Annotated in this window: 56 protein-coding genes and 1 riboswitch (1 of these 57 only partly in view); of the genes, 35 read left to right on the top strand and 21 right to left on the bottom strand. The window is 71.4% G+C overall.

Annotated features, from left to right (window positions below):
* Positions 1-779, top strand: the 3' portion of a protein-coding gene (locus PIJ49_RS11175) for a zinc-binding alcohol dehydrogenase family protein (RefSeq protein WP_271826617.1). Its footprint begins 343 nt before the window's first position; 779 of the gene's 1,122 nt are visible here — the last part of the coding sequence; its start codon lies off the left edge, out of view; it ends in the stop codon at positions 777-779.
* 46 nt (positions 780-825) lie between these two features.
* Here the strand turns inward: PIJ49_RS11175 and PIJ49_RS11170 are convergent, their stop codons facing one another.
* Both PIJ49_RS11170 and fbaA read right to left on the bottom strand, forming a co-directional pair.
* Positions 826-2,085, bottom strand: a complete 1,260-nt coding sequence (locus PIJ49_RS11170; RefSeq protein ID WP_271826616.1) for a M18 family aminopeptidase — start codon at positions 2,083-2,085, stop codon at positions 826-828.
* A 94-nt stretch (positions 2,086-2,179) separates the two neighbouring features.
* Positions 2,180-3,208, bottom strand: a complete 1,029-nt coding sequence (fbaA, locus tag PIJ49_RS11165) for a class II fructose-bisphosphate aldolase (RefSeq protein ID WP_066652690.1) — start codon at positions 3,206-3,208, stop codon at positions 2,180-2,182.
* A 120-nt stretch (positions 3,209-3,328) separates the two neighbouring features.
* Between fbaA and glpX the strand changes: the two genes are divergently transcribed.
* The gene (gene glpX, locus PIJ49_RS11160; RefSeq protein WP_081984693.1) at positions 3,329-4,318 is read left to right on the top strand and encodes a class II fructose-bisphosphatase; all 990 of its coding nucleotides are present in this window, start codon (positions 3,329-3,331) and stop codon (positions 4,316-4,318) included.
* Between the two features lie 147 nt (positions 4,319-4,465).
* On the opposite strand, the gene PIJ49_RS11155 is transcribed toward glpX, so the two are convergent.
* On the bottom strand, positions 4,466-5,728 hold the full coding sequence (locus PIJ49_RS11155) for a DNA recombination protein RmuC (RefSeq protein WP_066657838.1): 1,263 nt from the start codon (positions 5,726-5,728) through the stop codon (positions 4,466-4,468).
* A 148-nt stretch (positions 5,729-5,876) separates the two neighbouring features.
* On the opposite strand from PIJ49_RS11155, the gene iolC reads away from it, so the two are divergent.
* The 8 genes from iolC to PIJ49_RS11115 all read left to right on the top strand — a co-directional run bounded on the left by iolC (position 5,877) and on the right by PIJ49_RS11115 (position 14,871).
* Entirely contained in the window at positions 5,877-6,890 is a 1,014-nt protein-coding gene (gene iolC / locus PIJ49_RS11150) for a 5-dehydro-2-deoxygluconokinase (protein WP_066652693.1), read from the top strand.
* Complete coding sequence (locus PIJ49_RS11145; RefSeq protein ID WP_066652698.1) at positions 6,883-7,872, top strand: class I fructose-bisphosphate aldolase; 990 nt, start codon at positions 6,883-6,885, stop codon at positions 7,870-7,872. The genes iolC and PIJ49_RS11145 overlap by 8 nt, the downstream gene beginning before the upstream one ends.
* A complete protein-coding gene (locus PIJ49_RS11140) occupies positions 7,869-9,392 on the top strand; it encodes a CoA-acylating methylmalonate-semialdehyde dehydrogenase (protein WP_066652707.1) in 1,524 nt (507 codons plus the stop codon). The genes PIJ49_RS11145 and PIJ49_RS11140 overlap by 4 nt, the downstream gene beginning before the upstream one ends.
* Before the next feature lie 8 nt (positions 9,393-9,400).
* Positions 9,401-10,309 carry a 5-deoxy-glucuronate isomerase gene (iolB, locus tag PIJ49_RS11135; protein WP_066652709.1) on the top strand — a complete coding sequence of 303 codons (909 nt, stop codon included), beginning with the start codon at positions 9,401-9,403 and terminating at the stop codon, positions 10,307-10,309.
* Positions 10,306-12,243, top strand: coding sequence for a 3D-(3,5/4)-trihydroxycyclohexane-1,2-dione acylhydrolase (decyclizing) (gene iolD / locus PIJ49_RS11130; protein ID WP_271826615.1), 1,938 nt, complete (start codon positions 10,306-10,308; stop codon positions 12,241-12,243). Before iolB ends, iolD begins: the two co-directional genes overlap by 4 nt.
* A 31-nt stretch (positions 12,244-12,274) precedes the next feature.
* Positions 12,275-13,225, top strand: coding sequence for a sugar phosphate isomerase/epimerase family protein (locus PIJ49_RS11125; protein WP_271826614.1), 951 nt, complete (start codon positions 12,275-12,277; stop codon positions 13,223-13,225).
* 17 nt (positions 13,226-13,242) lie between these two features.
* On the top strand, positions 13,243-14,283 hold the full coding sequence (locus tag PIJ49_RS11120; RefSeq protein WP_209683703.1) for a Gfo/Idh/MocA family protein: 1,041 nt from the start codon (positions 13,243-13,245) through the stop codon (positions 14,281-14,283).
* A 180-nt stretch (positions 14,284-14,463) separates the two neighbouring features.
* Positions 14,464-14,871: a tautomerase family protein gene (locus PIJ49_RS11115; RefSeq protein WP_066652713.1), complete on the top strand. Its 408-nt coding sequence runs from the start codon at positions 14,464-14,466 to the stop codon at positions 14,869-14,871.
* 18 nt (positions 14,872-14,889) lie between these two features.
* Here the strand turns inward: PIJ49_RS11115 and PIJ49_RS11110 are convergent, their stop codons facing one another.
* Both PIJ49_RS11110 and PIJ49_RS11105 read right to left on the bottom strand, forming a co-directional pair.
* Positions 14,890-15,648: a GntR family transcriptional regulator gene (locus PIJ49_RS11110; protein WP_209683699.1), complete on the bottom strand. Its 759-nt coding sequence runs from the start codon at positions 15,646-15,648 to the stop codon at positions 14,890-14,892.
* 97 nt (positions 15,649-15,745) lie between these two features.
* Positions 15,746-16,411, bottom strand: a complete 666-nt coding sequence (locus PIJ49_RS11105) for an exonuclease domain-containing protein (protein ID WP_271826622.1) — start codon at positions 16,409-16,411, stop codon at positions 15,746-15,748.
* Between the two features lie 50 nt (positions 16,412-16,461).
* Between PIJ49_RS11105 and PIJ49_RS11100 the strand changes: the two genes are divergently transcribed.
* The 3 genes from PIJ49_RS11100 (at position 16,462) to ychF (ending at position 18,364) form a co-directional block, all read left to right on the top strand.
* Positions 16,462-17,004, top strand: a complete 543-nt coding sequence (locus PIJ49_RS11100) for a hypothetical protein (RefSeq protein WP_271826613.1) — start codon at positions 16,462-16,464, stop codon at positions 17,002-17,004.
* Positions 17,005-17,028: 24 nt separating this feature from the next.
* Complete coding sequence (locus PIJ49_RS11095; protein ID WP_066652723.1) at positions 17,029-17,229, top strand: hypothetical protein; 201 nt, start codon at positions 17,029-17,031, stop codon at positions 17,227-17,229.
* Between the two features lie 61 nt (positions 17,230-17,290).
* The gene (gene ychF, locus PIJ49_RS11090; RefSeq protein ID WP_066652725.1) at positions 17,291-18,364 is read left to right on the top strand and encodes a redox-regulated ATPase YchF; all 1,074 of its coding nucleotides are present in this window, start codon (positions 17,291-17,293) and stop codon (positions 18,362-18,364) included.
* A 49-nt stretch (positions 18,365-18,413) separates the two neighbouring features.
* Here ychF and PIJ49_RS11085 read toward each other — a convergent pair whose 3' ends face one another.
* A complete protein-coding gene (locus tag PIJ49_RS11085) occupies positions 18,414-19,040 on the bottom strand; it encodes a TetR/AcrR family transcriptional regulator (RefSeq protein ID WP_066652727.1) in 627 nt (208 codons plus the stop codon).
* 147 nt (positions 19,041-19,187) lie between these two features.
* Here PIJ49_RS11085 and PIJ49_RS11080 point away from each other — a divergent pair, with 147 nt between their 5' ends.
* Both PIJ49_RS11080 and PIJ49_RS11075 read left to right on the top strand, forming a co-directional pair.
* Entirely contained in the window at positions 19,188-19,553 is a 366-nt protein-coding gene (locus PIJ49_RS11080; RefSeq protein ID WP_144411241.1) for a hypothetical protein, read from the top strand.
* Between the two features lie 99 nt (positions 19,554-19,652).
* On the top strand, positions 19,653-20,000 hold the full coding sequence (locus PIJ49_RS11075; RefSeq protein WP_066652733.1) for a hypothetical protein: 348 nt from the start codon (positions 19,653-19,655) through the stop codon (positions 19,998-20,000).
* Between the two features lie 99 nt (positions 20,001-20,099).
* Here PIJ49_RS11075 and PIJ49_RS11070 read toward each other — a convergent pair whose 3' ends face one another.
* Both PIJ49_RS11070 and PIJ49_RS11065 read right to left on the bottom strand, forming a co-directional pair.
* Positions 20,100-20,387 (bottom strand): hypothetical protein, encoded by a 288-nt coding sequence (locus PIJ49_RS11070; RefSeq protein ID WP_066652736.1) that lies wholly within the window; start codon positions 20,385-20,387, stop codon positions 20,100-20,102.
* 312 nt (positions 20,388-20,699) lie between these two features.
* The gene (locus PIJ49_RS11065) at positions 20,700-21,476 is read right to left on the bottom strand and encodes an isocitrate lyase/PEP mutase family protein (RefSeq protein ID WP_066652738.1); all 777 of its coding nucleotides are present in this window, start codon (positions 21,474-21,476) and stop codon (positions 20,700-20,702) included.
* 112 nt (positions 21,477-21,588) lie between these two features.
* On the opposite strand from PIJ49_RS11065, the gene PIJ49_RS11060 reads away from it, so the two are divergent.
* On the top strand, positions 21,589-22,776 hold the full coding sequence (locus tag PIJ49_RS11060; RefSeq protein WP_271826612.1) for a MalY/PatB family protein: 1,188 nt from the start codon (positions 21,589-21,591) through the stop codon (positions 22,774-22,776).
* 125 nt (positions 22,777-22,901) lie between these two features.
* Here the strand turns inward: PIJ49_RS11060 and PIJ49_RS11055 are convergent, their stop codons facing one another.
* Genes PIJ49_RS11055 through PIJ49_RS11045 form a run of 3 tightly spaced genes read right to left on the bottom strand, consistent with a single transcriptional unit; the run spans position 22,902 to position 24,085 of the window.
* Entirely contained in the window at positions 22,902-23,099 is a 198-nt protein-coding gene (locus PIJ49_RS11055; protein ID WP_209683687.1) for a hypothetical protein, read from the bottom strand.
* Positions 23,100-23,116: 17 nt separating this feature from the next.
* On the bottom strand, positions 23,117-23,575 hold the full coding sequence (locus tag PIJ49_RS11050; RefSeq protein ID WP_271826611.1) for a GNAT family N-acetyltransferase: 459 nt from the start codon (positions 23,573-23,575) through the stop codon (positions 23,117-23,119).
* Positions 23,576-23,599: 24 nt separating this feature from the next.
* Entirely contained in the window at positions 23,600-24,085 is a 486-nt protein-coding gene (locus tag PIJ49_RS11045) for a GNAT family N-acetyltransferase (RefSeq protein ID WP_066652748.1), read from the bottom strand.
* Positions 24,086-24,153: 68 nt separating this feature from the next.
* On the opposite strand from PIJ49_RS11045, the gene PIJ49_RS11040 reads away from it, so the two are divergent.
* Positions 24,154-25,032, top strand: a complete 879-nt coding sequence (locus PIJ49_RS11040; RefSeq protein ID WP_271826610.1) for a LysR substrate-binding domain-containing protein — start codon at positions 24,154-24,156, stop codon at positions 25,030-25,032.
* A gap of 41 nt (positions 25,033-25,073) precedes the next feature.
* Here the strand turns inward: PIJ49_RS11040 and PIJ49_RS11035 are convergent, their stop codons facing one another.
* From PIJ49_RS11035 to PIJ49_RS11015, 5 genes are all read right to left on the bottom strand, one after another.
* Entirely contained in the window at positions 25,074-26,360 is a 1,287-nt protein-coding gene (locus PIJ49_RS11035; protein WP_271826609.1) for a hypothetical protein, read from the bottom strand.
* A 75-nt stretch (positions 26,361-26,435) separates the two neighbouring features.
* Positions 26,436-26,690 (bottom strand): hypothetical protein, encoded by a 255-nt coding sequence (locus tag PIJ49_RS11030; RefSeq protein ID WP_209683676.1) that lies wholly within the window; start codon positions 26,688-26,690, stop codon positions 26,436-26,438.
* A complete protein-coding gene (locus PIJ49_RS11025) occupies positions 26,687-27,169 on the bottom strand; it encodes an FBP domain-containing protein (RefSeq protein WP_081985224.1) in 483 nt (160 codons plus the stop codon). Before PIJ49_RS11025 ends, PIJ49_RS11030 begins: the two co-directional genes overlap by 4 nt.
* A 48-nt stretch (positions 27,170-27,217) precedes the next feature.
* On the bottom strand, positions 27,218-27,952 hold the full coding sequence (locus PIJ49_RS11020; RefSeq protein WP_271826608.1) for a M56 family metallopeptidase: 735 nt from the start codon (positions 27,950-27,952) through the stop codon (positions 27,218-27,220).
* Positions 27,953-27,965: 13 nt separating this feature from the next.
* Positions 27,966-28,355 (bottom strand): BlaI/MecI/CopY family transcriptional regulator, encoded by a 390-nt coding sequence (locus PIJ49_RS11015; RefSeq protein WP_271826607.1) that lies wholly within the window; start codon positions 28,353-28,355, stop codon positions 27,966-27,968.
* A 95-nt stretch (positions 28,356-28,450) separates the two neighbouring features.
* A riboswitch (glycine riboswitch) is annotated at positions 28,451-28,541 on the top strand.
* A 170-nt stretch (positions 28,542-28,711) separates the two neighbouring features.
* Here PIJ49_RS11015 and gcvT point away from each other — a divergent pair.
* The 8 genes from gcvT (at position 28,712) to PIJ49_RS10975 (ending at position 39,561) form a co-directional block, all read left to right on the top strand.
* A complete protein-coding gene (gene gcvT / locus PIJ49_RS11010) occupies positions 28,712-29,815 on the top strand; it encodes a glycine cleavage system aminomethyltransferase GcvT (protein WP_271826606.1) in 1,104 nt (367 codons plus the stop codon).
* 4 nt (positions 29,816-29,819) lie between these two features.
* Positions 29,820-30,197 carry a glycine cleavage system protein GcvH gene (gene gcvH, locus PIJ49_RS11005; RefSeq protein WP_066652768.1) on the top strand — a complete coding sequence of 126 codons (378 nt, stop codon included), beginning with the start codon at positions 29,820-29,822 and terminating at the stop codon, positions 30,195-30,197.
* Complete coding sequence (gene gcvP / locus PIJ49_RS11000) at positions 30,194-33,109, top strand: aminomethyl-transferring glycine dehydrogenase (RefSeq protein ID WP_271826605.1); 2,916 nt, start codon at positions 30,194-30,196, stop codon at positions 33,107-33,109. The genes gcvH and gcvP overlap by 4 nt, the downstream gene beginning before the upstream one ends.
* 402 nt (positions 33,110-33,511) lie before the next feature.
* Positions 33,512-35,140 (top strand): peptide ABC transporter substrate-binding protein, encoded by a 1,629-nt coding sequence (locus PIJ49_RS10995; RefSeq protein WP_271826604.1) that lies wholly within the window; start codon positions 33,512-33,514, stop codon positions 35,138-35,140.
* Positions 35,141-35,386: 246 nt separating this feature from the next.
* Positions 35,387-36,316: an ABC transporter permease gene (locus PIJ49_RS10990; protein WP_066652773.1), complete on the top strand. Its 930-nt coding sequence runs from the start codon at positions 35,387-35,389 to the stop codon at positions 36,314-36,316.
* Positions 36,306-37,256, top strand: coding sequence for an ABC transporter permease (locus PIJ49_RS10985; RefSeq protein WP_066652788.1), 951 nt, complete (start codon positions 36,306-36,308; stop codon positions 37,254-37,256). Before PIJ49_RS10990 ends, PIJ49_RS10985 begins: the two co-directional genes overlap by 11 nt.
* On the top strand, positions 37,253-38,995 hold the full coding sequence (locus PIJ49_RS10980) for a dipeptide ABC transporter ATP-binding protein (RefSeq protein ID WP_066652791.1): 1,743 nt from the start codon (positions 37,253-37,255) through the stop codon (positions 38,993-38,995). The genes PIJ49_RS10985 and PIJ49_RS10980 overlap by 4 nt, the downstream gene beginning before the upstream one ends.
* Positions 38,996-39,057: 62 nt before the next feature.
* Positions 39,058-39,561: a PH domain-containing protein gene (locus tag PIJ49_RS10975; protein WP_271826603.1), complete on the top strand. Its 504-nt coding sequence runs from the start codon at positions 39,058-39,060 to the stop codon at positions 39,559-39,561.
* Between the two features lie 174 nt (positions 39,562-39,735).
* On the opposite strand, the gene PIJ49_RS10970 is transcribed toward PIJ49_RS10975, so the two are convergent.
* From PIJ49_RS10970 to PIJ49_RS10960, 3 genes are all read right to left on the bottom strand, one after another.
* Complete coding sequence (locus PIJ49_RS10970; protein WP_271826602.1) at positions 39,736-40,281, bottom strand: PH domain-containing protein; 546 nt, start codon at positions 40,279-40,281, stop codon at positions 39,736-39,738.
* 212 nt (positions 40,282-40,493) lie between these two features.
* On the bottom strand, positions 40,494-40,970 hold the full coding sequence (locus PIJ49_RS10965; protein WP_251154698.1) for a peroxiredoxin: 477 nt from the start codon (positions 40,968-40,970) through the stop codon (positions 40,494-40,496).
* 69 nt (positions 40,971-41,039) lie between these two features.
* Positions 41,040-42,722, bottom strand: a complete 1,683-nt coding sequence (locus tag PIJ49_RS10960; protein ID WP_251154699.1) for an ABC transporter family substrate-binding protein — start codon at positions 42,720-42,722, stop codon at positions 41,040-41,042.
* Between the two features lie 144 nt (positions 42,723-42,866).
* Between PIJ49_RS10960 and PIJ49_RS10955 the strand changes: the two genes are divergently transcribed.
* Genes PIJ49_RS10955 through PIJ49_RS10945 form a run of 3 tightly spaced genes read left to right on the top strand, consistent with a single transcriptional unit; the run spans position 42,867 to position 47,015 of the window.
* Positions 42,867-43,850: an ABC transporter permease gene (locus tag PIJ49_RS10955; protein ID WP_251154700.1), complete on the top strand. Its 984-nt coding sequence runs from the start codon at positions 42,867-42,869 to the stop codon at positions 43,848-43,850.
* Between the two features lies 1 nt (position 43,851).
* Positions 43,852-44,880: an ABC transporter permease gene (locus PIJ49_RS10950; RefSeq protein ID WP_251154701.1), complete on the top strand. Its 1,029-nt coding sequence runs from the start codon at positions 43,852-43,854 to the stop codon at positions 44,878-44,880.
* Entirely contained in the window at positions 44,877-47,015 is a 2,139-nt protein-coding gene (locus tag PIJ49_RS10945) for a dipeptide ABC transporter ATP-binding protein (protein WP_066652812.1), read from the top strand. The genes PIJ49_RS10950 and PIJ49_RS10945 overlap by 4 nt, the downstream gene beginning before the upstream one ends.
* A gap of 52 nt (positions 47,016-47,067) precedes the next feature.
* Here PIJ49_RS10945 and PIJ49_RS10940 read toward each other — a convergent pair whose 3' ends face one another.
* Together PIJ49_RS10940 and PIJ49_RS10935 are read right to left on the bottom strand one after the other, a co-directional pair.
* A complete protein-coding gene (locus PIJ49_RS10940; RefSeq protein WP_271826601.1) occupies positions 47,068-47,607 on the bottom strand; it encodes a GNAT family N-acetyltransferase in 540 nt (179 codons plus the stop codon).
* Positions 47,604-48,353 carry a CPBP family intramembrane glutamic endopeptidase gene (locus PIJ49_RS10935; protein ID WP_251159881.1) on the bottom strand — a complete coding sequence of 250 codons (750 nt, stop codon included), beginning with the start codon at positions 48,351-48,353 and terminating at the stop codon, positions 47,604-47,606. Before PIJ49_RS10935 ends, PIJ49_RS10940 begins: the two co-directional genes overlap by 4 nt.
* 139 nt (positions 48,354-48,492) lie before the next feature.
* On the opposite strand from PIJ49_RS10935, the gene typA reads away from it, so the two are divergent.
* The 7 genes from typA (at position 48,493) to PIJ49_RS10900 (ending at position 56,599) form a co-directional block, all read left to right on the top strand.
* On the top strand, positions 48,493-50,415 hold the full coding sequence (gene typA, locus PIJ49_RS10930; protein WP_251154704.1) for a translational GTPase TypA: 1,923 nt from the start codon (positions 48,493-48,495) through the stop codon (positions 50,413-50,415).
* A gap of 109 nt (positions 50,416-50,524) precedes the next feature.
* Entirely contained in the window at positions 50,525-51,718 is a 1,194-nt protein-coding gene (locus PIJ49_RS10925; RefSeq protein WP_271826600.1) for an amidohydrolase, read from the top strand.
* Between the two features lie 75 nt (positions 51,719-51,793).
* On the top strand, positions 51,794-52,333 hold the full coding sequence (locus PIJ49_RS10920) for a hypothetical protein (protein ID WP_271826599.1): 540 nt from the start codon (positions 51,794-51,796) through the stop codon (positions 52,331-52,333).
* A 19-nt stretch (positions 52,334-52,352) separates the two neighbouring features.
* On the top strand, positions 52,353-53,618 hold the full coding sequence (locus tag PIJ49_RS10915) for a PIG-L family deacetylase (protein WP_251159879.1): 1,266 nt from the start codon (positions 52,353-52,355) through the stop codon (positions 53,616-53,618).
* 37 nt (positions 53,619-53,655) lie between these two features.
* Positions 53,656-53,973: a ferredoxin gene (gene fdxA, locus PIJ49_RS10910; RefSeq protein ID WP_066652836.1), complete on the top strand. Its 318-nt coding sequence runs from the start codon at positions 53,656-53,658 to the stop codon at positions 53,971-53,973.
* 14 nt (positions 53,974-53,987) lie between these two features.
* A complete protein-coding gene (gene dapC, locus PIJ49_RS10905) occupies positions 53,988-55,106 on the top strand; it encodes a succinyldiaminopimelate transaminase (RefSeq protein ID WP_251154706.1) in 1,119 nt (372 codons plus the stop codon).
* Between the two features lie 194 nt (positions 55,107-55,300).
* Positions 55,301-56,599, top strand: a complete 1,299-nt coding sequence (locus PIJ49_RS10900; protein WP_081984701.1) for a citrate synthase — start codon at positions 55,301-55,303, stop codon at positions 56,597-56,599.
* Positions 56,600-56,832 lie beyond the last annotated feature (233 nt).

The raw sequence follows: 56,832 nt of genomic DNA, 5'->3' as shown, positions 1-56,832 counted from the left end.
AACGCCTGACCGCCGCGGTGCCGGACGACGTGCCCCTCGAACAGGCCGCGGTCCTGCCGCTCGGGGCCTCGACCGCCGCCTGCGCGCTGTTCCAGCCGAAGCACCTCGGGCTCCCGCTCCCCGGGGCCGCCGACGCGCCGTCGGACCGCTCCGGCGTCGTCGTGGTCTGGGGTGGTTCGACGAGCGTCGGGATGAACGCGGTGCAGCTCGCCCGTGCCGCCGGGTACGCGGTCGTGAGCACCGCGTCGCCCCGGAACGCCGCGACCGTCCGGTCGCTCGGGGCCGACGTCGTCGTCGACCACGGTTCGCCGACGGCGCTGGACGACCTCGTCGCCGGCGTCGCCGGACGCCCCGTCGTCGGTGCCGTCGCGCTCGGGACGACCTCGACGGCCGCGTGCATCGAGGTGCTCCGCCGGACGGGTGGCACCGCGCTGGCGATGGCGAGCACGCCGGTCTCCCTCGACCGGATCGCCGGCCGTCGGCGACTCTTCCCGGCGATGCTCCCGGTGTTCACCCGCCTCGGACTCGCCACGCTGGCGCTCACGCTGCGTGCCCGTCGTGCGGGGATCCGGGCCGCGTTCGTGTGGGGGAGCAGCCTGCGCGACGACGACCTGGGCCCGGAGCTGTGGGGCCGGGTCCTGCCCGAGGGGCTCGCCGACGGCTCGATCCGACCGATGCCGGAGCCGCTCGTCGTCGGGCACGGGCCGGGCGCGGTGCAGGGCGCGATCGACCGGCAGCGCGCAGGGGTGTCCGCGCGCAAGGTGGTCGTGACGCTCTGACCAGCGGGCCAGCCGGCGCTGTCCGGCCGGGCAGGCCGTGACCCGCCTACCCGGCGAGGAAGGCGGCGACGGCGCCGTGCAGTGCCGCGAGGTCGTCCACGTGCACGAGCTCACGGACCGAGTGCATCGACAGCAGGCCGACGCCGATGTCGATCGTCGGGATGCCGAGCCGCGTCGCCGCGATCGGGCCGATGGTCGAGCCACCGGGGATGGTGTTCACGTTGACGAAGGGCTGCCAGGAGACGCCGGCGGTGTCGCAGGCGGTCGCCCACACGGCCTCGCCCTTCGCCTCGGTCATGTAACGCTGGTTCGCGCTGATCTTCAGGAGCGGGCCCGCTCCCGGACGCGGACGGTTCGTCGGGTCGTGCTTCTCCGGCTGGTTCGGGTGGACGAGGTGTCCGGCGTCGCTCGACAGGAGCCAGGACGCCCGGAACGCCCGGGCGGCCTCGGAGCGGGTGGCACCGAGCCCCTCCTGCACGCGGCCGAGCACGTCCTCGAGGAACGGGCCCCCGGCACCGGACGGGGTCGAGGAACCGATCTCCTCGTGGTCGAACGCCGCGAACACCGGGATGTGGTCGCCGTCGGTCGGCGCGTCGACGACCCCGCGGAGCCCGGCGTGCACGCTCGTCAGGTTGTCCATGCGGCCGGACGCGAGGAGCTCCCGATCGATGCCGATGCGCGCCGGGGGCTGCGTGTCCGCGAGGAAGAGGTCCCACGAGACCGCGTCCTCCCCGAGCCGGCCGCGCAGCCACCCGAGCACGTCGGTGCCACCGGTGGTGCCGTCCGTGCCGACGACCGGCAGGGTGTGGCGCTGCCGGTCGATCTCCTTGCCGTCGTTCACCCCGCGGTCGAGGTGGATCGCGAGGTTCGGGATCCGCGCGACCGCGTCGGTCGACACGAGCCGCACCGATCCGTCGGCGTCGACCACACGTCCGGCGATGCGGAGGTCGCGGTCGAACCAGGTCGACAGGAGCGCGCCGCCGTAGACCTCGACGTTGAGCTGCTCCCACCCGCCCACGCGCACGGCGGGGTTCGGCTTGATGCGGAAGCCGGGGGAGTCGGTGTGGGCACCGAGGATCCGGAAGGGGGTGGTGGGCGTCGCCGACTCCGGCAGACGCCAGGCGATGACCGCGCCGTCGCGGACGACGACGTAGGCGCCCGCCTCGGTCGGCCAGGCGTCGAGTTCCGACAGCTCGGTGAACCCCGCTGCGACGAGCTGGTCCCGCGCGACCGCGGCCGCGTGGAACGCGGTGGGGGACTCGGTGACGTACTGGGCGAACGAGGAGGCGATGGCGTCGGAGGTCACCCGCCCATCGTGGCACGGGCGGTGGCGGTGACCGGACGCGGAACGGGGCGCGTCCTTGCGGACGCGCCCCGTTCCTCCCGGCTGGTGGTGCCGATCAGCCCTTGCTGTTGCCGGCCGAGCCGAGGACCTTCGCCGCCTCGACGACGCGGGCCGCCATGGCGGTCTCGGCGACCTTGCCCCAGGCACGCGGGTCGTACTGCTTCTTGTTGCCGACCTCGCCGTCGATCTTCAGCACGCCCTCGTAGTTCCGGAACATCGAGTCGGCGATCGAGCGCGTGAACGCGTACTGCGTGTCCGTGTCGATGTTCATCTTGATGACACCGTTGCGCACGGCCTCGTGGATCTCGTCGTCGGTCGAGCCGGAGCCGCCGTGGAAGACGAGGTCGAGCGGGTTCTCACCGGTGCCGTGCTTCTGCGCGACCGAGGCCTGGATCTCGCCGAGGAGCTCCGGGCGCAGCTTGACGTTGCCCGGCTTGTAGACGCCGTGCACGTTGCCGAACGTGAGCGCGGCGATCCAGCGACCCCGGTCGCCGAGCCCGAGCGCGTCGACGACCTTCTCGACGTCGTTCGGGGTCGTGTAGAGCGCGTCGTTGGTGCCCTCGTGCTGGACGCCGTCCTCTTCTCCGCCGACGACGCCGATCTCGACCTCGAGGATCGCGTTGATGTTGCGCGTCTTCTCGATCATCGTGCGCGCGATCTCGATGTTCTCGTCGAGCGGCACGGCCGACCCGTCCCACATGTGCGACTGGAAGATCGGGTTGCGGCCCTGGCGGACCTCCTCCTCGCTCGCGGCGATGAGGGGCATGACGAAGCCGTCGAGGGCGTCCTTCGGGCAGTGGTCCGTGTGCAGCGCGACCGTGACGTCGTAGTTCTTCGCGACCTCGTGGGCGAAGCGGGCCATCGCGAGGGCGCCGGCGGCGCGGTTCTTCACGGTGTGCCCGGCGAAGTAGTCGGCGCCACCGGTCGTGACCTGGAGGATGCCGTCCGAGCCGGCCTCCTGCAGGCCCTGGAGGACCGCGTTGATCGTCTGGGAGGAGGACACGTTCACCGCGGGGTAGGCGAACTTGCCGGCCTTCGCTCGTTCGAGCATCTCGGCGTACTGTTCCGGCGTTGCGATGGGCACTGCGATCTCCTTCGACTGGTGGTTCCCCGCCGAGCCTAGTCAGGGCTCCTCAACGGGTTACAGCGTGCACGTCCGTGCACCCGTGCGGCCGCCCCGGAGCCCGGTCGGTAGGCTCTGGTCGTGACTCCCACGACTGAGACCGGCTCCCTGTTCCTCCAGCCCGACCGCAACCTGGCGCTCGAGCTCGTGCGTGCGACGGAGGCCGCCGCGATCCGTGCGCAGCCGTGGGTCGGCCGGGGCGAGAAGAACCTCGCGGACGGCGCAGCCGTCGACGCGATGCGGAAGTTCCTCGGCACGGTGAACTTCGACGGCGTGGTCGTCATCGGCGAGGGCGAGAAGGACGACGCCCCGATGCTCTTCAACGGCGAGCACGTCGGCAACGGCCACGGCCCGGCCTGCGACATCGCGGTCGACCCGATCGACGGCACCTCGCTCACCGCCGCCGGCCGGCAGAACGCCATCTCCGTGATGGCCGTCTCCGACCGCGGCTCGATGTACGACCCGTCGGCGGTGTTCTACATGGACAAGATCGCCGCGGGCCCCGAGGGTCGTGGCGTCCTCGACCTCGAGAAGCCGATCGGCGAGAACATCCGCGCGCTCGCGAAGGCGAAGCACAAGGACATCGAGGACATGCAGATCGCCGTCCTCGACCGTCCGCGCCACGACGAGCTCATCCGCGCGATCCGCGCAACGGGCGCCGGCACGCGCCTGCTGCTCGACGGCGACGTCGCCGGTGGCATCTCGGCGGCACTGCCCGGTTCGAAGATCGACATGTGCGTCGGTGTCGGCGGTACGCCCGAGGGCATCATCACCGCGTGCGCGATCAAGGCGCTCGGCGGCGTGATCCTCGGCAAGCTCCAGCCCAAGGACGACGAGGAGCGCCAGAAGGCACTCGACGCCGGGCACGACCTGGACAAGGTCCTCGACCAGGACGACCTCGTGACGGGCGACAACACGTTCTTCGTCGCGACGGGCGTCACCGACGGTGTCCTCGTGGACGGCGTCCGCCGGTCGCGCGGTGTCATCCACACCGACTCGCTCGTGCTCCGCTCGCGCTCGAACACGATCCGCCGCATCCAGGCCGACCACCGCGCCGAGAAGTGGTTCTGATCCGTCCCGGCCGCTGACGGCCGTCGGGACGCCTGACCGCTCGCACGACGAGAAGCACCCCGAACCACGCGATCACGTGGTTCGGGGTGCTTCTCGTCGTGCCGGAGCACCTCGCGCCGTGGCGCCTCGTGCCGTGGCGCCGCGCGGTCAGTCCTCGTCGAGGGCGCCGACGAGCTCCGGCGCGGTGAGCAGCCGCGGCTCGTCGTCGATCGTCGCCGGGTCGGCGAGCACCTTCGACTCGTCGAGCAGCGACAGCCGCCGGGCGCTCGGCAGCACCTGGCGCTCGAGCGACCCCACGAAGCGGTTGTAGTCGACGACGGACCCCCGGATCGCCCGGCCGAGCTTGTCGACGTGCCCGCCCATGGTGGCCAGGCGGCCGTACAGCTCGCGGGACACCCGGAAGAGCTCGCGTGCCTCGGCGGTGACGACGTCCTGCTGCCACGAGAACGCCACCGTCTTCAGCACCGACCACAGCGTGACGGGTGACGCCAGTGCGATGCGCTTGCGGAAGGCGTGGTCGAGCAGTCCGGGGTCGGCGGCCAGCGCGCTCGAGACCAGCGACTCGGACGGGATGAACGCGATCGTCAACTCGGGCGACGCGTCGTAGCCCGTCCAGTACTCGCGGGCGGCGAGGGCGTCGACGTGCGCCCGGAGCGCCTTGACGTGCTGCGCGATGAGCTGCTCGCGCCGGGCACCCTCGGCACCCGTCGCGCTCGCCGGGATCTCGGCCGCCTGCAGGTAGGCGCTGAACGGCACCTTCGCGTCGACGGCGATCGTCTTGCCGCCGGGCAGGTGCACGACCATGTCGGGTCGGGCGGTCCCCGCGGTCGTCGTGACGGAGGACTGCACGTCGAAGTCCACGCGTTCGAGGAGCCCCGCGGCCTCGACGACGTTCCGGAGCTGTGTCTCGCCCCACACGCCGCGGGTGCTGTTCGAGGACAGGGCGCTCGCGAGGGTGTCCGCCGTCGCGCGGAGCCGTTCCTCGGACTCGGCGGCGGATCGCAGCTGCGCGGAGAGGGCACCGTACTGCTCGCTGCGGGACTGCTCGAGTTCGGCGATCTTCGCGCGCATGACGTCGAGCGTCTGCGCGACCGGGCTCAGCGCCGACAGCACCTTCGACTCGCCCTGGTTCCGCGCCGCGTCGGCGCCGTGCATGCGCTGCACGAGGTGCTCGAGCTCGGCGGCACGGCGTTCGAGGGAGTCGACCTGCCGGCGGTACTGGGCGTCCTGGGCGTCGAGGCGCTCCTCGGCGTCGGCGCGCACCGAGTCGAGCTGCGCACGCAGCACGTCGGCCGTCGCCCGTGCGGCTGCCGCGTCCACCCCGGCGCGCGAGCGGGCGAGCGACCACGCGACGACGGCACCGACGGCCGTACCGAGGACGAGGCCGATGACCAGGGCGAGGATCTGCATGTCGTGACCCTGGCAGGTCCCACCGACACGCGCCTCCGGGCCGGAGAGGCGCCCGACAGCAGCCCGGTCCATGTACTGACATCAGCGCAAAGTCCGTGTACAGTCGTGCTCGTCCGCCGATGAAGCCGCCCGGAAGGTCCCGCGTCGCATGACCGACGAAGCCCCGCACGTCCACGACGTGATCACGATGGGACGCGTCAGTGTCGACGTCTACCCACAGCAGACCGGACCGCTCGAGGACGTCACCACCTTCTCGAAGTCCGTCGGTGGGAGCGCGACCAACGTCGCCGTCGCCGCCGCCCGGCACGGCGCGGACGCAGCGGTGATCACCCGCACCGGCAACGACCCCTTCGGCCGCTACATCGCCCGCACCCTGCCCGAGTTCGGCGTCGCGAACGACTTCGTCGAGCCGGTCGAGGGCCTCAACACGCCCGTGGCGTTCTGTGAGATCTTCCCGCCGGACGACTTCCCGCTCTACTTCTACCGCGCGCCGAAGGCGCCGGACCTGATGATCACGTCGGAGTCCCTGCCGCTGCACGCGATCGAACGGACGCGGGTGTTCTGGACAACCGTGACGGGACTCAGCGAGGAGCCGAGCCGCAGCGCGCACGACGCGGCCGCCGCGGCACGGAGCGCGGCACTGCGGGCGCCGGGCGCCACCGGGCGGCACACCGTGCTCGACCTCGACTACCGAGCGGTGTTCTGGCCCGAGCCGGCGGCCGCGACGCGCGAGGTCGCCGTCGCTCTCGACCACGCCACCGTCGCCGTCGGCAACCGTGAGGAGTGCGAGATCGCCGTGGGGGAGACCGACCCCCTGCGCGCCGCCGACGCCCTGCTCGAGCGCGGCGTCGAGCTCGCGATCGTGAAGCAGGGCCCGAGGGGCGTGCTGGCGAAGACCCGCGACGAGACCGTCGCGTACCGACCGCACGCCGTCGACGTCGTCAACGGCCTCGGGTCCGGCGACGGGTTCGGCGGAGCACTCGTGCACGGGCTGCTGCAGGGCTGGAGCCTCGACCGCACCCTCGCCTTCGCGAACGCGGCCGGGGCGATCGTCGCCACCCGGTTCGAGTGCTCGACCGCGATGCCGACGAGCGACGAGGTCGAGGGCTTCCTGCGCACGAACCCCGCGCCGGCGACCGCGGAGGAGGGCGTCGGTGCCTGAGGTCAGCCCGGCCGACTTCGCCCGGTTGCGCGACCTGCGCGCCGGGTCACCGGAACACGTCGCGGAGGTCCTGCGGACCCGGATCCGCCGTCCGCTGCTCGCCGAGGACGGCAGGCTCCTCATCGTCGCCGCGGACCACCCCGCGCGCGGTGCGCTCGCGGTCCGCGACGACGCCTCGGCGATGGCCGACCGGTACGACCTGCTCGAACGGCTCGTCGTGGCCCTCGGCCGCCCGGGCGTCGACGGGGTCCTCGGCACGCCGGACGTCCTCGAGGACCTGGCGCTCCTCGGGGCGCTCGACGGCAAGGTCGTCGTCGGCTCGATGAACCGCGGCGGCCTGCGCGGAGCATCGTTCGAGCTCGACGACCGCTACACCGCGTACTCGGCGCAGGCGATCACGGACGCCGGGCTCGACGTCGCGAAGCTGCTCGTCCGGATCGCGCTCGACGATCCCGGCACCGCCTCGACGCTCGAGGCGACGGCGCGGGCGGTGACCGAGGCCGCGGCCCTGCAGCTTCCGATCATGCTCGAGCCGTTCATGTCCTCGTGGCGGGACGGCAGGGTCGTCAACGACCTGAGCGCCGACGCCGTCATCACGTCGATGGCGATCGCCGCCGGCCTGGGCGAGTCGAGCGCCTACAGCTGGCTCAAGGTCCCGGTCGTCGACGACATGGCACGCGTGATGGCTGCGACCACCCTGCCGACGCTGCTGCTCGGCGGCGACCCGTCGGGCAGTCCGGACGAGACGTACGCCGCCTGGGACGACGCGCTCGCCCTGCCGGGCGTCCGCGGGCTCGTCGTCGGTCGCACCCTGCTCTACCCGCAGGACGGCGACGTCGCCGCCGCCGTCGACGTCGCCGCCGCCCTCGTCCACAGCCGGGAGGCACGGGGCGATCGCTCCACACCGGCTCGCCGTCGCGCCGACTCGCCTGCCCCGTCCGCCGCCCTGGACCCGTCCGTCCCGGAAGGAAGCACCGCATGACCACCAGCACCGAGACCAGCGCCGGCAGCACGACGGTCGGGCACTGGATCGACGGCGAGCACGTCGCCTCGGCCTCCGGTCGGACCGCCCCGGTCCACGACCCGGCGCTCGGCGTCGTGACGAAGCGGGTCGCCCTGGCCGACGAGGCCGAGGTCCAGCGGGCGATCGCGAGTGCCAAGGCGGCGTTCCCGGCGTGGTCGGACCTGTCGCTCGCGAAGCGCCAGCAGATCATGTTCGCGTTCCGTGAGGTCCTCAACCGGGACAAGGCCGAGCTCGCCGAGATCATCACGAGCGAGCACGGCAAGGTCATCGACGACGCCCTGGGGGAGATCGCCCGCGGGCAGGAGGTGGTCGAGCTGGCGACGAACATCCCGTCGCTGATGAAGGGCGAGTTCTCGGACCAGGTGTCGACCGGCATCGACGTGTACTCGATCCGTCAACCGCTCGGCGTCGTGGGCATCATCTCGCCCTTCAACTTCCCGGCGATGGTGCCGCTCTGGTTCCTGCCGATCGCGATCGCCGCCGGCAACACCGTCGTGCTCAAGCCCAGCGAGAAGGACCCGTCCGCCGCGATGTGGCTCGCGCGGAAGTTCCGGGAGGCCGGTCTGCCCGACGGCGTGTTCACGGTGCTCAACGGCGACAAGGCAGCGGTCGACGGGCTCCTCACCAGCCCCGACGTCGAGTCGATCTCGTTCGTCGGGTCCACGCCGATCGCCCGGTACGTGTCCGAGACGGGCACGAAGCACGGCAAGCGCGTCCAGGCGCTCGGCGGGGCGAAGAACCACATGCTGGTGCTGCCGGACGCGGACCTCGACCTCGTCGCGGACAACGCGGTCAACGCGGGCTTCGGCTCGGCCGGTGAGCGCTGCATGGCGATCTCGGTGGTGGTGGCGGTCGAGCCGGTCGCCGACGAGCTGATCGCGAAGATCAGCGAGCGCGCGGCGACGCTGCGCGTCGGCGACGGACGTCGGGGCTGCGACATGGGCCCGCTCGTCACCGAGCAGCACCGCGACAGGGTCGCTTCGTACATCGAGGTCGCCGAGCAGGACGGAGCCGAGGTCGTGGTGGACGGCCGCACCGTGCGACCCGACGGCGACGAGAACGGCTTCTGGCTCGGCCCGACGCTGATCGACCGGGTGCCGACGTCGAGTCGCGTCTACACCGAGGAGATCTTCGGTCCGGTGCTCTCGGTCGTTCGGGTGCAGTCCTACGACGAGGGGCTCGAGCTGATCAACTCCGGCGCCTTCGGCAACGGCACCGCGATCTTCACGAACGACGGCGGAGCCGCTCGACGATTCCAGCGCGACGTGCAGGTCGGCATGATCGGCATCAACGTGCCGATCCCGGTGCCGGTGGCCTACTACTCGTTCGGCGGCTGGAAGAACTCGCTGTTCGGCGACCACAAGGCGTACGGCGCCGACGGGGTGGCCTTCTTCACCAGGCAGAAGGCGATCACCTCCCGCTGGCTCGACCCGGCAGTGCACGGCGGTGTCGACCTCGGCTTCCCGTCGAACGGCTGACGCGCAGCATGGCGAACGAACAGCAGCAGCGCGACCGCTGGTTCATCCCGGCGGGCTCCCGCCCCGAGGCGGGCTGGACCGACGTGGTCGACGGCCGCGTCGAGGGGTGGACGCACACCGGTCTGCGGACCGGCGCCCTGCAGGACGGGGGCGAGCTGCGCCTCCCGGCCGACGCGGTCGAGCGCCTCGTCGTCCCGCTCGCCGGCAGCTTCACCGTGGCGTACGACGACACCGAGCAGGCGCTCGAGGGACGCACCGGCGTCTTCGAGGGGCCGACCGACGTCCTCTACCTGGGGTCCGGCACCGCCGCGACGATCACCGGCTCCGGTCGTGTCGCCGTGGCCGAGGCGCCCACGGCGACGGTCCGGCCGAGCACGTACATCGCCCGCGTCGACGTCCCCGTGGAACTCCGCGGCACGGGGCAGTCGAGCCGGCAGGTGCACAACTTCGGGACCCCGGCCGCCCTCGACGCGGTGCGGTTCATCGTCTGCGAGGTGATCACGCCGGCCGGCAACTGGTCGTCGTACCCGCCGCACAAGCACGACACGAACCGCCCGGGCGAGGAGTCGGACCTCGAGGAGATCTACTACTACGAAGCCGCCGTGGCCCGTGGTGTGCAGGCTCCCGAGCAGGCCGACCCCTTCGCCCTGCACCGCACGTACGCCTCGGACGACCGGCCCATCGACGAGTTCCGCCAGGTGCGGACCGGGGACATCGCCCTCGTGCCGTACGGCTGGCACGGACCGGCCGTCGCGGCACCGGGCTACGACATGTACTACCTCAACGTCATGGCCGGACCGGACCCGGAGCGCGTCTGGAACATCACCGACGACCCCGCCCACGGGTGGGTCCGGCAGACGTGGACCTCGGAACCGATCGACCCGCGACTGCCCTACGAGAAGGAGCCCTCCCGATGAGCCAGCACGCCGGCCCGGAGCAGACCCGTCGGATGACCGTCGGTCAGGCGCTCGTCGCGTTCCTGGCGAACCAGTGGACCGTCGACGGTGATCACCGCGAGCGCACGATCCCGGGGATCTTCGGCATCTTCGGGCACGGCAACGTCGCCGGTCTCGGGCAGGCGATCAAGCAGCTCCACGTCGACCAGCCCGGCCTGCTGCCGTACCACCAGGCCCGCAACGAGCAGGCGATGGTGCACCAGGCCGTCGGGTTCGCCCGGATGCACCGCCGCCGGGCGACCTTCGCGTCGACGGCCTCGGTCGGCCCCGGCGCGGCGAACATGCTCACCGGCGCCGCGCTCGCGACGACGAACCGGCTGCCCGCGCTCCTGCTGCCGTCGGACACCTTCGCCACCCGCAGGACCGATCCGGTGCTGCAGCAGATCGAGATGCCCCACGACCCGTCGCTGCAGGTGACGGACGCGTTCCGGCCGCTGTCGCGGTTCTTCGACCGCGTCGAACGGCCCGAGCAGCTGTTCCCGATCGCGCTCGCCGCGATGCGGGTGCTCACCGACCCGGCCGAGACCGGCGCCGTGACGATCGCCCTGCCCGAGGACGTCCAGGCCGAAGCGCTCGACGTGCCGGTGACGTTCCTGCAACCGCGCGAGTGGCACGTCCGGCGTCCGCTGCCGGAACGCGGACCGCTGGCCCGTGCGGTCGAGGCGATCCGGAGCGCCGAGCGTCCCGTGGTCGTGGCCGGTGGTGGCGTGCTCTACTCGGGTGCCGAGGACGAACTCGCGGCCTTCGTCGAGACGACGGGCATCCCCGTCGGCACCTCGCAGGCGGGCGGCGGCTCGCTCGTCTGGGACCACCCGCAGTACCTCGGCGGCATCGGGGCGACGGGGACGGCTGCGGCGAACGCGATCGCCGCACGGGCCGACGTCGTGATCGGCATCGGCACGCGGTACAGCGACTTCACCACGGCGTCCCGGACGGCGTTCCAGGACCCCGACGTGACCTTCGTCAATGTGAACGTCGCCGCGTTCGACGCCCACAAGCACGGCTCGCAGCTGCCGCTGGTCGCGGACGCCCGGGAGGCGCTGGTCGCGCTGACCGAGATGCTCACGGCAGGTTCGTCGGACGCCCCGTCGTACGCCGTCTCCGCCGGGTACGCCGCCGAGGTCGCGTCGCGGAAGCAGGAGTGGGACGCCGTCGTCGACGCCGCGTCCGTGCCGTCCGGACGCGCGATCCCGGGCCAGTCGGAGATCATCGGCGCGGTCCGGGCGGCGACGGACCCGCGCGACGTCGTGGTCCAGGCGGCCGGCTCGCTGCCCGGCGACCTGCACAAGCTCTGGCGGGTCCGCGACCCGCTCGGGTACCACGTCGAGTACGCCTTCTCGTGCATGGGCTACGAGATCGCCGGCGGCATCGGTGTGCGACGCGGCGCCCCTGACCGCGACGCGATCGTCCTCGTCGGCGACGGTTCGTACCTGATGCTGCACACCGAGCTGGTGACGGCGGTCGCCGAGGGCATCAAGATCGTCGTCGTGCTCGTGCAGAACGACGGCTACGCGTCGATCGGCCGCCTGTCCGAGACCGTCGGTTCCGAGCGCTACGGCACGGAGTACCGCTACCGGGACGACACCGGGTCGTTCGAGAACGACGAGGTGCTGCCCGTCGACCTCGCCGCGAACGCGCGCTCCTACGGCGTCGACGTGATCGAGGTCCGCCCCGGCCCGGACGTGATCGCCGACCTGACCGCGGCCGTGCGGCAGGCCAAGGCGAACGACCACACCACGCTGGTGCACGTGCACGCCGACCCGCTCGCGCCCGCCCCCGAGGGTGACGGCTGGTGGGACGTCCCCGTCGCCGAGACCTCGACCCTGCCGAGCACCCGGCAGGCCCGCGCCGAGTACGAGCAGCAGGTCGCGTCGCAGCGCCCCCTGCTCGGCTGAACGAACCCATCCCACGAAGGACGACGACGTCATGACCGACACCGCCGACACCGCTGCCACCGACGCAGCGGCCGCCCCCGCTGCGATCCGCATCGGTACCGCCCCCGACTCCTGGGGCGTCTGGTTCCCGGACGACCCGGGCCAGGTGCCGTGGCAGCGCTTCCTCGACGAGGCCGCAGCAGCCGGCTACACGTGGATCGAGCTCGGTCCGTACGGGTACCTGCCCACCGATCCGGCGCAGCTGTCCGACGAGCTCGAGTCCCGCGGCCTCCGGCTGTCCGCCGGCACGGTCTTCACCGGGTTCCACAAGGGTGACGACCAGTTCCAGCGGGCGTGGGACCAGGCGGTCGCGGTCGCCGGGCTCGCGTCGGCGCTCGGTGCCCGGCACCTCGTGACGATCCCGGACCTCTGGCGCTCGGACGCGACCGGTGCGGTGCTCGAGTCGCGGACCCTGACCGACGAGCAGTGGGAGCGCCTCGGCAGGGGACACGACCAGCTGGGCAAGGCGCTGCTCGAGGAGTTCGGCGTCCGCCAGCAGTTCCACACGCACGCCGACAGCCACGTCGGCACGTACCGCGAGACCGTGCGCTTCCTCGAGGAGACCGACCCGCGGTACACGAACCTGTGCCTGGACACCGGGCACTTCGCCTACTACGGCGGCGACAACCTCCGCATGATCGCCGAACACCCGGAGCGCATCGGCTACCTCCACCTCAAGCAGGTCGACACCGAGCTGCTGTTCGACGTGCTCAAGAACGACGTGCCCTTCGCGACGGCCGTGGCGCAGGGCATCATGACCGAGCCGCCGCACGGCACCCCCGAGCTCGCCCCGGTCATCGAGGCCGTCGCCCGGATCGACCCGGACGTCTTCGGCATCGTCGAGCAGGACATGTACGGGTGCTCGGTCGACGCCCCCGGCCCGATCGCCGAGCGCACCGTCCAGCACATCCTCGGCTCGACCGCCTCGGCGCGCGTCCGCTGACCCCCCAGGAGAACCCCGTGAGCACCACCGAGAACCTCCGCGTCGCCGTCGTCGGAGCCGGCGCGATGGGCAGCGACCACGTCCGTCGCATCACGTCCACGATCGCCGGCGCAGACGTCGTCGCCGTCGTCGACCCGGACACCGCCCGGGCCACCGCCACCGCCGAGCGGGCACCGGGGGCGCTCACCGCAGCGTCGTTCGAGGACGCCCTCGACGCGACGCCGATCGATGCCGTGCTCGTCGCGACGCCCGGGTTCCTGCACGAGCCCGTCCTCGTTCCGGCGATCGAGCGTGGTCTCGCCGTCCTGTGCGAGAAACCCCTCACCACGAGCGCGGAGGACTCCCTGCGCATCGTCGAGCTCGAGCAGGCGAGGTCCGACCGCCCACGGATCCAGGTCGGCTTCATGCGTCGCTTCGACAAGGGGTACCAGGAGCTCCGGGCACTCCGCGAGTCCGGCACGAACGGCGCGCTGCTCGCCCTGCACCACGCGCACCGCAACCCGACGACGCCGCCGAACTTCAGCGAGTCGATGCTCATCCACGACTCGGTCATCCACGAGATCGACATCATCCCGTTCCTCACGGGCGAGCCGATCGTCGCGGTCGAGGTGAAGAAGCCCCGCAGGAACTCGCTCGGACCGGTCGACCTGCCGGAGCCGCAGTTCGTGCTGTTCACCACCGCGTCGGGCACCATGGCGATCGTCGAGATCAACGTCAACGCGCAGTTCGGGTACCAGGTGACGACCGACGCCGTGTTCGAGTCCGGCGTCGCGTACATCGGGCGCGAGACGACGATGAACGTCGTGTCGGCCGGTGTCTCGGGCCAGGGCGTCACCCCGTCCTTCGTCGAGCGCTTCGGCGCCGCGTACGACGAGGAGGTCCAGCGCTGGGTGGACGCTGCCCGCACCGGGGGCATCGACGGGCCGAGCGCCTGGGACGGCTACACGGCGTCGGTCGTCGCCGAGGTCGCCGTACGGGCGCAGCAGACCGGCGCCCTCGAGCACGTGACCTACGCCACCGCGAAGCCCGCGTTCTACGAGACGACGCCTGACGCCTGAGGACGCACCCTGACGAAGGACGCCTGACGGCGGCGCCCGGCGGCGGGCGCCCGGCGACGGAGGTGCCGGCACCGGTGCTGGAGACGGGCCGTGTACCGGACGGGAGGCGCGGTGCATGCTGGCACCGCGCCTCCCGTCCGCGACGGCGCACCGCCACCCCCCCCACCCACAGGAGGCACCATGCCGCTCGTCCGCATCGATCTCGTCACCGGTCGCACCCCGGAGCAGGTGCGTGCCGTCGCCGACGCGATCCACACCGCCATCGTCGCCGAGTACGGCATCCCCGAGCGCGACCGGTTCCAGGTGATCACCGAGCACCCGGCGCAGCAGATCATCGCGCAGGACGCCGGTCTCGGCTTCGAGCGGACCGAGGGCGTCGTCATGGTCCAGGTCTTCACCCAGGGCGGTCGGAGCGACGAGGCGAAGCAGGGTCTCTACCGCGCCGTGCACGACCGGCTCGCCGAGGTCGGCGTCGCGAGCGAGGACGTCTTCATCGGCTACGTCGAGAACGGGCCGCAGGACTGGTCGTTCGGGTTCGGCCGCGCCCAGTACGTGACCGGCGAGCTCGGCGTCCCCTCCGCCGGCTGAGGCAGCGGGTCCGCCGGCCTACTTGTCGACGAGGGTGACCTCGAACGAGTAGCGGTCCGGGCGGTAGCAGTGCACCCCGTACTCCACCGCCCGGCCCGACGCGTCGTACGCCGTGCGGCTCATCGTCAGGACCGGGTCACCGTCCTCGATCTCGAGCAGCGAGGCCTCGTCGTCGGTGGCCGCCCGTGCCCCGATCCGTTGCTTCGCGACCCGCATCGTGACACCCCGGCCGCGGAGCAGCTGGTACAGCCCGTGCGTCCGCAGGTCCTCGTCGGTGATCGCCGTGAACTCGGGCGGCAGGAAGTTCTCGAGGATCGCCATCGGGACGTCCTCGGCGAAGCGGACGCGGCGGATGTGGACGACCGGCGTGCCCGGGGCGGTGCCGAGGGCCTCGGCGACGACGTCGCTCGCCGGCAGGTCCGTGCGCTCGAGCAGCGTGGTCGCCGGTGCCTGCGAGCCCTGCGCGAGGTCGTCGTACAGGCTCGTCAGCTCCACCTTGCGCGTCACGGGGCCGTGCACGACCTGCGTGCCGATCCCTCGACGACGGACGAGCAGCCCCTTGTCGACCAGGTCCTGGATGGCTCGGCGGATCGTCGGGCGCGAGAGCCCGAGTCGCTCGCCGAGGGCGATCTCGTTCTCGAGCCGTGCGCCGGGCGGCATCGCGCCGGAGCGGATCGCCTCCTCGAGCCGCGATGCGACCTGGAAGTACAGCGGCACCGGCCCGGAGCGGTCCAGGTCCGTGGAGAAGTCGGACGGCAGCTGGCCCTCGTTGGTCATCGCGGTCCTCCGGGTGGGGAGGGCACCGGCGACGGCACCCCACGGCTATGTCGTGACAATAGCACCGGACTCCGCGCGGCCCGGCCCCCCGGGATCGTCAGTCGGCGAAGATCATCGGACGGTTCGACAGCCGCGGCTGGGCTGCCGCGCGGGGCTGCTCCGTCCGCGGTCGCACCGGCGCGATGTGCACCCGGGTGGCCGCACCGAGCGCCTCGACCGTGTCGCATCCGTGCTGCCCCGCGGCGTGCACGACGATCGCGGCGCAGGCCTCGGCGTCGGCAGCGGCGTCGTGGTGCTGGAAGCCCTCGTACCCGGCCGCGCGGGCCGCCATCGGGAGCCGGTAGGAGTCGAGCGTGTAGGTCTTGCGCGCCACCTGGAGCGAGCACAGTGAGTGGTGCTCCGCCAGTTCCGTGCCGGTCGCCGAGCAGCCGCCGGCGATCACACCCATGTCGAACCGGGCGTTGTGCGCGACGAGGACGTCCCCCTCGGCGAACGCCACGATGTCCCGGTACTGCTCGGCCCACCCCTTCGCCCCGACCACGTCCGTCGCGACGATGCCGTGGATGCGGGTGTTCCACTCGAGGAACGCGTCGTGGCCCTGCGGTGGCTGGATGAACCAGGAGGCCCGCTCGACCACGCGGCCGCCGCGGACCTTGACGAGTCCGACGGAGCAGGCGCTCGCGGGGGAGCTGTTCGCGGTCTCGAAGTCGATCGCGGTGAAGTTCAACGGCACGCCCTCGATGGTCGCACGGGGTTCCGACATCACCCGCGCGCGGCCTCGGCGTTGCGGCCCGGCGCGGTAGCGTCCGAGGCGTGACCGCCCCCGCCACCACGACCCCGCTCGTCCTCGTCCTGCCCGGTGCCGGGTACGGGCAGCAGGCGCCCCTGCTCTGGTGGACGCGCGCGATCGCCGCGCAGCACGGCGTCGAGGTCGTCGCGCCGGCGTGGACGGTCGACGCCGCAGCGAAGGACGACCCGGTGGCCTTCGTCGAGCGCCAGGTGGCAGGCGCACTCGACGGCCGCCGCCCGGACCTCGTCGTCGCGAAGTCGTTCGGCTGCTCCGCCCTGCCCTGGGCGGTCCGCCACGACGTCGACGGGGTCTGGCTCACGCCGGTCCTCACCGATCCGGCCGTCGTCGCCGCGCTCGCCGCGGCGGGCACCGGTTCGCTCGCCGTCGGCGGCTCCGCCGACCCGATCTGGCTGCCCTCCGCGGTCGGGACGACACTCGCCGGACTGCACACGGTGGACGGTGCGGACCACGCGCTCGAGGTGCGCGGTGACTGGCGCGGTTCCCAGCGCCTCCAGACCGAGGTGCTCGCCCTGGTCGACGAGCGCCTCAGAGCGCTGGTGTCCTGACCCGCCGCGACGTACAGTCGGCGCATGGGGGAGCCGAGGGACCTGGACGAGCTGTTGGCGGGCGCACACCGCGTGGACGCGCGGCCGCACACCGTGCGGCGTGGGATCGGTCTCGGGACCACCCTGCTCGTGACCGCGGTGCTGGTCGCCGGCATCGTGCTCGGGATCGCGCACGGCCTGCTGCTCACGTTCGTGAGCTTCCTGTCCGGCATCTGGCCGTCCTGACGGCAGCGGCCTGGAGGACCGGGTCGGCTCCGGCGGGCCGCCGCCGGTAGGCTGTGCTCCCGTGGCTCTCACCATCGGAATCGTCGGTCTCCCGAACGTCGGCAAGTCGACCCTGTTCAACGCCCTGACCAAGAACCAGGTCCTCGCCGCGAACTACCCGTTCGCGACGATCGAGCCGAACGTCGGCGTGGTGAACCTGCCCGACCCGCGGCTCGACCAGCTCGCGACGCTCTTCAGCTCCGAGAAGACCGTGCCCGCGCCCGTGTCGTTCGTCGACATCGCCGGCATCGTGAAGGGTGCGAGCGAGGGCGAGGGCCTCGGCAACAAGTTCCTCGCGAACATCCGCGAGGCCGACGCCATCGCGCAGGTCGTCCGTGGCTTCACCGACGACGACGTCGTGCACGTGGCGAACAAGGTCTCGCCGAAGGACGACCTCGAGGTCATCAACACCGAGCTCATCCTCGCGGACCTCGAGACCATCGAGAAGGCGCTGCCCCGGTACGAGAAGACCGTGAAGCTCAAGCAGGCCGAGCCGATCGTGCTCGAGACCGCGAACGAGGCGAGGGCGGCGCTCGAGCAGGGCACGCTGCTCTCCGCGACCTCGATCGACCTCGCGCCGATCGCCGAGCTCGGCCTCCTGTCGGCCAAGCCGTTCATCTTCGTCTTCAACGTCGACGAGGCGATCCTGACCGACGAGTCCCGCAAGGCCGAGCTGGCCGCGCTCGTGGCACCGGCGCAAGCCGTGTTCCTCGATGCCCAGGTCGAGTCGGAGCTCATCGAGCTCGACCCCGAGGACGCCGCCGAACTGCTCGAGTCGACCGGGCAGACCGAGTCCGGCCTCGACCAGCTCGCCCGCATCGGGTTCGACACCCTCGGGCTGCAGACCTACCTGACCGCCGGGCCGAAGGAAGCCCGGGCGTGGACGATCGGCAAGGGGTGGAAGGCTCCCCAGGCTGCCGGCGTGATCCACACCGACTTCGAGAAGGGCTTCATCAAGGCCGAGGTCATCTCGTTCGAGGACCTCATGGCGGCGGGCTCGATCGCGGAGGCCCGTGCGCACGGCAAGGCCCGCATCGAGGGCAAGGACTACGTCATGCAGGACGGCGACGTGGTGGAGTTCCGCTTCAACAACTGACCGGTACGCTGCGGCCGACGGCTGTCGGCCGCCGCGCTCGGAAGTCCGGTCAGGCCGTCTCGAGGTCCCACACCGGCGGCACGTACTCCCGCGACCAGCCCTCGCGGAGTCGGGTGACCGCGCGGTCGAACGACTCGAGCAGGTCCATCTCCGGCCGCACCATCGACTGCAGCTGCAGCCCCTCGTACGTCGCGAGGAGCTGCTCGGCGCCACGAGCCGGCTCCATGGTGCGCGGCTCCCGGCCGAGCTCGACGTCCCGCTGCAGGGCCGCCAGCACGAACCCGTGGAAGCGACGCCAGCGCAGGTGGAGCATCGGTGCGAGCGGGTGGTGCGGCGTCGCGGCGATGTTGAGCGTCGAGGTCAGGAAGCGCATGAGCGACGGGTCGGCGACGTTCGCCCGGACGATGGCGCGGAGGAACACGATCGTGCCGCTGCGCTCGGCGATCGGCAGCAGCGCGGTGGTCCGCTGGTCGTTCCACTGGTCGATGGTGGCGAGCAGGAGTCCGTCCCAGGTCGGGAACACCTCGGTGACGACGTCGAGCGGCTGCGACGCCTCGGTGGCCACGTGCTCGTACGACACCTCGTGCAGGGCGTTCGCGCGGAGCACACGGATCATCGCGTCGACGATCTCGACCCGGAGCAGCGCTGACGTGTCGAGGGGGTGGAACGATCGCATGGGTCCAGTCCACCGGGTGTGTGCTGCCCTGACCAGTCCCCAGAACTGGGAAGAGCCGATCTCCGCAGCCGCGCAGTCCCGGCGTGGCGGAGGAGCAGCGCGTCCCCCGGGGCGCGTCCGAGCTGAGTGCCCTTCGAGGATGCAGCGTTGACTGGACCGATGAAGTACGTGGTCTACGGAGAGAACCGAGTGATGACCGGCGACGCGATCGCCGAGGCGGTGCTCGCCTACGCCGCTGCGCTCGGCGAGAACGGCACGACGGACATCGTCGAGATCCCGACCGCGGACGCCGAGGGCTACGGCACCACGGCGGAGGTCCTGCTCGGCCCGGCTTCCCAGATCATGGTCGAGGCGGCGCCGGACGACGAGCTGGAGCCCGAGGACGAGGACCTGGTCAACGAGCTCGGGCGCCGCATCGCGGTGGTGGGCGGCGGACGGTTCACGGACGCCGCGTCGTCGCACTCCGACGAGCCGGAGGCCAAGCGCCTCCGGACGGACCCGCCTGAGGTCTGACCGGCGCACGCCCCGAGGAGTGGACTGGCCACGGAACGCACACTCCAGACCTCCTCGCACTCGCGGTACCTACCGTCGAGGGAGAGATGAGGAGGAGACGTGAAGTACATCAACTACGACGCGAGCCAGATCCTCACCGGGGACCTGATCGCGGACGCGGTCGCCGACTACGCGGCCGTCCTCGGAGCGAACTCGCGCACCGACACGATCACGGTGCCGAGCGTCGGTGACGACGGCTCGGTGTCGACGTCGATCCTGCTCGTCGGCCCGGCGAGCGAGCTCTGCGTGACGGTCGCCCCGGACGACGAGCTCGAGCCCGAGGACCCGGCGTTCATCCGTCGCCTGCGCGACGCGGCACGGCGTGCGGGTCCGGCGCTCCCGGTGAACGCGGACGGTGGCACGCGCTTCCGCGGAGCCGAGGGGCCGTCGTCGTACGGGCCGGCCTGACACCCCGAAGGCACAGACGACGAACGCCGCCGGCGCTGAGCCGGCGGCGTTCGTCGTGTGTGGACCGGGAACCGTGTGAGCGGTTCCGGCGGGTCCGACCTAGGCGGCCAGGGCGAGCTCGCCCTTGCCGACGCGGCGCGCGAGCAGGATGGTCCGGCTCGACTCGCCCCGCCAGGAGCGGCCGGGTACGGTCCAGCCGGCCTCGCCGTCGATGTCCACGCGTGCGTCACGCGTGACGAACAGGCGCAGGTCGTCGGCCGCGATGCGGACGAGGTACTCGCGCTGCGAGCGGTCGTCGCGGACCGGGAACTCGGCGATGCGGTCGGGGGAGACGGTGGGGGCCGCGAGTGCGGTCCCGGAGATGGTGATGCGGTCGTTGCTGGTCATGGTGGTGCGGTACTTCCTGGTCGTTCGGCACCCGGCCGTGCTCTGGTCGGCGGACTCCGTGGTCCGGCACGACGCATCGGCTGCGGGTGCGCACGTCGTGTCTCGACGTGCTGCTCGTCCGTTCGGATCGAGCGGTGGTCTCGGTGGAATGCGACCCGGCGGGTCGGTACGAGACGTGCTGGTGTGCGCGAGTCAGATGGGTTCGCTGCAGTGCACCAATGAGACACTATACGTCGCTTCGTCCGGAACGTCCAGCAAGACGGACGGGAGGCGCGGTGCGAGCGTGCACCGCGCCTTCCGTCCGGTGGGCCGTCAGTTCAGAGCGGGGGTGTCCTCCGGCACGACGCCGTCGCCGTACAGGTCGGTCGCCAGGTCGCGGAGCGCGCGCAGCGCGACGCGCTGCGTCAGCGGACCGTAGGAGATGCGGGCGACGCCGAGGGCCTCGTACTCGGCAGCCGGCAGGGCGCCCGGCAGTCCGATCACCGAGAGCTTGCCGCGACCGAGCCCGTCGACGAGTCGTTCGACCACGTCGCGCTGGATCGCACCCGGCACGAAGACGAGTGCGGCGCCGTTGTCGAGGAACGCCTTCCCGCGGGCGATGGCGTCCTCGATGCTCTCGTCGATCGGGCGGTCGCCGCCCCGGGCGATCGCGTCGGTGCGGGCGTTGAGCTGGAAGGCGACGCCCTCGGCCTCGGCTGCGGCGGTGATCGCGGCGACGCGGGCGACGGCCTCGTCGAAGGGACGGAGGCGGTCCTCGACGTTCGCGCCGACGATCCCGGCGGCGATCGCGCGACGGATCGTCTCGGCCGGGTCCGCGTACCCGTCGTCGAGGTCCGCCGTGACGGGCAGGTCCGTCGCGGCGGCGACGGTCGCGGCGCCCGCGAGGGCCACGTCGAGCGGCATCCCGCCGTCGTCGTAGCCGTGGCTCGCGGCGATCGAGTGCCCGGCGGTCGCGATCGCCTTCGTCTCCGGCAGGTCGCTCACGACCTTCGCGCTGATCGCGTCCCACACGTTCACGACGCGCAGGATCTCGGGGGCTTCGTGCAGCTGCTTGAGGGTGGTCGCCTTGTCGGCGGTGCTCGTGCTCATGGTGCCGAACCTACGTGGGCCGGCCTCGGCACGCACGGGAGGTGACCGCTGGACGACGCGGGATGACGGCCGGACTCGCACCGGGCCTCCCGGTCGATGCATGCTGGGACGCATGGCTGACGACGAACAGGACCCGGTCGGCACGCTCCGCGGGGTCCGCACGAGCATCAAGTGGACGCGCTACGCGCCCGACGTGCTGCCCCTGTTCGTCGCCGAGATGGACCACGACGTGGCGCCGGCGATCCGGCAGGCACTGGTCGAGCGGGTGCAGCAGTCCGACCTCGGGTACCTGGACGGCCCCGGGCCGCTCGCGCCGGCGTTCGCGCAGTTCGCGCGCGACCGGTGGGGCTGGGCGGTCGACCCGGAGCGTGTGCACCTGGCGACGGACGTCAGCGTCGGGATCGTCGAGTCGCTCCGGCTCGCGCTGCCCGACGGCGGACGCGTCGCGATCACCCCGCCGGTGTACCCGCCGTTCTTCGAGCTCGTCGAGGAAGCACGATGTCAGGTCGAGGAGGTCCCGCTGACCGAGCAGTGGGGCGTCTACCGGCTCGACCTCGCCGGGCTCGAGCGCGCCTTCGCCGACGGCGTCCGGGTGTTCCTGCTCTGCAACCCGCACAACCCGATGGGGCTCGTGCACGACCGGGCCGACCTCGAGGCGCTCGCCGAGCTGGCGGCACGGTACGACGTGCTCGTCGTCAGCGACGAGATCCACGCGCCGCTCACGCACCCGGGCGTCCGCTTCACCCCGTTCGCGATGATCGCCGAGCAGCACGGCGCCCGCAGCGTCTGCGTGACGAGCGCGAGCAAGGGCTGGAACCTCGCCGGCGTGAAGTGCTCCGTCATGGTCGCGGGGGACGACCGGACCGCGGCGCTCCTCGACACGCTGTGGGAGGAGGTCGCCTGCCGCACGAGCATCCTCGGGCTGCACGCGAACCTCGCCGCGTTCACCCTCGCGACGGACTGGCTCGACGACGTCGTCGCCCGCATCGTCGCGAACGAGCGGCTGCTCGGCGCCCTGCTCGCCGAGCACCTGCCCGGGGTCGTCTACACGCGGCCGCGGGCCGGCTACCTGGCATGGCTCGACTTCCGGGGGATCGGCCTCGGCGACGACCCGGCGGTGCCGCTCCGTGAGCACGCGTACGTGGCGCTGAACTCCGGGCTCGGGTTCGGCGCCCAGGGGCGGGGGTTCGCGCGGCTCAACCTGGCGTGCTCGCCGGAGACCCTGCGCGAGGCCGTGCAGCGCATCGCGGCGGCCTACCCGTCGAGCGCGCAGGAGGGGCTGGTCTGGCACGTCGCCTGAGCGGTCGGTCGCGCTCGGACGAGTCTCGCGCCCAGCGACCCGTCCCGGGCCCGGGCGCGCGAGGGACGTCGCGCAGCTCGAGCCTCACCGCGGGAGGACGCTCGCGGAGGAGCGCCGCGACGGCGTCAGTCGGACAGCTCGTCGACGTACTGGTTGCGGCCGACGACGCGGATGCGCAGGTCGTCGTCGCGGTCCATCGCGAGGAACTCCCGTGCGACCGGACCGACGGAGGACCAGCGGAGCACCTCGGTGATCGGGGTCCCCTCGATGAACACCTGCCACACGCCGCGCTCACGGACGGCCTGCACCTCGTACGTCGCCATGCGGCGAGCGTACCGGCTCACGGCAGTCGCTTCTCGTACCACCGCATGGTCGGGACGGTCCCGTCCGGCTTCGCCCAGTCCGCGGGAGACCGGTGGGTCAGCCGCCAGCCGCGGCGTTCGTAGAGCCGCCACGCACCGGGGGTCTCCTCGGTCACGTCGAGCCGCAGGACCGGTGACGCCGCGGAGGCCTCGGCAGCCGCCAGCAGGGCGTCGGCGACGCCCTGCCCACGGTGGTCCGGGTGGACGACGAGTCGGGTGACCAGCGGTGCCGCGGCCGCGGCGGGAGCGGCCAGTCCGACGTGACCGACCACGCTGCCCGACGACCACGCGGTCCACGCCGAGCGGTGCCCGGGCGGGGTCAGCCACGCGACCGGATCGTCGGGCCAGTGCGCCGGGTAGCCGTCCTCGTCGTGCGTGCGCCGGAGCACCCGGACCAGGTGCTCCAGGTCGTCGTCGCGGCGCGGTCGGATGTGCACGATCGCGACGCTACCGGCTCGGGGTCAGACCAGGTCGAGCACCATGTGGACGTCCGCGCGGGCGTACGGGCTCGGCACGATCTCGTCGTGTCCGAGGTGCCGGAAGCCGAACGCCTCGTACAGGTGCACCGCGCTCGCCAGGGCGCTGTTGCTCTCGAGCGCGACCCGCTGCGCGCCGAGGGACCGGGCGCGGTCGAGTGCTGCGGCGATGAGCTTCCGCCCGGTGCCGTGCCCCTGGTGCACCGGCGAGACCGCCATCTTGACGAGTTCGAACACGCGCTCGCCCACGGGCATGATCCCGATGCAGCCGATGACCTCGTGGTCGAGCCGCGCGACGAACACCGCACCGCCGGGCTCGATGATGCGGCCGATCGGATCGCCGAGGATCGCGCGGTCCTCGTCCTCGAGCGTGAAGTACTGCTCGATCCACGCCTCGTTGAGGGTGCGGAACGCCGTGGCGTCGGCGGCGGTCTCGAACTCGGCGATGGTCAGCGTGGGCGTCTCGGGCACGGTCCCATCCTCGACCAGCGATCTGATCGCGTCCAATACTCGTTCCCGCGCATCGATAAGCTGCGTGCATGGACGTCGACCTGCGGCAGCTCCGGGCGTTCCTCGCCGTCGCCGACGAGCTGCACTTCGGGCGGGCTGCCGAACGGCTGCGCATCGCCCAGCCCGCGCTCTCGCAGCAGATCCGACGGACCGAGCGTGACCTCGGGGTGGACCTGTTCGTCCGCACCTCGCGCAGCGTCGCGCTCACCGCCGCCGGTCGGGTGCTGCAGGGCCGTGCGCGCTCGCTGCTCGACCAGGCAGCGCGCGACCTGGACGAGATCGTGCGGGTCGGACGCGGTGAAGCCGGACGGCTGGACGTCGGGTTCGTCGTCTCGGCGTTGCCCCTCGGTCCGATCGAGCGCGTGCAGGCCTTCCGGCAGCGGTACCCGCTCGTCCGCGTCGAACTCACCGAGGGCTACTCGTCGACGCTGCTCGCCCGCATCGTCCGCGGCGAGCTCGACCTGGCGGTCCTGCGCGACCCCGACCCGGACCCCGCCGTGCGGTTCCTGCCGTTCCGCTCCGAGCCCTTCGTCGCGGCGGTCCCGCACGGGCACCGGCTCGCGGAGCGGGTGTCGATCCGCGGCGCCGAACTGGTCGACGATCCGTTCGTGTTCTTCCCGGCGATCGCCGGTGCGGTCGCGACCGAACGCAACCTCGCGCCCGTGGTCGTCGACGGACGGCGACCCGAGGTCGTGCAGGAGGCCACGACGTGGGCCACCGTGCTCCACCTGGTCGGAGCGGGGCTCGGTGTGACGATCGCCCCGGAGAGCGCGACCCTCGCGGCACCCGACACCGTCGTCCTGCTCCCGCTGCAGGACGACCCGCACCGCAGCGAGCTGGTCTGGGCCGTCCGCGTCGACGACGACCGCGAGATCCTCCGCAACTTCATCGCGGCCACCGAGCCCTGAGCTGTGCCCCGCCGCAGCACCGAGCCCGCTCCAGGGTGGCGTCAGCGAGCGCAGACGGACCGGACGTGCAGGCTGATGCCCTCGGTCGTGCCGCGGATGTCCGCGCTCGCGACGCCGTGGGGTGTCGGGTCGTCGGCGGTCCACAGGTCGAGTCCCGACGCCCGGCCGCTCATCGTCAGTCCCGCGGCCGTCCAGGTCGCCGTGACCCGGTCGAACGGCACCTGCGCGTCCCGGTAGCGGGTGAAGACCGGGACGACGGCGGACGCGACGGCCCGCGTCCCCTGCTCGTTCCCGAGTGCCTCCCGGCCCACCGCGCACGGTTCGATCGTCGTCGTCACCTCGGCGGCGACACCGGTGCGCTCCACGGACTGCGCCGCGAAGGACCGCACGGCCTCGGTCTCGGCGGTGACGTCCGCCGGTGCCCACGGCAGGGCCGGCGCCTCGAGGTCCTGCGGCTCCGCGGACCCGAGGGGGAGTCCGAGCAGTCCCTCGGTCGTGGCCTCGGCACCGCCCGGGCCCGTCAGCGAGAACGCGGTGCGCGGGGCGGTCCCGGCCTCGGCGGCCTCGTCGGGTGTCGTGGCGAGCACCGCGGCGGTGGCGGCCGGGTCCGGTACGGTCGCGCGCAGCGAAGGCCGTGCCGGTCCGCCGTCCACGCTGCGGTCGTAGCGCGTCCCGGCCTCGGAGCGGACGTCCCGGGCACCGACCCGGTCGAGCACGCCGAGCACGGCCTGTCCGGGCTGCAGCGCGTCGACCTCGACGGAGGAGTCGCCCGACTCCACGGTCACGGAGCGTCCACCGGCATCCGCGCGGACCCGGCGCACGGTGTCGGTCCAGGACGGCAGGTCCACCGCGGTCACCCGCGTCGCGTACCGATCAGCACGGACAGCGCGGACGAACGACTCGGTCCGCAGGCGGTCCGCCACGTCGACCAGTCCCGCGTCGAGCGGGTCGACGACCCCCGCCGCCCGGTCGTCGCCGGCCGGCACCGAGAGGTCGACGATGAGTGTCGTCCCTGGCACGGGGTGGGCCCCTCGAGCAGACGCCGCGCTCCGCACCGCAGCCGCCACACCGAGGTCGCTCGACCGCGCCTGCACGGTGACGTCGGCGAGCCAGTCGGTCGGGTGGTCCTTCTCGTCGACCTGGCGCACGTCGCCTTCGGCCCCGGCCACGTCGGGCAGCGTCCGGAGGTCGTCGAGCAGCGCGCCGAGGGCGTCCTCGGACCCCTTCGGCGGCGGGGTCTCGAGGAACCCCCTGGTGCACCCGCCGAGCAGGATCGTCGTCAGCAGGGCGAGGAGGACGGCGAGTGCGGCCGGTCGTACGGTGGTCACGGCACCGACCCTAGGAATGCCGGGCCGACGGCAGCGCTCGGCCGCGACGTGGTGTGCCCGAGGACACACGGTCGCTCACCCGAGCGGTAGCACCGGTGCGCGCTGGTCGCCGAGTTCGTCCTCGTGCCACGGCCGCGCACCGCGGAGCGTCAGTCCGAGCTGCACCAGGACGAACGCCACGTGCGGCTCGACGTCCGGGTCCCACGGCCCCTCGACCCCGAGGCCGAGCGCGCCGAGCTCGTCGTCCGCCTCGTCGCGGATGCTGAGGCGCCAGCGCCCGTCGCCCTGTTCCTCGACGACGGCCCACCGCGCGGTGGCGAACCGGCTCACGCGGTCTTCGCCACGTCCTCGGTGAAGTTCCGCACGCGCCCGAGCAGGGCCTCGCCGCGCATCGCGATCGTCGCGGGCGGGTTGAGGTGCGGCGGCGCCGTCCGGATGAGCATCGAGCAGCCGAGGTCCTCGCAGATGTAGGACCCGATGGTGTTGCCGTTCCGGCCGGACTCACCGGCGCGGGCGGCGGAGAACAGGCGGACCTGCGTCGCCGGCTGCGGGGAGTGGCAGAACGAGCACATCGCGGCGATGCCCGGGCGGAGCGAACCGCCGGCGGAGCGGACGACGATGCCGACCGGGCGATCGTCGATCCACGACACGATGTAGCCGCGTCGGGCGGCCTGCGGGTCGCGCCAGCCGAGGAACTCGCGCTCGTCCCACAGCATCTCGTGCAGCCCCGGGATGGGGAGCTGCTCGAGCTCGTCCGGGGTGGCGTTCACGAACGACGAACGGATGTCTGCTTCGGTCAGTGGCTTCACGGTGCCTGCCACCCTATGCCTCGCCCCCGACATGCGTGACCGGTGGGCTCAGCGCAGCCGGGAGGCACGGACCGCCCCGAGCGCGCTCGTCCCGTCCGCCACGAGCACCGCCCGGCGCAGGGCGTCGCGTCCGACGCGTCGGGCCGCCGCGTCGTCGGCCGCGAACTCGACGAGGACGCGCGTCGAGCGCGCCATGGCGCGCGCCCCGGGCACCCACGGGACCGCACGCTCGATGGACTCGGCGACCGCGACGGCCACCGCGTGGCGCTGCGTCAGGTGGGCGCGCTCGTGGGCGACCACGGCCTCCAGTTCGTCGGTCCGCAGCAGGTCGGCGAGCCCGGTGCTCACGAGCACACCGCCGGACCGACCGGGGACCGCGCAGGCGAGCGCGTGGTCCGCCTCGACCAGGGCGACGGTGGTGCCGTCGATCTGCCGGTGCGGAGCGGTGCCCGACCGCATGGCCTGCCGCACGGCCTCGTGCTCGGCGCCGGGACGGACGCGGACCGCGACGACGAACGCTGCCACGCCGAGGAGTGCGACGCCGAGGTTCAGGCCGTGCGTCGGGGACTCGGTCAGCCGGAAGGGGTCGAACGGCCGGTCGGCCGCGACGACGAGGGCGACCCCGACGACGAAGCCGACCACGCCGAGCAGGACCGCGACGGACCACGAGACCAGCGCCGTGCGTGGGTGGTCGATCGTCCAGGCGGACCGGGTCAGGACGCGCGGGGCGACCACCACGACGACGAGGGCGAGGGCGATGAGGGCGACTCCGACGACGACCACTGCTCGGTTCCGGTCAGGAGCGGGCTCGGGCGTCGAGGGCGCGGCGCAGGACGTCGAGGTCGTCCGAGGCGAGCGATCCGGTGAACTGGAGCAGCGCGGCCTCGCGGTCCGACGCGGCGGCCAGCGCGTTCGACATCAGCGAGGCCGTCTGCTGCTCACGGCTGTGCACGGCGCGGAAGGTCAGCGGGGCCTCGGCGTGTTCCTGCCGCTCGACCTGGCCCTTGCGTCCCAGGCGGTCGAGCACGGTCAGCACCGTGGTGAGCGCCGGTCGCGGCTCCGGGAAGGCGTCCAGCACCTGCCGTGCCGTGCACCCGTCCGAGACGCCGCGGTCGGCCGCAGCGCGCAGGGTCTCGAGGACCGCCTGCTCGAGCTGCCCACGGGGGCGCGATCGCTGTCCTGCCATCCCCGCATTCTACGAGACGTCGAAGGGTCGACCACGACACATGCCGGAAACGCGGGGTCGGTATGCTCGGGCCTGCACAACTCAACACCGGCCGCACACCCGCCGCGGGAGAGCCGAGCGCACGCGCACGGCACCGAAGGAGCAACCTCCCCGTCAATCTCTCAGGTCCCACACCGCAGCGGACAGGCCACTCTGAAAAGCAGACACGCGTCCCCGCCGGGCCCGCGCGGCGTCTCGCCCACGGTGAAAGCCGCCGGACCTCACGGGCCGCGGTGAAACTCTCAGGCCCATGACAGAGGGGGAGTTCCCACCCGACGACGGCCGTCGGGTCCTGCCGATGCCAGGAGAACTCCGTCATGCGTTCCTCCCCACTCGAGTCCGCGCACGAGGCTGCGGGCGCCACCTTCACCGACTTCGCCGGGTACCGGATGCCCGTGCGGTACTCGTCCGACCTCGCCGAGCACCACGCCGTGCGTCAGGCCGCGGGCGTCTTCGACCTGTCGCACATGGCCGAGGTCGGCGTCGTCGGCCCCGACGCCGTGCCGTTCCTCGACCACGCGCTCGCCGGGTCCTTCGGCGCGATGCCCGTCGGTCGCGCGAAGTACTCGCTGCTCCTCGCCGAGGACGGCGGGATCCTCGACGACCTCGTGGTCTACCGCACCGGCGAGGACGTCTTCCTCGTCGTGGCGAACGCCGCGAACCGCTCCGTCGCGGTCGATGCGCTCGTCGCGCGCTCGGGCGGCCACGACGTCGAGGTCACCGACGACTCGGACACCACCGCCCTCGTGGCGATCCAGGGTCCGGCCGCGGCGGGGACGCTCGACGCCCTGGTCGTGGCGGACCGCCTGCAGCCGGAGACCCCGCTCGACGAACTCCGGTACTACCGCGTGCTGCACGCGCTGTTCGACGGCGCCGAGGTCCTCGTCGCCCGGACCGGCTACACCGGCGAGGACGGCTTCGAGATCTACAGCGACACCGACGTCGCGTCGTCGATCTGGGACGCCCTGCTCGAGACCGGCGCCGACCGCGGCGTCGTGCCCGCCGGGCTCGCCGCGCGGGACACCCTGCGGCTCGAGGCCGGCATGCCGCTCTACGGGCACGAACTGTCGGCCGAGGTGCGACCCGCCCAGGCCGGTCTCGGTCGTGTCGTCGCGACCTCGGGCTCGTTCGTGGGGGACGCCGGCGTGGTGCCCGCCCCCGGCGCCCGCGTGCTCGTCGGCCTCGTGACCGAGGGACGCCGTGCGCCGCGCGCCGGGTACGACGTCGTGCACGACGGGCAGGTCGTCGGCACCGTCACGTCCGGGGCGCTCTCGCCGACGTTGGGACACCCCGTCGCCATGGCCTTCGTCGATCCGACCGTGGCCGGCGAGGGACAGCTCCTGCACATCGACGTGCGCGGGACCGCGATCCCCAGCACCGTCACCCCCTTCCCCTTCTACCGCCGCACTCCGAGAGGCTGATCCCGTGACCGACCAGACCGCACTGCAGTACACCGCCGACCACGAGTGGATCCTCGTCGAGGGCGACACCGTGACCGTCGGCATCACCGACCACGCCGCCGAGCAGCTCGGGGACGTCGTCTACGTCGAGCTCCCCGCCGTCGGCACCACCACGACCGCCGGCGAGCAGATGGGCGAGATCGAGTCGACCAAGAGCGTCGGCGAGCTCTTCGCCCCGATCGAGGGCGAGGTCGTCGCGATCAACGACGCCGTGGTCGACGCCCCCGACACCGTCAACCAGGACCCGTTCGGCGCCGGCTGGCTCGTGAAGCTCAAGGTCGAGGGCACCTCCTTCCCCGAGGACCTGATGGACCACGACGCGTACCGGGCGTCCCTCGCATGACCGGCGCGCAGCAGAACCTCCAGACGTCCTTCGCCGACCGGCACATCGGCACGACGAGCGCCGACCAGCAGGTCATGCTCGACGTGGTCGGGCAGCCGTCCCTCGACGCCCTCGTCCGCGCGGCGATCCCGGAGTCGATCCACGCCGCGCCCACCACCGACACGGTCGTCCCCGCGGCCGTCGGTGAGACCGAGGCGCTCGCCGAGCTCCGCGCGAAGGCCGGGCGGAACACCGTCCGTCGCGCCATGATCGGCCTCGGCTACCACGGCACCCACACGCCCGCGGTGATCCAGCGGAACGTGCTCGAGAACCCGAGCTGGTACACGGCGTACACGCCCTACCAGCCGGAGATCTCGCAGGGCCGGCTCGAGGCGCTCATCAACTTCCAGACGATGGTGTCCGACCTGACCGGCATGGCCACCGCCGGCGCGTCGATGCTCGACGAGGGCACGGCCGTGGTCGAGGGCATGCTCCTGGCCCGTCGTGCGTCGAAGGTCAAGGGCGACGCGTTCCTGGTGGACGCCGACCTGCTGCCGCAGACCCGCGCGCTGCTCGACCACCGTGCCGACGCGGTCGGGATCGCCCTGCGCGAGTTCGACGCGGCGACCGGGCCCAGCGACGACGACCTGGACGGCGTCTTCGGCGTGATCGTGCAGTACCCCGGTGCCTCCGGGCGCGTGGTCGACCCCTCGACGACCATCGAGCGCGTGCACGCCGGTGGCGGCATCGCCGTGGTCGCGGCCGACCTGCTCGCGATGACGCTCCTGGCGAGCCCGGGCGACCTGGGTGCCGACGTCGCCGTGGGCACGAGCCAGCGCTTCGGCGTCCCGCTCGGCTTCGGCGGCCCGCACGCCGGGTACCTCGCGGTCCGTGCCGGACTCGAGCGGCAGCTGCCCGGCCGGCTCGTCGGCGTCTCCTTCGACGCCGACGGACAGATGGCCTACCGGCTGAGCCTGCAGACGCGTGAGCAGCACATCCGTCGCGAGAAGGCCACGAGCAACATCTGCACCGCGCAGGTCCTGCTCGCCGTGATGGCCTCGATGTACGCGGTCTACCACGGCCCCGAGGGGCTGCGCTTCATCGCGGACCGCGTGGCCCGGACGACCTCGGCGCTCGCCGACGTCGCCCGTGCGGCGGGGCTCGAGGTCGTGCACGAGCACTGGTTCGACACCCTGACCCTGCGGGCTCGCGGGCGCGCGGCAGCGATCGTCGACGCCGCGCGCGACGCCGACCGCCTGCTCCACCTGATCGACGCCGACACCCTCCAGCTGTCGGTGGACGAGACGACCACACCCGAGGACGTGACGGCGCTCGCCGACGTGTTCGGGGCGGTGGACGTGACCGTCCCGTCGACCGAGGGCGCCGTGCGCGACGCGGCCACGGGCCTCCCGTCCGACCTGCTGCGCAGCAGCGAGTACCTGACGCACCCCGTGTTCAGCGCGCACCGCAGTGAGACCCGCATGATGCGGTACCTCAAGCACCTGGCCGACAAGGACTACGCGCTCGACCGCGGCATGATCCCGCTCGGCAGCTGCACCATGAAGCTGAACGCGGCGACCGAGATGGCGGCGGTCACCTGGCCCGAGTTCGCGAACGTGCACCCGTTCGCCCCGCGCGAGGACGTCGAGGGGTACCTCGACATGATCGGCGACCTGGAGACCTGGCTGGCCGAGGTCACCGGGTACGACACGGTCTCGTTGCAGCCGAACGCCGGCAGCCAGGGCGAGCTCGCGGGGCTGCTCGCGATCCGGGGCTACCACCGGTCCCGCGGTGACGTCGACCGCACGGTGTGCCTCATCCCGTCGAGCGCCCACGGCACGAACGCCGCGTCCGCCGTCCTCGCCGGCATGAAGGTCGTCGTCGTGGCCTGCGACGAGGACGGCAACGTCGACCTCGCCGACCTCCGTGCCAAGACCGCGCAGCACGCCGACACCCTCGCCGCGCTGATGATCACCTACCCCTCGACGCACGGCGTGTACGAGCACGACGTCCGCGAGGTCTGCGACGCCGTGCACGAGGCCGGTGGCCAGGTGTACGTCGACGGTGCCAACCTCAACGCACTGCTCGGGCACGCCCGGTTCGGCGACTTCGGCGGCGACGTCTCGCACCTCAACCTGCACAAGACGTTCTGCATCCCGCACGGCGGCGGCGGCCCCGGCGTCGGCCCGGTCGCGGCGAAGGCGCACCTCGCGCCCTTCCTGCCGGCGCACGCCTTCGCCCAGGACCCGGACCGGCGACCCGGATCGACCTCGGACGGGCGACTCGCCCACGCCGGTGGGCCGGTCTCCGCAGCGCCCTACGGCAGCCCGAGCATCCTGCCGATCACCTGGACCTACGTCCGGATGATGGGACTCGAGGGCCTCACCCGGGCGACCGAGGCCGCGGTCCTCGGTGCGAACTACATCGCCGCGCGGCTCCGTGACGCGTTCCCCGTGCTCTACACGGGGGAGTCGGGGCTCGTCGCCCACGAGTGCATCCTCGACCTGCGCCCCCTGCGCGAGTCGTCCGGCATCACGGTCGACGACGTCGCGAAGCGCCTGGTGGACTACGGCTTCCACGCCCCGACGATGTCGTTCCCGGTCGCCGGGACGCTCATGGTCGAACCGACCGAGAGCGAGGACCTCGCCGAGCTCGACCGCTTCGTCGACGCGATGCTGGCCATCCGTGCCGAAGCGGCAGCCGTCGAGCGGGGGGAGTGGCCGGCGGACGACAACCCGCTCGTGCACGCCCCGCACACCGCGGCGTCCGCGATCTCGGGGGAGTGGACGCACCCGTACACGCGGGAGCAGGCCGTCTACCCCGTCCCCGGGATCAGTGCGCGGAAGTACTGGCCACCGGTCCGCCGGATCGACCAGGCGTACGGCGACCGGAACCTGGTCTGCGCGTGCCCACCGATCGAGGCGTTCGCCTGATCGGGCCCGCCGCCCGTGTCACACGGCGGCGGTCCCACCCCTGAGCGCGTAGCGTGTGCCCTGTCCGGAGATCCGGGCAGGGCACACGTGCGCCAGGGGGTGTGCGCCGACGGTTCCGGACAGCGGGATGTCGGAGCGCTCCACCTCCGTCCGAGGGCTGCTCGGCTAGCCCATCGCTGTGCGCTCGTGCAACAACTTCGTTGCAGAAGCAACAAACCCGCTCGCGCCTCGTCAGGGCGACCGAATCTTGCATCCTCCCGCAACGATCCTGCAACTTGGTTTCCGGTTTGTAACCGATGGCCGCAGGGTTTGGTCGGCGGTCCGAGCACTGCCTACAGTGCAAGGACAAACGCGCCCGGCAGCACCTCTGTGCCTGGCGCGTCCCATGCACCAGGAGGAACCTTGATCAAGAAGCGCGCTGGGCTCTCTGCCCTCGCCGTGCTCGGGGCCACAGCAATCGCCCTGACCGGCTGCTCCAGCAACGGAAGCGGCAACGGCGGTGACTCGGGCTCGACGAACGCGTCCGGGATCGTCACCACGAACGGCTCCGAGCCCCAGAACCCGCTCATCCCCTCGAACTCCACCGAGACCGGTGGCGGCAAGATCATCACGTCGATCTTCGAGGGCCTCGTCTCGTACGACGCCGACGGCAAGCCGGTGAACGAGGTCGCGAAGAGCATCGACACCGATGACTCCAAGACCTACGACATCACGCTCAACACGGGCTACACCTTCACCAACGGCGAGAAGGTCACGGCCGAGTCGTTCACGAAGGCGTGGAACTGGGCTGCCCAGAAGTCGAACGCGCAGGGCGCGAGCTACTTCTTCGAGAACATCGAGGGCTACGACGCCGACAAGGACTCGGAGCTCACCGGGCTCAAGGTCAAGAGCGACGACGAGTTCACCGTCACGCTGAAGTCGGCGCAGTCGGACTTCCCGCTGTCGCTCGGCTACTCGGCCTTCATGCCGCTCCCCTCGGCGTTCTACGACGACACCAAGGCGTTCGGCGAGAACCCGATCGGCAACGGCCCGTACAAGCTCGACGGCAAGGGTGCGTGGACGCACAACCAGTCGATCAAGCTCGTCACCAACGAGGACTACGCCGGCAAGCGCAAGCCGAAGAACGGTGGTCTGACGATCACGTTCTACACCTCGCAGGACACCGCCTACGCGGACGTGCAGGGTGGCAACCTCGACGTGCTCGACGCGATCCCGGACAGCGCCTTCCAGACCTACAAGTCGGACTTCCCCGACTCGAACGTCAACCAGGCCGCGGCGATCTTCCAGGGCTTCTACCTGCCCTACTACCTCGACCACTGGAAGGGCGAGGAGGGCAAGCTCCGTCGCGAGGCCCTGTCGATGGCGGTCAACCGCAAGCAGATCACCGACAAGATCTTCGACGGCACCCGCACCCCGGCCAAGGACTTCACGTCCCCGGTCATCAGCGGCTGGAACGGCGACCTCAAGGGCTCCGACGTCCTCGACTACAACCCGGACGAGGCGAAGAAGCTCTGGGCGCAGGCCAACGAGATGTCGCCGTACGACGAGACGCTCACCATCGCCTACAACGCCGACGGCGGGCACGAGGCATGGGTGACCGCGGTCACCAACTCGATCTCGAACACGCTCGACATCAAGGCCGAGGGCAAGGCGATCCCGACGTTCCAGGAGGCGCTCGACGCCCAGACGCAGGACAAGCTCACGGGCGGTAGCCGCACCGGTTGGCAGGCCGACTACCCGTCGCTGTACAACTTCCTCGGCCCGACCATGGGTGAGGGCTCGTCCAGCAACTACGCGCGCTACGACTCGGCCGAGTACAACGAACTGCTCGCCAAGGGCCGTTCCGCCTCGACCGTCGAAGAGGGCAACAAGTACTTCGACCAGGCCCAGGAGCTCCTGTTCCAGGACCTGCCGGAGATCCCGCTGTGGTACGCCAACGTGACCGGCGTCTGGTCGGCCGACAACGTGAAGAACGTCAAGTTCGGTTGGGACTCCGTGCCGCTGTACTACGACATCGAGGTCACCAAGTAACACCGGTGTCACCGCGGTCGAGCACCGCGGAGACACATCGCGAGCAGGTATCCTGCTCCGCGGCCACCGGACGGGGGTCCGGAGACCAGACGGTCTCCGGGCCCCCGTACCTCGGCGGCAACACAACCCCCACCACCGCGGGCGCCGCCGCCCGCACCGGACACCCGTGCCGACCCGCGAGCCGTCCACCCCTCACGACATGAACCTGAACGACACGCGCGCCGCTGCGCAGGGCCGAGCGATCTGATGCTCTGGTACCTCGGCAAGCGCCTCCTGCAACTCATCCCCGTCTTCTTCGGGGCCACGTTCCTCATCTACTTCATGGTCTTCTCGCTGCCCGGCGACCCGATCGCCGCGCTGTTCGGCGACCGTCAGCCGTCGCCGCAGGTGATCGAGCAGCTCCGGCAGCAGTACAACCTGGACAAGCCGTTCCTCGTCCAGTACTTCCTGTGGATCGGTGGCGTCTTCCGCGGCGACCTCGGACTGACCTACTCGGGCCTGCCGGTGTCGCAGCAGCTCGCGTCGGCGTTCCCGATCACCGCGCGTCTGGCGCTCCTGTCCCTGCTCTTCGAGGCCGTCGCGGGCATCGTCGTCGGTGTCATCGCGGGTCTCAAGAAGGGCAAGTGGTTCGACACCTCCGCGCTCGTCGTCTCGCTGCTGCTCATCTCGGTGCCGACCTTCGTCGTCGGCTTCCTGCTGCAGTACGTCTTCGGCATCCAGCTCGGTCTGTTCCGCGTGACCGTGTCGGGTCAGGCACCGTGGTCGGAGCTCGTGCTCCCGGCCGTCGTGCTCGCGACCGTGTCGTTCGCGTACATCGTGCGGCTCACGCGCGCGAGCGTCGCCGAGAACATGAACGCCGACTTCGTCCGGACCGCCACCGCGAAGGGCCTGCCCCGTCGTCGCGTGGTCGGGGTGCACATCTTCCGCAACTCGCTCATCCCCGTGGTGACCTACCTCGGTGTCGACATCGGCAACCTGATGGTCGGCGCGGTCGTGACCGAGGGCATCTTCAACATCAACGGTGTCGGCGGCACGGTGTTCCGCGCCGTCAAGCTCGGCGAGGGCCCCACGGTCGTGTCGTTCGTCGCCGTGATGGTCATCATCTTCATGCTCGCCAACCTCCTGGTCGACCTGCTCTACGCCGTCCTGGACCCGAGGATCCGCTATGCCAAGTAACGCCGAACCCCGCTCCGCGACGCACTACGTGGCGCCGATCGAGGAGACGCCGCTCCAGGCCGTCGACCAGGTCGACGAGACGGAGAAGACGCGCTCGACCTGGACCGACGCGTGGGACTCCATGCGTGTCCGCCCGACCTTCTGGATCTCCTCGGTCCTGATCCTGCTCGTGCTGGTCGTCGCGGTCTTCCCCGGCCTGTTCACGCACGTGGACCCGCGCGCCGCGAACCTCGACTTCAGTGACGAGGGCGCCCGCCCGGGTCACCCGCTCGGGTACAACCGCCAGGGCTACGACGTGTACGCCCGTGTCATCTGGGGCGCACGCAGCTCGGTCATCGTCGGCCTGGTGGCCACGATCCTGGTGTCGCTCGTCGGCATCATCATCGGTGCCCTCGCCGGCTTCTACGGCGGCTGGCTCGACACGATCGTCTCCCGCATCGGCGACATCTTCTTCTCGATCCCGACCATCCTCGGTGCGATCGTGATCATGTCGGTCATCCCGGCCCGCAACGCGATCACGGTGGCCCTCGTGCTCGCCGCGTTCGCGTGGCCGCAGATCGCCCGCATCATGCGCGGTGCGGTGCTCAGTGCGAAGCAGTCCGACTACGTCACCGCCTCGGCGGCGCTCGGCGTCAGCCGCTTCACCACGCTCGTCCGCCACGTGATCCCGAACGCGATCGCCCCGGTCATCGTCATCGCCACGGTGTCGCTCGGGTCGTTCATCGTCGCCGAGGCCACCCTGTCGTTCCTCGGCATCGGGCTGCCCCCGTCGGCGCTCAGCTGGGGCCTCGACATCGGGACCGCGCAGACGTCGATCCGCACCAATCCGTCGACGATCTTCTGGCCGTCCGCCGCCCTGTCCATCACCGTGCTCGCGTTCCTGCTCCTCGGCGACGTGGTCCGCGACGCGCTCGACCCGAAGGCGAGGGCCCGTCGATGACCGAGACGCTCACCGATCCCACCACCCGTCGTCCGGCCGGTTCCGGCGCCCCGCTGCTCGAGGTCTCCGGCCTGCAGGTCGGGTTCCGCACGCAGAGCGGTCTCGTGCAGGCCGTGCGCGGCGTCGACTTCACCCTCGAGCAGGGCGAGCGTCTGGCGATCGTCGGCGAGTCCGGTTCGGGCAAGTCGACCAGCGCCCAGGCGATCATCAAGCTGCTCGCCGGCACCGGCGAGGTCACCGGCGGGTCGATCAAGTTCAACGGGCGTGAGCTCGTCGGCCTGTCCGACAAGGAGATGGCCGGCATCCGCGGGAAGGAGATCGGCTACGTCCCGCAGGACCCGATGTCGAACCTCAACCCGTTGTGGTCGATCGGCTTCCAGGTGGAAGAGGCCATCAAGGCCAACGGCATGGCCACCGGTAAGCACGCGATCCGCGCCCGCGCGGTCGAGGTGCTGCAGGAGGCCGGCCTCGGCGACGCCGCCACCCGGCTCAAGCAGTTCCCGCACGAGTTCTCCGGCGGCATGCGCCAGCGCGTGCTCATCGGCATCGGTCTGTCCAGCCGCCCGCAGCTGCTCATCGCGGACGAGCCGACCTCGGCGCTCGACGTCACCGTCCAGCGGATCATCCTCGACCACCTCGAGACGCTGACCCGTGACTTCGGCACCTCGGTCCTGTTCATCACGCACGACCTCGGCCTCGCCGCCGAGCGTGCCGAGAAGCTCGTCGTGATGTACAAGGGCCAGGTCGTCGAGTCGGGTCCGTCCAAGGAGATCCTGGCCAACCCGCAGCACCCGTACACGCAGCGCCTCGTCGCCGCGGCGCCCTCGCTCGCGAGCCGTCGCATCCAGTCGAAGGTGCAGCACGCGCGGGTCGACATCGCCGACGCGGGCAGCGAGGACGACGAGCTGATCGCTCGCGCCCAGGAGCGCGAGCACCGTCCGGCGCAGGACCTCATCGTGGTGAAGAACCTGCAGAAGGTCTACAAGCTCCGCGGGAAGAACCTGCAGTCCCGCGAGCTCAAGGCCGTCGACGACGTCTCGTTCGCGATCCCGAAGGGCACCACCACGGCGCTCGTCGGCGAGTCGGGCTCGGGCAAGTCGACCGTCGCGAAGCTCGTGCTGCAGCTCGAGTCGATCAGCGGTGGTTCGGTCACGTTCGACGGCATCGACATCGGCGCCCTCAAGGGCAAGGACCTGTTCGACTTCCGTCGCCGTGTGCAGCCGGTCTTCCAGGACCCGTACGGCTCGCTGGACCCGATGTACAACGTCGGGAACACGATCGCCGAGCCGCTCGCCACGCACAAGGTGGGCGACAAGGCGAGCCGCCGGGCCCGCGTGCTCGAGCTGCTCGACCAGGTCGCGCTGCCGAAGTCGATGGTGAACCGCTACCCGAACGAGCTCTCCGGCGGGCAGCGGCAGCGCATCGCGGTCGCGCGTGCGCTGGCGCTCAAGCCCGAGGTCATCGTGCTCGACGAGGCGGTCTCGGCGCTCGACGTGCTCGTTCAGGGACAGATCCTCGACCTGCTCACCGAGCTGCAGACCGAGCTCGACCTGACGTACCTCTTCATCACGCACGACCTCGCCGTCGTCCGCCTCGTCGCGGACAACGTCTGCGTCATGCGGAAGGGGCAGATCGTCGAGAAGGCGACGACCGACGAGGTCTTCGCGAACCCGAAGGAGCAGTACACGAAGGACCTGCTCGCCGCGATCCCGGGTGCCGGGTTCGAGTTCGGGCGCTGATCCCGCTGCACCACCCCGAGGCCGGACGTCCCGTCGTCCTCCGCGCAGGTCGCGGAGGGGCGGTGGCGTCCGGCCTCGTCGTCGTCCTGGGGGTGTTCCTGCTCGCCGACGCCGCGGTACGGGGGAGTTGGGACGTCGTCTGGGTCGCGGTCGGCCCGGTCGCCGCGATCGTGTGGGCGCTCTGGCTGCTCACCGTCCGGCCGTCGGTGCGGCTCGACGACGACGCGCTCACGGTCGTGAACCCGATGCGCACCACCCGCGTCCCGTGGGCTGCCGTCACCGACGTCCGGCTGCGCTGGCAGATCGTGGTGCAGACCGCCGACGGGCGCTCCGTCACCTGCCGCGGCGGGCCGTCGATCCGCGGGTCGCGTCCGGTCCGTCGTGGGCAGCTGTCCGTGCCGCAGGAGCCGGAGGAGCTGCGGACGATCCGCCAGCGCTGGCGCGCACGCCGCGCGGCCGCGGCACCCGACAGCGACGTCCGCCGCGGGTGGGACCGTCCCGCCGTCGTGACCGGGGCGGCGGTCGCGGTCCTGCTGCTGGTCTCCGCGGGCGCGCTGGCGGTCTGACGCACCACGGGGCGGTCGGGAGGCTCTGCGCGGTCCCGCCACGCGCCTCCCGTCCGCCGACGGGATGGCCGGGAGGCTCTGCGCGGTCCCGCCACGCGCCTCCCGTCCGCCGACGGGATGATCCGGAGGCTCGACGCGGTCCCGCCACGCGCCACCGGGCCGTTGCGTGCTCGTCTAGAGCTGTGCGCCGGCCATCGACGCGGCGACACCGAGCACGATCATCGCCGTGACCGTCCACCCGTGCACGCGGTGGACGATGGTCGCGGCCTCGACGGTCGCCGGCGGCGGTCCGTCCTGCACGACCGGCGCCGGCACGTGCGCGCGGAGGACGTCTGCGGCCTCCCGCACGTCGGCGGCCGTCGTCGCGCCGTCGCCCGGCCGACGGATCCCGAGCGCGGCGGTCGGCCGCGTCGCGAGCCAGGTGCGGCGGACGCCCTCGGTCGTGACCACCTCGATGCCGTACTTCGTGCGGACCTCCTGCACGCGGCGCCAGGGGTAGGTGCTCGTGCGGCGGACGTCGACGATCGTCAGCGTCTCCTCCGTGAGCTCGAACCGCGGGCGCCAGAGCACGGCCCACGCGATGAACGCGGTGAAGATGCTCGGGACGGGGACGAGCAACGGGTTGCCGCCGGTCAGGAGCGCGAGCGGCACCAGCACGACCGCGACGACCCACAGGACGACGGCGAACAGGCGCATCCGGGGCGCGACGACGGTGCTCATCCAGGCCATCGTAGGGGAGTGGGCGGGGTCGAGAGCGCCTCCCCGGGGACGTCCGGGAGCGGGTGTGACACACCTGCGCGTACCGCCGGACGACCCGGTTCCCCGGAGAGGCGGGTCCGTTGCGGACCTCGTCCGTCCATGGTCGGCACCGCCACGCCCGGGTGTCAACACCCGGTGCCCGATCTTCAGGAACGCTGGTCCGTCCCGCGCGGTCAGACGAGTCGTTCGACCTGCTCGCGGATGGTGTCGGCCTTCGGGAAGCGCAGGCCGACGAGCCCGACGTGGCGCCAGCGGACGATGCCGTCGGCATCGATGACGAAGACCGAGCGGCGGAGGCCGATGCCCGGCGCACGGACGCCGTAGGCCCGCGCGACGTCGCCGCCGGTGTCGCTCAGCAGCGGGAAGGTGAGGGACGCACCGCGGGCGAAGTCCTCGTGCGAGTCCAGTGCCTGCGGGCTCACACCCCAGACGACGGCCCCGAGGTCGGTGAACTCGTCGAGCTCCTCCTGGTAGCTGCAGAGCTGGGCCGTGCAGACGGGCGTGGCGTCGCCGGGGTAGAAGGCGAGGACGAGCGGACGGCCGATGACCGCGGACAGGGCGTACTCGTCGTCCGTGCGGGTGCCGTTCCGGACGACGAGTCCGGGCAGGGAGAAGTCGGGCGCGGTGTCGCCCGGCTCGGGGATGCTCATGCCCTCACAGTAGGACAGGGAACGGGCCCGGTCGCGTGGTGCGACCGGGCCCGTCCTGGTGTCGTGCTGCTACTTGGTGAACCCGACCTTGGTCCAGTCGATGTTCTGCGCGCCCGCGAACGCGCCGTAGTTGGCGAGCTTCGGGTTCTGCGCGACGAGGGCAGGCTTCGCGGTGATCGGCATCGAGTGCCCGATCGCCCAGACCTGCTTGTCGACCTTGTTCCAGATCGCGTTCGCCTTCTCGGTGTCCGGCTCGGCGACCGCCTGCGCGATGAGCTTGTCGATCGCGTCGTCACCGATGCGGCCGTAGTTCTGACCGGTGTCGCCGGTTTGGTAGATCGACGCGCTGCTGGAGTGGAAACCGGTGCCGCCCCAGACGAAGATCGTCATGTCGTAGTTGCCCGGCGTGACGTACTGCTCGAAGAAGTCGTCCACCGCGACGGACTTGAGCTTCAGCTCGATGCCGACGTCCTTGAGCTGCTGCTGCATCACCTCGGAGAGCTTCTGCGACGAGGTCGCACCCGACGGGATCGTGATGGACAGCGAGAGCGTCTTTCCGCCCTTCTTGCGGTACTGGCCGTCGGTCTTCCAGCCGTCGTCGTCGAGGATCTTCTTCGCCTTCTCGACGTCGAAGGTGCCGTTCGGGTCGGTGTTCGCCTCGTAGCCGTCGTCGGTCGACAGGAAGACGTGGTTGTCGAGCGTGCCGAGCTTGTACGGCAGGGTCCCGCCGATGACCTGCGCCAGCGCTTCCCGGTTCACCGCGTGCTGGATCGCGAGTCGGAGCTGCTTGTCCTTGAGGATGCCCTTGGACGAGAAGTCGACGTGCGTGTACTGCGCCGAGGTCGAGGCGTAGACCTTCGAGTTCTTGGCGTCCTTGACGCGGTCGAACCGTTCCGAGGTCGTCGTCAGGACCGAGTCGATCTCCTTGTTGAGGTAGGCGTCGACGTCCGCGTTGCCGTCGAGCGACCGGAAGATGACCTGGTCGAGCTTCGGCTTGTCACCCCACCAGTTCTCGTCGGGGACGATCGTCACGGTGCCGGCGGTCTCGTCGAGCTCGGACACCTTGTACGGGCCCGAGGAGACCGGGACCTTGCCCTTGTACGCCTCGTTGAACTGCTCGGGGGTTCCGGTCTGGCTGGCCGGGTAGAGCGGGGTGAAGAGCGACTTCCAGTCGGAGAACGGCTTGTCGAAGACGACCTTGACGTCCTGGTCGGACGACCCCTTCGTCACCGAGGCGATGTCCTCGTACCCGGTGGTCGACCCGACCAGGTAGTCCGGGTTCGTCCCGTTCAGGGCCTTCCACTCGTTCTCGAAGTCCTTCCACGTGATGGGGGACCCGTCGTTCCACTTCGCCTTCGGGTTGATCTCGTACTCGATCGTGAGCGGGTCGTCGCTCGTCGCCTCGGCCTTGGAGACGTAGTCGGTGTCGAGCTGCGGGGCGCCCTTGCCGTCGATCACGTAGATGAACGGCATCGTCGCCTGTTCGATCGTGGAGGCGTCGACCAGGGCGCCGTCGACCTGGTTGTAGTTCCACTGGGTGATCCACTGCGAGATCGGCAGGCGGAGCGTGCCGCCGTCCTGCAGGTCCGAGACGGGCTGCTCGTTGATCTGGGCCGAGGTGGGCAGGGTCTTCTTGCCCGAGTCGTCGGAGCCGCTGCCGGACCCACCGTTGGATCCGTTCGAGCAGCCGGTGGCGACGAGAGCGAAGCCGGCGAGTGCCGCCGTCAACGCCAGGACTTTCCTGTGCTTCATGGTCTTCCCCTCGTGAAGTTGTGGATCACCATACGGCCCCCGCGCGGGGGCAGTCGACCCGTTCTGTTGCAAACACCAATTCGTTACGCGGGGAGTGGCGGGATGTGATCTCCCGGAAACAAATCGGGTCGTATGGTGTTCCGCATGACCCGCTTCCTGGCGCGTCGACTCGTGTACTACGTCGTGCTCGTGTTCCTCGCCACCTCGCTGACGTACTTCCTGGCCTCGGCGACGTTCAGCCCCCGATCCGTCTACGCAGAGCGCAACCCGGCCCCGCCTGCGGCCACCATCGACAAGAAGCTCGACGACATCGGTGTCAACGACAAGACGCCGATCGTCGTGCGGTACGGGCACTGGCTCGGCGACGTCGTGCAGGGAGACATGGGGCGGACGATCCAGGACCGCCCCGTGACCGACCAGTTCTGGCCGCGCCTGGGGGTGAGTCTCCGCCTGCTGCTGGTGGGCACGATCGTCGGCATCCTGCTCGGGGTGCTGCTCGGCGTCTGGAACGCCGTCCGGCAGTACCGGATCTCGGACCGGGTGAGCGCGATCATCTCGATCGTGCTCATCTCGACACCGGTGTTCCTGACGGCCGTGTTCCTGAAGATCGGGGCGACGAAGCTCAACCAGGACACCGGGACCCAGCTCATCAACTTCACCGGTGAGGCCACCCCGGGGCTCAGCGGGAGCTGGATCGACCTGTTCTTCGACCGCGGCGTGCACCTGCTCCTGCCGACGATCTCGATCGCACTCGGGCTCATCGCGATCTACAGCCGGTACCAGCGGGCGACGATGCTCGACGTGCTCGGTTCGGACTTCCTGCGGACCGCGCGCGCGAAGGGCCTGACGAAACGGCAGGCGACGTTCAAGCACGGGCTCCGGACGGCGCTCCTCCCGATGACGACCCTCTTCGCCTACGGCTTCCTGGGCATCCTGACCGGGGCGATCTTCACCGAGAAGATCTTCGGGTGGAACGGCCTCGGTGCGTGGTTCATCGACTCGGTGAACAACAACGACGTGAACGCGGTCACGGCGTACTCGCTGTTCGCGTCGGTGATGGTGCTCATCGCCGGGTTCCTCGCGGACACCCTCACCGCCGTCCTCGATCCCCGCGTGCGGAGGAACTGACATGACCGACACCCGGATCGAACCCGTCGACGGCACGACCGTCGGTCGGTCCGACACACCGTTGCCCGGCAGCCCGAAGCCCGGCGGGAAGCAGCGCAACCGCTTCGTGCAGACCGTCGTCCGCACCTTCATGAACCGCGGGGCCGGGATCGGCCTCGTCGTGATCGTGCTGCTCTTCGCCTTCGCGTTCATCGGGCCGCTCGTGAGCCCGTACGGCTACTCGCAGATCGACTACACCGCGTTCTCGCAGCCGCCGAGCGGGACGCACTGGTTCGGCACGAACGGCATCGGGCAGGACGTCTTCGCGCAGACCGCGCGGGGGATGCAGAAGAGCCTGCTCATCGGCCTGCTCGTCGCGGTGTTCTCGACGGCGATCGCTGCCCTGACGGGTGCCGCGGCCGGGTACTTCGGCGGCTGGGTCGACCGGATCGTGATGTTCTTCGTCGACATGCTGCTCGTGCTGCCGTCGTTCCTCATCATCGCGATCATCAGCCCACGCATCCAGAACTCGGGCTGGATCGTCCTGGTCGCCCTCATCGCGGGCTTCGGCTGGATGATCACCGCCAGGGTCGTCCGCTCGATGACGCTGTCGGTGAAGGAGCGCGAGTTCGTGCGCGCCGCCCGGTACATGGGCATCGGACCGTTCCGGATCATCGTCCGGCACATCCTGCCGAACGTGGCGTCCTTCCTCATCATCGACGGCACGATCCAGGTCGGCGCCGCGGTGTTGTCCGAGACGAGTCTCAGCTACTTCGGCTTCGGCGTGCAGGCACCGGACGTCTCGCTGGGCACGCTCATCGCGCAGAACCAGGACGCCGCGCTCACCAGCCCGTGGCTGTTCTTCTTCGCGGCCGGTGCGCTCGTGGTCTTCGCCATCGCGGCGAACCTGCTCGGCGACGGGCTGCGCGACGCGCTCGACCCGACGTCGGCGACGGGCAAGAAGCAGAAGCGGAGCGGTCGGAAGCGCGACCAGAACCAGGCCGCGGTCGACGCCGCGACCATCACCACGCAGGCAGGAGCCGGCGCATGAGCACCACCACCACGACGACCACCACGACCGAACCGCTGCTCCGCGTCCGCGACCTCGACGTCCGGTTCCCGACCCCGCGCGGCGTCGTGCACGCCGTTCGGGGGGTCGACCTCGAGCTCCGGCGGGGCGAGGTCCTCGGCATCGTCGGCGAGTCCGGTTCGGGCAAGTCCGTCACGAGCATGGCGATCCTCGGACTGCTGCCGGAGACCACGAAGGTCACGGGGTCGATCGCGCTCGAGGGGCAGGAGCTCCTCGGCCGCAGCGACAAGCAGCTGAGCAAGCTGCGCGGAGCCAAGGTCGCCATGGTCTTCCAGGACCCGCTGTCCGCCTTCACGCCCGTGTACACGATCGGTGAGCAGATCGCCGAGACCGTCCGCGTGCACCGGGGTGCCTCGAAGCAGGACGCACGCGCCCGGGCGATCGAGCTGCTCGAGCTCGTCGGCATCCCGCAGGCCGCGCAGCGCGTGGACGCCTTCCCGCACGAGTTCTCCGGTGGCATGCGGCAGCGCGCGATGATCGCGATGGCCATGGCGAACGACCCGGACGTGATCCTGGCCGACGAACCGACCACGGCACTGGACGTGACGATCCAGGCCCAGATCATCGACGTGCTCCGCACCGCGCAGCGCGAGACCGGTGCCGCCCTGGTGTTCGTCAGCCACGACCTCGGGGTGATCGCCGGCATCGCCGACCGCATCGCCGTGATGTACGCCGGGCGGATCGTCGAGACCGCGAGTGCGGACGAGCTGTTCGCCCGACCACGCATGCCGTACACGATCGGCCTCATCGGCGCGCTGCCCCGGCTCGACGAGTCGAGCGGCGAGCCGCTGGTCCCGATCCCCGGGTCGCCGCCGTCGCTCATCGGGCTGCCCGACGCCTGCCCGTTCGCCGACCGGTGCCCGCTCGCCGCCGCCGTCTGCCGTGGGTCGGAACCGCCGCTCGCCGCGGTCGACGTGGCGGCCGGTGTCCCCGGAGAAGGGCCGGTCGACACCTCGGTGCCGCACGCGGTCGCCTGCCACCGGTACGAGGAGGTCGCCGAGGCCCACGCCGACGCCGGCGCGATCTTCCGGCTGCCCGAGATCCCGGACACCGGCGTCGCGGTCACCACACCCGCCGCCCGCGAGCAGCGCCCCGCCGTCGTCCAGGTCGAGGGGCTGACGAAGACGTTCCCGCTCGTCAAGGGATCGGTGTTCAAGCGCAAGGTCGGCGAGGTCTACGCGGTGGACGGCGTCGACCTCGACATCCGCACGGGCGAGACGCTCGGCCTGGTCGGGGAGTCGGGGTCCGGCAAGTCGACGACCCTGCACCAGCTGATGGACCTCGAGCGGCCCGAGCACGGCACGGTCGAGCTCTTCGGACAGCCGGTCACGGCGTCGAAGCAGCTGCGGCAGCGCATCTCGATGGTGTTCCAGGACCCCGCAGCGAGCCTCGACCCGCGCATGTCCGTGTACGACGTCGTCGCCGAACCGCTCCGGGCCATCGGCGCCTCGTCGGACCGCATCGCCGAGCGGGTGCCGGAGCTCCTCGGGCTCGTGGGGCTCCGTGCCGCCGAGGCCGACCGCTACCCGCACGAGTTCTCCGGCGGGCAGCGGCAGCGCATCTCGATCGCTCGGGCGCTCGCGACCGAGCCGGAGCTCATCGTGCTCGACGAGCCGGTCTCCGCGCTCGACGTGTCGATCCAGGCCGGGGTGCTCAACCTGCTCGCCGACCTCAAGGCACGACTCGGGTTGTCGTACCTGTTCGTGTCGCACGACCTGTCGGTGATCCGGCACGTCGCGGACCGGGTGAGCGTGATGTACCTGGGCCGCACCGTCGAGGAGGGCGCGGTCGACGAGGTCTTCGAGCGCCCGATGCACCCGTACACGGCTGCGCTCATGTCGGCGGTCCCGGTGCCGGATCCCGTCGTGGAGCGCGCACGGCGGACGATCCTGCTGCCGGGGGACCCGCCCAGCCCGACCGAGCGCCCGACCGGCTGCCGGTTCCGCTCGCGCTGCCCGCTCTACGCGATGCTGCCCGAGGCGCAGCAGGCGCGGTGCCGCGACGAGGTGCCCGAGAAGGCGCCGCGCGCCGGCGCGGAGCGCGACCACCGTGCGGCGTGCCACTACCCGGAGCAGGTGCCGCAGCTGGTCGCGTGACCAGCCGACGGACGGAAGGCGCGGTGCCGGTCGGTACCGCGCCTCCCGTCCGTCACCGGCCCACGTCCCGGTCGGTGCGCGACCACACGGTGAGGTCGACCACCGACCCGTCACCGAGGAACCCGGCGCGCCGCAGCGTCCCCTCGGGGACGAAACCGGCTCGGCGCGCGAGGGCGAGGGACGCAGCGTTGCCCGGTGCGATCCGCAGCTCCACGCGACGGAACTCCGCCGACGTGACGAGGTGGTCCGCCAGGGTACGGACGGCTGCCGCGGTCCCACCGGTGCGGCGCCGACCGGGCACCGACCAGTAGCTGAGTTCGCAGCTCCGGGCCCGGCGGTCGACACGTCTGACCTCGATCGACCCGGCCAGACCACCCGCCCACTCGATGGCGAGACGGAGGCCGTCGCCGGATGCGCGGAGCGCCGCGGCCTCGTCGGCCCAGGCTCCGTACGCCTCGGGCGGCAGGCCCCGCGGGACCGGGAGCCAGCGGCAGATCTCGTCGTCGCGGTAGGCCGCCGCGATGGCGACGCCGTCGGCGGCCGTCAGGTCGCGCAGTCCACCGGGCAGTCGACCCCACCTCGGTGCGCTCACCGGAACAGTCCCGGGAACGCCTGGGCGACGAAGGGGTAGCCCACGAAGACGACGGCGTCGAGCAGGCAGTGCGTGATGACGAGCGGGAGCAGCCGCCCCCACCTCGTGTAGATCCACCCGAACACGACGCCCATCACCGCGTTCCCCACGAACGCCCCGAACCCCTGGTACAGGTGGTAGCTCCCGCGCAGGACCGCGGTCGACAGGATGACCTGCCACCGCCCCCACCCGAGCCCGCCGAGTCGCTCGTACAGGTACCCGATCACGATGACCTCCTCCTGCAGCCCGGACCGGACGGCCGAGAGCAGCAGGACGGGGATCGTCCACCAGTAGGTGTTCAGCGCCGCCGGGTCGACGTCCACCGTGAAGCCGAGTGCGCGACCGGTGAAGTAGAGCGCAAGTCCGGGGATGCCGATGCCGAGCGCGATGAGTGCTGCACCGCCGAGGTCCGGCCGCGCCCGGAAGCGGTCGATGCCGAGCCGGTGGAGGTGCGGGCGCCTCGCGCTCCAGAGGAGGTAGCAGACCAGCGCGACCGGGGCCAGGTCGACCGCGATGCCGACGAGCTGCCGCGCGAGGTCGACGTACTGCACGGTCGTGGTCGACGTGTTGAGTGCCGTGGACTGCTCGCCGAGGGGCGTCGTCTGGGACAGGTCGTCGATGATCTGCAGCACCGAGTACAGCGCGCTGCCGCCCAGTGAGAGCATGAGGACGATCGTGATCTCGGTCCACGTCCGCCGTCGGGTCATGCGCTGTACTCCTCAGGGTTGCGAACTACCGGTAGACTGGCGTGTCGGGCGTTCCAGCCCACCCACGGGCAGTGCCACCACGGCGCGAGAGCCGCCGTCGGCCGCCCGATCTTCTCCGAACACTTGAAGGATGTCCTGTATGGCGCTCGCCACCCGGTCCGACCTGCGCAACGTCGCCATCGTGGCACACGTCGACCACGGCAAGACCACCCTCGTCGACGCGATGCTCACGCAGACCAACTCGTTCGACGCCCACTTCGAGGGCGAAGACCGGATGATGGACTCGAACGACCTCGAGCGCGAGAAGGGCATCACCATCCTCGCGAAGAACACCTCGGTGCTCTACAACGGGGAGCACGCCGAGGAGTTCAACCCGGGTGGCCGCATCACGATCAACGTGATCGACACCCCCGGCCACGCCGACTTCGGTGGTGAGGTCGAGCGCGGCCTCTCCATGGTCGACGGTGTCGTGCTGCTCGTCGACGCGTCCGAGGGCCCGCTGCCCCAGACCCGCTTCGTGCTGCGCAAGGCGCTCGCCGCGAAGCTCCCGGTGATCCTGCTCGTCAACAAGACGGACCGCCCGGACTCCCGCATCGACGAGGTCGTCTCCGAGTCGCAGGACCTGCTCCTCGGCCTGGCCTCCGACCTGTCGGACGAGGTCGACGACCTCGACCTCGACGCGATCCTCGACGTCCCGGTCGTCTACGCGTCCGGTCGTGCCGGTGCCGCGAGCCGCAACAAGCCGAACGACGGCGAGCTGCCCGACAACGACGACCTCGAGCCGCTGTTCGAGGCGATCCTGCAGCACGTGCCGGCGCCGACGTACGACGACGAGCACCCGCTGCAGGCGCACGTCACCAACCTCGACGCCTCGCCGTTCCTCGGCCGCCTCGCGCTGCTCCGCATCTTCCACGGCACGATGAAGAAGGGGCAGACGGTCGCGTGGGTCAAGCACGACGGCACCGTCGCGAACGCCCGCATCACCGAGCTGCTCATCACGAAGGCACTCGACCGCTTCCCGGCCGAGTCCGCGGGCCCCGGTGACATCGTCGCCGTCGCCGGCTTCGACACCATCACCATCGGTGAGACGCTGTCCGACCCCGAGGACGTCCGCCCGCTGCCGACCATCACGGTCGACGACCCCGCCATCTCGATGACCATCGGGACCAACACGAGCCCGCTCGTCGGCAAGGTCAAGGGCCACAAGCTGACCGCGCGCATGGTCAAGGACCGCCTCGACCGCGAGCTCATCGGCAACGTGTCGCTCAAGGTGCAGGACATCGGCCGCCCGGACACCTGGGAGGTCCAGGGCCGTGGCGAGCTGGCGCTCGCCATCCTGGTCGAGCAGATGCGCCGCGAGGGCTTCGAGCTCACCGTGGGCAAGCCGCAGGTCGTCACGAAGCGTGACGAGAACGGCAAGCTCCAGGAGCCCTACGAGCACATGACGATCGACACGCCGGAGGAGCACCTCGGCGCGATCACGCAGCTCATGGCCGCGCGCAAGGGTCGCATGGAGAACATGACGAACCACGGCACCGGCTGGATCCGCATGGAGTTCATCGTGCCGTCGCGTGGCCTCATCGGCTTCCGCACGTCGTTCCTCACCGAGACCCGTGGCACGGGCATCGCGAACGCGATCTCGCACGGCTACGACGACTGGGCGGGCCCGATCCAGACCCGCATCAACGGCTCGATCGTCTCCGACCGCGCCGGTGTCGTGACGCCGTTCGCCATCACGAACCTGCAGGAGCGCATGACGTTCTTCGTCAACCCGACGGAGGAGGTCTACGAGGGCATGGTCATCGGCGAGAACTCGCGCGCCGACGACATGGACGTGAACATCACGAAGGAGAAGAAGCTCACGAACATGCGTTCGGCGAACGCCGACTCCTTCGAGTCGATGACGCCGTCGCGCCAGCTCTCCCTCGAGGAGTGCCTGGAGTTCGCGCGCGAGGACGAGTGCGTCGAGGTCACCCCCGACAACGTGCGCATCCGCAAGGTCGAGCTCGACGCGCAGGCCCGTCAGCGCGCGTACGCCCGCCTGAAGCGCCAGGACGCGTAACCCCGCGACAGCCTGGAGGCACTGCCTCCGTCCGACGGCCCGGTCACCTCGTCGAGGTGGCCGGGCCGTCGGCGTCCGCGCCCTCCGGCTCCGGGGTTACGGTGGACGGGTGACCCTCGATCTCCTCTCCCTGTACCAGGACCTGCACGCCCACCCGGAGCTCGGCTTCCAGGAGCACCGCACCGCCGGTGTGATCGCCGACCGACTGGCCGAGATCGGTGGGATCGAGGTCACCACGGGCGTCGGCGGGACGGGCGTCGTGGGCGTCCTGGCGAACGGCGACGGACCGGTCGTGTGGCTCCGCGCCGACATCGACGGCCTGCCCGTGCAGGAGCGCACGGGGCTGTCCTACGCGAGCACGCACACCGGCCGCGACGACGAGGGCGTCGAGGTCCCGACGATGCACGCCTGTGGACACGACATCCACGTCACGTGGCTGCTCGGGACCCTCGAGCGCCTCGTCGACACCCGTGACGCGTGGCACGGCACGGTCGTCGCCGTGTTCCAGCCCGCGGAAGAGGTGATCTCCGGTGCCCGCGCGATGATCGAGGACGGCCTGGTCGAGCGCTTCCCGCAGCCGGAGGTCGTGCTGGGGCAGCACTCCGCCCCCGCGCCGGTCGGGATCGTCGCGGTCGGCAGCGGACCGGTCATGGCCTCGAGCGACCGGCTGACGGTCACGTTCAACGGCCGCGGCGCGCACGGTTCGGCGCCGCAGGCCTCGCTCGATCCGATCGTCACCGCCGCGAGCGCCGTCGTGCGGCTGCAGACGGTCGTCTCCCGCGAGGTCTCGCCGTCCGACGCCGGCGTCGTCACCGTCGGCGCCTTCCACGCCGGGACCCGGCCGAACATCATCCCGGACCAGGCCGTCATCGAGATCTCGACGCGCGCTCGGAACGAGGAGACCCGCGAGCGGATCATCGCCTCGATCGAGCGCATCGTGCGGGCCGAGAGCGAGGCGGGCGGCCTCGCCGCGCCGACCATCGAGCGTGCCCCGGGTGCCGAGGTGACCGTGAACGACCCCGAGGCGGCGAAGCGCGTGCTCGAGGCGATCCGTCCCGTCGTGCCCGGTGCGCGCGACCTGGAGATCGGGCTGGCGATGGCGTCGGAGGACGTCGGCCAGCTCGCCACCGCGGCGGGGGTGCCGCTCGTGTACTGGTTCACCGGCATCACCGATCCGGAGCTGTTCCGCCGCGGCGAGGAGATCCCGAGCAACCACTCGCCGTTCTACGCGCCGCAGGCCGAGCCGGCGATCCCGGTCGGCGTCGACGCCCTGACGGCAGCCGCCCGCACCTACCTGTCCTGACCGGCGGCGCGGCGGACGGGAGACTTCCCAGGGAACGCACGCCGCGCCTCCCGGCAGTCCACCTAGGGTGTCCGCATGCGCACGACCCGGACCCTCATCGCTGCCGTGACCGCGGGGATCGCCCTCGCGGGCCTGACCGGCTGCTCCGCCGACGCGGTGCGCCAGGCGACCGACCTCGGCTCGTCGGTCGCCTCGAACGTCAGCGAGACCGTGCAGGGCATCGACGGCAAGGCCGTGCAGGACGGCATGGCCTCGGTCGCGGGCGGCATCGACGGCGCCCTCGACGCGGCACTGTCGGGCACGGGCGTGACGAGCGACGGCAGGGTGCCGGACGGCTTCCCGACCGCCGACGTCCCGCTCGTCGACGGCACCGTGCTCGGCGGTGGGGCCGGGCCGAACGGTTCCGGCTGGGTGGTGCAGGTCCGCGTGGCCTCGGTCGACGACTTCGCGGCGGCCGCCGAGCAGCTCGCTGCCGCCGGGTACACCGAATCCGCGAAGCGTGCGGACACGTCGAGCGCGTTCGGGATGTTCCGCAGCGACGCGTACCGCGTGGTGCTGACGGTGTCCGAGTCGTCGGACGGCGTCACCGCGACGTACATCGTCACGCCCCGCTAGCGAAGTACCCTGGGACGCGATGTCCAAGGCTCCCGCACCGCGTCCCGAGCGCGTCCTGTTCGTGCACGCCCATCCCGACGACGAGACCCTGTCGTCCGGCGGCACCATCGCCACCCTGCTCGAGCTCGGCGCCGAGGTGACGGTGCTCACCGCCACGCGGGGCGAGCGCGGCGAGATGCTCACCGAGGCCCTGGCGCCGCTCTTCGGTGACGGCCCCCGTGTCGCGGCACACCGCGAGACCGAGATCGCCGCCGCGCTGGCCGCGCTCGGCGGTCCGGCACACCTGTGGCTCGGCGGCCGGGGAGCACGTCCCACCGACCTGCCCGAGCGGCGGTACAGCGACTCCGGCATGCAGTGGGGACCGGACGGACGCGCGACGGCCGCCGACGACGCCCCGGCCGACTCGCTCACCGCGGCGGACCTGGGCGAGGTCGTCGACGACGTGCGCGCGGCGATCCGCTCCACCGGCGCCGACGCGGTGGTCAGCTACGCCGACGACGGCGGGTACGGCCACCCGGACCACGTGCGGGTGCACCACGCTGCCCGGTACGCGGCCCGGGCAGAGGAGGTCCCCTTCTCGATGATCGTCGACCCGACGTCGGACGAGGTCGACCTGACCGTCGACGTCGTCCCCGTCCGGGCGAAGGTCCGCGCCGCCGTCGAGCAGTACCGGTCGCAGGTCGCCATCGACCCCGTGGACCCGACGGATCCGCAGCGCCTGACCTGGGTGATGCCCCACGGCGTCCGGCAGGAGGCCCCCGCCGTCGAGGCGTTCCGGCACGACGCCGACCCGGTGCCCCACGCTCCCGAGACCTTCGCCGAGCTCACCCCTCAGGGGAAGGTGACGGCGGTCGTCGTCGCGGCGGTCGCCGGGCTCGTCGTCGGAGCACTCGGGACCGTCACGCACCAGCAGCGGCTCGCGGGCTTCCCGGTCGGCATGGTCCTGACGACGCTCATCGTGCTCGGACTCGTGGTGGGACTGCGCCTCCTGTACCGCTCGCGGGCGATGGTCGCAGCGGCCGGCATCGGGATCATCGTCGCGACGCAGGTGCTCGTGAGCGTCGGCGGGCAGTCGTCCCCGCTGGTGCTCGCGAACCTCGCCGGCTACGTCTGGACCTTCGCGCCGGCGGCGATCGCGGCGTTCGCCCTCGCCTGGCCCGACCTGTCGGGGCTGCGAGCCCGCGCCGCGGCGGCGTCGGCGTCCGGAGCCGGAGCCGGGGCCGGGACGGCTGCCGCATCGTCCACGGACACCGCGCGGTCCGGGGCTCCCGGGCGCCGCGAGTAGACTCGACCACGCTCAGTCCGAAGGGAGCACCCGCACCGTGACCTACGTGATCGCCCAGCCCTGTGTCGACGTCAAGGACCGCGCCTGCATCGACGAATGCCCGGTCGACTGCATCTACGAGGGTGACCGGTCGCTGTACATCCACCCCGACGAGTGCGTCGACTGTGGTGCGTGCGAGCCGGTCTGCCCGGTCGAGGCGATCTACTACGAGGACGACCTGCCGGACGAGTGGGCCGACTACTACAAGGCCAACGTCGAGTTCTTCGACGAGGTCGGTTCGCCCGGCGGTGCCGCCAAGGTCGGTGTGATCCACAAGGACCACCCCGTCATCACGGCCCAGCCCCCGCGCGGCTGACCCCGGACCGCTCCGTGGCGCTCGACCTCCCCGACTTCCCCTGGGACCAGCTCGTCCCGTTCAAGCAGCGCGCAGCGGCGTACGAGGGCGGCATCGTCGACCTCAGCGTCGGTTCGCCCGTCGACCCGACCCCCGAGGTCGTCCGACGGGCACTGGCAGGAGCGACCGACGCGCACGCCTACCCGCAGGTCGCCGGCACGCCCGCGCTGCGCGAGGCGATCGCCGACTGGTACGGCCGTCGGCAGGGCATCACGCTGACGCCCGAGCAGGTGCTCCCGACCATCGGCTCGAAGGAGTTCATCGCCGGGCTCGCGCTCTGGCTCGGGATCGGCCCGGGGGACACCGTCGTGTTCCCGGAGGCCGCGTACCCGACCTACGAGCTCGGAGCCGCGCTCGTCCGGGCCGACGCGCTGGCATCGGACGACCCCGCCGCATGGCCGGAGAGCACGAAGCTCGTGTGGCTGAACTCGCCCGGCAACCCGGACGGCCGCGTGCTGTCCGTCGAACAGCTGCGCGCCGCGGTCGCACGGGCGCGGGAGCTCGGCGCCGTGATCGTCGGTGACGAGTGCTACGCCGAGCTCGGGTGGGAGCCGCCGTACGACGCGTCGCCGACACCCTCGATCCTCGACCCGCAGGTCGTCGGCGACCGGGTGGACGGTGTGCTCAGCGTGTACTCGCTGTCGAAGCAGTCGAACCTCGCCGGGTACCGTGCTGCCTTCGTCGCGGGGGACGCCGCGATCCTGGCCGACGTGCTGGCGGTCCGGAAGCACACCGGCATGATGCCGCCGCTGCCGGTCCAGGACGCGATGATCGTGGCCCTCGCCGACGACAGGCACGTGCAGCAGCAGAAGGCCCGCTACCGGGCCCGTCGGAACATGCTCCGACGGGCACTCGAAGGAGCGGGCTTCCGGATCGACCACAGCGAGGCCGGGCTCTACCTCTGGGCGACCCGCGGCGAGCCCGCGCTCGACACGGTCGGCTGGCTGGCGGAACGGGGCATCCTCGTCGCACCAGGCACCTTCTACGGGCCCGCCGGGGCGGAGCACGTCCGGGTGGCGCTCACCGCGACCGACGACCGGATCGCGGCCGCGGCGCAGCGGCTGGCGAGCACCCGGAGACTGGCCGCGTCCTGATCGAGGTGGGCCGCGCCTCCCGGTCGTGACGAGGGGTGGGACCGCTGTGCGCTCCCCGCACAATCCGTGGAATCCACCAGATCTCCGCCTTCCGGTGGTGCACGACCGACAGTCGGCGCAGTTAGGCTGTCGTCGTGACTGACACTGCCAACGACGCTCAGAAGACGGCCACACCGCCCACCACGCCCGTCCCCGTGAGCCCCGCCGCCGCGGAGTCGACGGAGACGGCGACACTGACGTTCCCGGGTGGCACGGCGGAGTTCCCGATCCTGCCGAGCGTCGACGGCGCGTCCGCCATCGACATCTCCTCGCTGAAGAAGCAGACCGGGCTGAACACGCTCGACTACGGCTTCGTCAACACCGGTGCGACCAAGAGCGCCATCACGTACATCGACGGCGACCAGGGGATCCTGCGCTACCGCGGGTACCCGATCGACCAGGTCGCATCGGGGTGCACCTACCTCGAGGTCGCGTGGCTCCTCATCTACGGTGAGCTCCCCACGAAGGACGAGCTCGACGACTTCGACGCCCGCATCCGTCGGCACACGCTGCTGCACGAGGACCTCCGCCGGCTCTTCGACGCACTTCCGCACTCGGCGCACCCGATGTCGGTGCTGTCGAGCGCCGTGAGCGCACTGTCGACGTACTACGAGGACGACATGGACGTCGACGACCCCGAGAAGGTCGAGCTGCAGACCGTCCGGCTCCTCGCGAAGCTCCCGGTCATCGCCGCCTACGCGCACAAGAAGGCGATCGGGCAGGCGTTCCTCTACCCGGACAACAAGCTGTCGTTCGTCGACAACTTCCTCCGGCTGAACTTCGGCACCATGGCCGAGCCCTACGAACCGAACCCGGTGCTGTCGAAGGCGCTCGAGCGGCTCCTCATCCTGCACGAGGACCACGAGCAGAACGCCTCCACCTCGACCGTGCGCCTGGTCGGCTCGACGAAGGCGAACATGTTCGCGTCGATCTCCGCCGGCATCAACGCGCTGTACGGGCCGCTGCACGGTGGCGCGAACGAGGCCGTGCTCGAGATGCTGCAGCAGATCAAGGACTCCGGCGAGCCGGTGTCGCGCTTCGTCGAGCGGGTGAAGAACAAGGAGCGCGGGGTGAAGCTCATGGGCTTCGGGCACCGCGTCTACAAGAACTACGACCCGCGCGCGAAGCTCGTGAAGGAGTCCGCGCACGAGGTGCTGCAGTCGCTCGGGGTGCAGGACGACCTGCTCGACATCGCGATGGAGCTCGAGCAGATCGCGCTCGAGGACGAGTACTTCGTCAGCCGCAAGCTCTACCCGAACGTCGACTTCTACACGGGCATCATCTACCGGGCGATGGGCTTCCCGCCGCGCATGTTCACGGTGTTGTTCGCCATCGGGCGTCTGCCGGGGTGGATCGCCCAGTGGCGTGAGCTCAACAACGACCCGCTCAACAAGATCGGCCGCCCGCAGCAGCTGTACGTGGGGCACCCGGAGCGGGACCTGCCCGCTCGCTGACGTCCGGCCCCGGTCCACTCGACACGGTCCGAGAGGCCCGCTCGCGTCCCGCGAGCGGGCCTCTCCGTCACGCTCGACGGGCGGGGCCCGCAAGCGGGCCATCTCTGTCACGCTCGGCGTCGTCCGGCGACGGTTCCTGCCCGCTCGGCAGGAGACGCGCGGCGTGTCCTGCCCGCTCGGTGACCTGAGGGCAAGTGCGCGCGCCGGACGGGAGGCGCGGTGCGGGCCGGCAC

It is taken from the genome of Curtobacterium uvaldense (assembly GCF_028307415.1).
Classification (GTDB): domain Bacteria; phylum Actinomycetota; class Actinomycetes; order Actinomycetales; family Microbacteriaceae; genus Curtobacterium.
This window is presented reverse-complemented; position numbering and strand designations above follow the sequence as displayed.

Coding starts and splice junctions, on each gene's coding strand:
- PIJ49_RS11155 (WP_066657838.1), bottom strand. CDS start 5,728: ATGCAGATCCTCGCCCTGGTCATCGGCCTCGTCCTCGGTACGGCCGTC.
- iolC (WP_066652693.1), top strand. CDS start 5,877: ATGACCGACGAAGCCCCGCACGTCCACGACGTGATCACGATGGGACGC.
- PIJ49_RS11140 (WP_066652707.1), top strand. CDS start 7,869: ATGACCACCAGCACCGAGACCAGCGCCGGCAGCACGACGGTCGGGCAC.
- iolB (WP_066652709.1), top strand. CDS start 9,401: ATGGCGAACGAACAGCAGCAGCGCGACCGCTGGTTCATCCCGGCGGGC.
- iolD (WP_271826615.1), top strand. CDS start 10,306: ATGAGCCAGCACGCCGGCCCGGAGCAGACCCGTCGGATGACCGTCGGT.
- PIJ49_RS11125 (WP_271826614.1), top strand. CDS start 12,275: ATGACCGACACCGCCGACACCGCTGCCACCGACGCAGCGGCCGCCCCC.
- PIJ49_RS11115 (WP_066652713.1), top strand. CDS start 14,464: ATGCCGCTCGTCCGCATCGATCTCGTCACCGGTCGCACCCCGGAGCAG.
- PIJ49_RS11110 (WP_209683699.1), bottom strand. CDS start 15,648: ATGACCAACGAGGGCCAGCTGCCGTCCGACTTCTCCACGGACCTGGAC.
- PIJ49_RS11105 (WP_271826622.1), bottom strand. CDS start 16,411: ATGTCGGAACCCCGTGCGACCATCGAGGGCGTGCCGTTGAACTTCACC.
- PIJ49_RS11095 (WP_066652723.1), top strand. CDS start 17,029: ATGGGGGAGCCGAGGGACCTGGACGAGCTGTTGGCGGGCGCACACCGC.
- PIJ49_RS11085 (WP_066652727.1), bottom strand. CDS start 19,040: ATGCGATCGTTCCACCCCCTCGACACGTCAGCGCTGCTCCGGGTCGAG.
- PIJ49_RS11070 (WP_066652736.1), bottom strand. CDS start 20,387: ATGACCAGCAACGACCGCATCACCATCTCCGGGACCGCACTCGCGGCC.
- PIJ49_RS11065 (WP_066652738.1), bottom strand. CDS start 21,476: ATGAGCACGAGCACCGCCGACAAGGCGACCACCCTCAAGCAGCTGCAC.
- PIJ49_RS11060 (WP_271826612.1), top strand. CDS start 21,589: ATGGCTGACGACGAACAGGACCCGGTCGGCACGCTCCGCGGGGTCCGC.
- PIJ49_RS11055 (WP_209683687.1), bottom strand. CDS start 23,099: ATGGCGACGTACGAGGTGCAGGCCGTCCGTGAGCGCGGCGTGTGGCAG.
- PIJ49_RS11040 (WP_271826610.1), top strand. CDS start 24,154: ATGGACGTCGACCTGCGGCAGCTCCGGGCGTTCCTCGCCGTCGCCGAC.
- PIJ49_RS11015 (WP_271826607.1), bottom strand. CDS start 28,355: ATGGCAGGACAGCGATCGCGCCCCCGTGGGCAGCTCGAGCAGGCGGTC.
- gcvT (WP_271826606.1), top strand. CDS start 28,712: ATGCGTTCCTCCCCACTCGAGTCCGCGCACGAGGCTGCGGGCGCCACC.
- gcvP (WP_271826605.1), top strand. CDS start 30,194: ATGACCGGCGCGCAGCAGAACCTCCAGACGTCCTTCGCCGACCGGCAC.
- PIJ49_RS10990 (WP_066652773.1), top strand. CDS start 35,387: ATGCTCTGGTACCTCGGCAAGCGCCTCCTGCAACTCATCCCCGTCTTC.
- PIJ49_RS10985 (WP_066652788.1), top strand. CDS start 36,306: ATGCCAAGTAACGCCGAACCCCGCTCCGCGACGCACTACGTGGCGCCG.
- PIJ49_RS10980 (WP_066652791.1), top strand. CDS start 37,253: ATGACCGAGACGCTCACCGATCCCACCACCCGTCGTCCGGCCGGTTCC.
- PIJ49_RS10970 (WP_271826602.1), bottom strand. CDS start 40,281: ATGAGCACCGTCGTCGCGCCCCGGATGCGCCTGTTCGCCGTCGTCCTG.
- PIJ49_RS10965 (WP_251154698.1), bottom strand. CDS start 40,970: ATGAGCATCCCCGAGCCGGGCGACACCGCGCCCGACTTCTCCCTGCCC.
- PIJ49_RS10960 (WP_251154699.1), bottom strand. CDS start 42,722: ATGAAGCACAGGAAAGTCCTGGCGTTGACGGCGGCACTCGCCGGCTTC.
- PIJ49_RS10955 (WP_251154700.1), top strand. CDS start 42,867: ATGACCCGCTTCCTGGCGCGTCGACTCGTGTACTACGTCGTGCTCGTG.
- PIJ49_RS10950 (WP_251154701.1), top strand. CDS start 43,852: ATGACCGACACCCGGATCGAACCCGTCGACGGCACGACCGTCGGTCGG.
- PIJ49_RS10945 (WP_066652812.1), top strand. CDS start 44,877: ATGAGCACCACCACCACGACGACCACCACGACCGAACCGCTGCTCCGC.
- PIJ49_RS10935 (WP_251159881.1), bottom strand. CDS start 48,353: ATGACCCGACGGCGGACGTGGACCGAGATCACGATCGTCCTCATGCTC.
- typA (WP_251154704.1), top strand. CDS start 48,493: ATGGCGCTCGCCACCCGGTCCGACCTGCGCAACGTCGCCATCGTGGCA.
- PIJ49_RS10920 (WP_271826599.1), top strand. CDS start 51,794: ATGCGCACGACCCGGACCCTCATCGCTGCCGTGACCGCGGGGATCGCC.
- PIJ49_RS10915 (WP_251159879.1), top strand. CDS start 52,353: ATGTCCAAGGCTCCCGCACCGCGTCCCGAGCGCGTCCTGTTCGTGCAC.